Origin of the sequence: Streptomyces sp. NPDC085946, from assembly GCF_044540485.1 — a bacterium.
Lineage (GTDB): Bacteria > Actinomycetota > Actinomycetes > Streptomycetales > Streptomycetaceae > Streptomyces.
This window is the reverse complement of record NZ_JBITSF010000001.1, coordinates 459997-516178: the sequence shown is the minus strand read 5'-3', so window position 1 is coordinate 516178 and position 56182 is coordinate 459997. Positions and strand designations below refer to the sequence as shown.

Annotated in this window: 51 protein-coding genes (2 of these 51 running past the window's edge); 28 read left to right on the top strand and 23 right to left on the bottom strand. The window is 73.9% G+C overall.

Annotated features, from left to right (window positions below; genetic code table 11):
• From ACIF8T_RS02220 to ACIF8T_RS02195, 6 genes are all read left to right on the top strand, one after another.
• On the top strand, window positions 1–1127 hold the 3' portion of the coding sequence (locus ACIF8T_RS02220; protein ID WP_400030216.1) for an NAD(P)/FAD-dependent oxidoreductase. The gene continues 97 nt to the left of window position 1, outside the view; only the last 1127 of its 1224 coding nucleotides appear in the window; the start codon falls outside the window, past its left edge; its stop codon occupies window positions 1125–1127.
• Entirely contained in the window at window positions 1127–3742 is a 2616-nt protein-coding gene (gene nirB, locus ACIF8T_RS02215; protein WP_400030214.1) for a nitrite reductase large subunit NirB, read from the top strand. The genes ACIF8T_RS02220 and nirB overlap by 1 nt, the downstream gene beginning before the upstream one ends.
• On the top strand, window positions 3739–4089 hold the full coding sequence (gene nirD / locus ACIF8T_RS02210; protein ID WP_400030212.1) for a nitrite reductase small subunit NirD: 351 nt from the start codon (window positions 3739–3741) through the stop codon (window positions 4087–4089). The genes nirB and nirD overlap by 4 nt, the downstream gene beginning before the upstream one ends.
• A 185-nt stretch (window positions 4090–4274) precedes the next feature.
• Window positions 4275–5222: an SMP-30/gluconolactonase/LRE family protein gene (locus ACIF8T_RS02205; protein WP_400030210.1), complete on the top strand. Its 948-nt coding sequence runs from the start codon at window positions 4275–4277 to the stop codon at window positions 5220–5222.
• Between the two features lie 204 nt (window positions 5223–5426).
• A complete protein-coding gene (locus ACIF8T_RS02200) occupies window positions 5427–6584 on the top strand; it encodes an alkaline phosphatase PhoX (protein WP_400030209.1) in 1158 nt (385 codons plus the stop codon).
• A 73-nt stretch (window positions 6585–6657) separates the two neighbouring features.
• A complete protein-coding gene (locus ACIF8T_RS02195) occupies window positions 6658–7167 on the top strand; it encodes an NUDIX hydrolase (RefSeq protein WP_400030208.1) in 510 nt (169 codons plus the stop codon).
• A 236-nt stretch (window positions 7168–7403) separates the two neighbouring features.
• Here the strand turns inward: ACIF8T_RS02195 and ppdK are convergent, their stop codons facing one another.
• Window positions 7404–10151, bottom strand: coding sequence for a pyruvate, phosphate dikinase (ppdK, locus tag ACIF8T_RS02190; RefSeq protein WP_400030206.1), 2748 nt, complete (start codon window positions 10149–10151; stop codon window positions 7404–7406).
• Window positions 10152–10611: 460 nt separating this feature from the next.
• On the bottom strand, window positions 10612–11847 hold the full coding sequence (locus tag ACIF8T_RS02185; RefSeq protein WP_400030204.1) for an ROK family protein: 1236 nt from the start codon (window positions 11845–11847) through the stop codon (window positions 10612–10614).
• Between the two features lie 120 nt (window positions 11848–11967).
• Here ACIF8T_RS02185 and ACIF8T_RS02180 point away from each other — a divergent pair, with 120 nt between their 5' ends.
• From ACIF8T_RS02180 to ACIF8T_RS02170, 3 genes are all read left to right on the top strand, one after another.
• Window positions 11968–13383, top strand: coding sequence for an MGH1-like glycoside hydrolase domain-containing protein (locus tag ACIF8T_RS02180; protein ID WP_400030202.1), 1416 nt, complete (start codon window positions 11968–11970; stop codon window positions 13381–13383).
• A 14-nt stretch (window positions 13384–13397) separates the two neighbouring features.
• The gene (locus tag ACIF8T_RS02175) at window positions 13398–15335 is read left to right on the top strand and encodes a glycogen debranching N-terminal domain-containing protein (RefSeq protein ID WP_400030200.1); all 1938 of its coding nucleotides are present in this window, start codon (window positions 13398–13400) and stop codon (window positions 15333–15335) included.
• Window positions 15336–15859: 524 nt separating this feature from the next.
• On the top strand, window positions 15860–17635 hold the full coding sequence (locus ACIF8T_RS02170) for a CDP-alcohol phosphatidyltransferase (RefSeq protein ID WP_400030198.1): 1776 nt from the start codon (window positions 15860–15862) through the stop codon (window positions 17633–17635).
• Here the strand turns inward: ACIF8T_RS02170 and dusB are convergent, their stop codons facing one another.
• Entirely contained in the window at window positions 17636–18790 is a 1155-nt protein-coding gene (gene dusB / locus ACIF8T_RS02165) for a tRNA dihydrouridine synthase DusB (protein ID WP_400030196.1), read from the bottom strand.
• Between the two features lie 96 nt (window positions 18791–18886).
• Between dusB and ACIF8T_RS02160 the strand changes: the two genes are divergently transcribed.
• On the top strand, window positions 18887–20332 hold the full coding sequence (locus tag ACIF8T_RS02160) for an MFS transporter (RefSeq protein ID WP_400030194.1): 1446 nt from the start codon (window positions 18887–18889) through the stop codon (window positions 20330–20332).
• Between the two features lie 219 nt (window positions 20333–20551).
• On the opposite strand, the gene ACIF8T_RS02155 is transcribed toward ACIF8T_RS02160, so the two are convergent.
• From ACIF8T_RS02155 to ACIF8T_RS02145, 3 genes are all read right to left on the bottom strand, one after another.
• Entirely contained in the window at window positions 20552–20776 is a 225-nt protein-coding gene (locus tag ACIF8T_RS02155) for a helix-turn-helix domain-containing protein (protein ID WP_400030192.1), read from the bottom strand.
• Window positions 20776–21273, bottom strand: coding sequence for a DUF2975 domain-containing protein (locus ACIF8T_RS02150; RefSeq protein WP_400030190.1), 498 nt, complete (start codon window positions 21271–21273; stop codon window positions 20776–20778). The genes ACIF8T_RS02155 and ACIF8T_RS02150 overlap by 1 nt, the downstream gene beginning before the upstream one ends.
• 202 nt (window positions 21274–21475) lie before the next feature.
• On the bottom strand, window positions 21476–22858 hold the full coding sequence (locus ACIF8T_RS02145; RefSeq protein ID WP_400030188.1) for a glycine--tRNA ligase: 1383 nt from the start codon (window positions 22856–22858) through the stop codon (window positions 21476–21478).
• A gap of 215 nt (window positions 22859–23073) precedes the next feature.
• Between ACIF8T_RS02145 and ACIF8T_RS02140 the strand changes: the two genes are divergently transcribed.
• The 4 genes from ACIF8T_RS02140 to ACIF8T_RS02125 are packed head-to-tail and all read left to right on the top strand — an operon-like array spanning window position 23074 to window position 26193.
• Complete coding sequence (locus tag ACIF8T_RS02140) at window positions 23074–24027, top strand: metal ABC transporter substrate-binding protein (protein ID WP_400030186.1); 954 nt, start codon at window positions 23074–23076, stop codon at window positions 24025–24027.
• 20 nt (window positions 24028–24047) lie between these two features.
• Window positions 24048–24815 carry a metal ABC transporter ATP-binding protein gene (locus ACIF8T_RS02135; RefSeq protein WP_400030184.1) on the top strand — a complete coding sequence of 256 codons (768 nt, stop codon included), beginning with the start codon at window positions 24048–24050 and terminating at the stop codon, window positions 24813–24815.
• Complete coding sequence (locus ACIF8T_RS02130; RefSeq protein ID WP_400030182.1) at window positions 24815–25717, top strand: metal ABC transporter permease; 903 nt, start codon at window positions 24815–24817, stop codon at window positions 25715–25717. Before ACIF8T_RS02135 ends, ACIF8T_RS02130 begins: the two co-directional genes overlap by 1 nt.
• A gap of 59 nt (window positions 25718–25776) precedes the next feature.
• Complete coding sequence (locus tag ACIF8T_RS02125) at window positions 25777–26193, top strand: Fur family transcriptional regulator (RefSeq protein WP_400030179.1); 417 nt, start codon at window positions 25777–25779, stop codon at window positions 26191–26193.
• Window positions 26194–26311: 118 nt separating this feature from the next.
• On the opposite strand, the gene ACIF8T_RS02120 is transcribed toward ACIF8T_RS02125, so the two are convergent.
• The 3 genes from ACIF8T_RS02120 to ACIF8T_RS02110 are packed head-to-tail and all read right to left on the bottom strand — an operon-like array spanning window position 26312 to window position 28193.
• Window positions 26312–27151 (bottom strand): isoprenyl transferase, encoded by an 840-nt coding sequence (locus tag ACIF8T_RS02120; protein WP_400030177.1) that lies wholly within the window; start codon window positions 27149–27151, stop codon window positions 26312–26314.
• A gap of 25 nt (window positions 27152–27176) precedes the next feature.
• Window positions 27177–27923, bottom strand: a complete 747-nt coding sequence (gene recO / locus ACIF8T_RS02115) for a DNA repair protein RecO (protein WP_400030175.1) — start codon at window positions 27921–27923, stop codon at window positions 27177–27179.
• A 54-nt stretch (window positions 27924–27977) separates the two neighbouring features.
• A complete protein-coding gene (locus ACIF8T_RS02110; protein ID WP_400030173.1) occupies window positions 27978–28193 on the bottom strand; it encodes a hypothetical protein in 216 nt (71 codons plus the stop codon).
• Window positions 28194–28434: 241 nt separating this feature from the next.
• Between ACIF8T_RS02110 and ACIF8T_RS02105 the strand changes: the two genes are divergently transcribed.
• The 5 genes from ACIF8T_RS02105 (at window position 28435) to bla (ending at window position 33544) form a co-directional block, all read left to right on the top strand.
• Entirely contained in the window at window positions 28435–29268 is an 834-nt protein-coding gene (locus tag ACIF8T_RS02105) for a helix-turn-helix domain-containing protein (RefSeq protein WP_400031461.1), read from the top strand.
• Window positions 29250–29480, top strand: coding sequence for a DUF397 domain-containing protein (locus ACIF8T_RS02100; RefSeq protein ID WP_400030171.1), 231 nt, complete (start codon window positions 29250–29252; stop codon window positions 29478–29480). Before ACIF8T_RS02105 ends, ACIF8T_RS02100 begins: the two co-directional genes overlap by 19 nt.
• 125 nt (window positions 29481–29605) lie before the next feature.
• Window positions 29606–30625, top strand: a complete 1020-nt coding sequence (locus ACIF8T_RS02095; protein WP_400030169.1) for a hypothetical protein — start codon at window positions 29606–29608, stop codon at window positions 30623–30625.
• A gap of 361 nt (window positions 30626–30986) precedes the next feature.
• Window positions 30987–32240: an alpha/beta hydrolase gene (locus tag ACIF8T_RS02090; protein ID WP_400030167.1), complete on the top strand. Its 1254-nt coding sequence runs from the start codon at window positions 30987–30989 to the stop codon at window positions 32238–32240.
• 434 nt (window positions 32241–32674) lie between these two features.
• The gene (gene bla, locus ACIF8T_RS02085) at window positions 32675–33544 is read left to right on the top strand and encodes a class A beta-lactamase (RefSeq protein WP_400030165.1); all 870 of its coding nucleotides are present in this window, start codon (window positions 32675–32677) and stop codon (window positions 33542–33544) included.
• Here bla and ACIF8T_RS02080 read toward each other — a convergent pair.
• A complete protein-coding gene (locus tag ACIF8T_RS02080; protein WP_400030163.1) occupies window positions 33537–33974 on the bottom strand; it encodes a protein phosphatase in 438 nt (145 codons plus the stop codon). The two genes, bla and ACIF8T_RS02080, sit on opposite strands and share 8 nt — an antisense overlap.
• 107 nt (window positions 33975–34081) lie before the next feature.
• Between ACIF8T_RS02080 and ACIF8T_RS02075 the strand changes: the two genes are divergently transcribed.
• From ACIF8T_RS02075 to ACIF8T_RS02065, 3 genes are all read left to right on the top strand, one after another.
• Window positions 34082–34633, top strand: coding sequence for a SigE family RNA polymerase sigma factor (locus ACIF8T_RS02075; RefSeq protein ID WP_400030161.1), 552 nt, complete (start codon window positions 34082–34084; stop codon window positions 34631–34633).
• Entirely contained in the window at window positions 34630–35592 is a 963-nt protein-coding gene (locus tag ACIF8T_RS02070; protein WP_400030159.1) for a hypothetical protein, read from the top strand. The genes ACIF8T_RS02075 and ACIF8T_RS02070 overlap by 4 nt, the downstream gene beginning before the upstream one ends.
• Before the next feature lie 193 nt (window positions 35593–35785).
• Complete coding sequence (locus ACIF8T_RS02065) at window positions 35786–36721, top strand: dihydrodipicolinate synthase family protein (protein WP_400030157.1); 936 nt, start codon at window positions 35786–35788, stop codon at window positions 36719–36721.
• A 48-nt stretch (window positions 36722–36769) separates the two neighbouring features.
• On the opposite strand, the gene ACIF8T_RS02060 is transcribed toward ACIF8T_RS02065, so the two are convergent.
• Both ACIF8T_RS02060 and leuA read right to left on the bottom strand, forming a co-directional pair.
• Window positions 36770–37465, bottom strand: a complete 696-nt coding sequence (locus tag ACIF8T_RS02060) for a TerB family tellurite resistance protein (RefSeq protein WP_400030155.1) — start codon at window positions 37463–37465, stop codon at window positions 36770–36772.
• 184 nt (window positions 37466–37649) lie between these two features.
• The gene (gene leuA, locus ACIF8T_RS02055; protein WP_400030153.1) at window positions 37650–39371 is read right to left on the bottom strand and encodes a 2-isopropylmalate synthase; all 1722 of its coding nucleotides are present in this window, start codon (window positions 39369–39371) and stop codon (window positions 37650–37652) included.
• A gap of 369 nt (window positions 39372–39740) precedes the next feature.
• On the opposite strand from leuA, the gene ACIF8T_RS02050 reads away from it, so the two are divergent.
• The gene (locus ACIF8T_RS02050) at window positions 39741–40007 is read left to right on the top strand and encodes a protealysin inhibitor emfourin (protein WP_400030151.1); all 267 of its coding nucleotides are present in this window, start codon (window positions 39741–39743) and stop codon (window positions 40005–40007) included.
• A 74-nt stretch (window positions 40008–40081) separates the two neighbouring features.
• Window positions 40082–41392 (top strand): GH1 family beta-glucosidase, encoded by a 1311-nt coding sequence (locus ACIF8T_RS02045; RefSeq protein WP_400030149.1) that lies wholly within the window; start codon window positions 40082–40084, stop codon window positions 41390–41392.
• A 3-nt stretch (window positions 41393–41395) separates the two neighbouring features.
• Here the strand turns inward: ACIF8T_RS02045 and era are convergent, their stop codons facing one another.
• Window positions 41396–42349, bottom strand: coding sequence for a GTPase Era (gene era, locus ACIF8T_RS02040; RefSeq protein ID WP_400030147.1), 954 nt, complete (start codon window positions 42347–42349; stop codon window positions 41396–41398).
• Window positions 42350–42521: 172 nt separating this feature from the next.
• On the opposite strand from era, the gene ACIF8T_RS02035 reads away from it, so the two are divergent.
• Both ACIF8T_RS02035 and ACIF8T_RS02030 read left to right on the top strand, forming a co-directional pair.
• Window positions 42522–43832: an ammonium transporter gene (locus ACIF8T_RS02035; RefSeq protein ID WP_400030145.1), complete on the top strand. Its 1311-nt coding sequence runs from the start codon at window positions 42522–42524 to the stop codon at window positions 43830–43832.
• Window positions 43829–44167: a P-II family nitrogen regulator gene (locus ACIF8T_RS02030; protein WP_400030143.1), complete on the top strand. Its 339-nt coding sequence runs from the start codon at window positions 43829–43831 to the stop codon at window positions 44165–44167. The genes ACIF8T_RS02035 and ACIF8T_RS02030 overlap by 4 nt, the downstream gene beginning before the upstream one ends.
• A gap of 486 nt (window positions 44168–44653) precedes the next feature.
• Here the strand turns inward: ACIF8T_RS02030 and ACIF8T_RS02025 are convergent, their stop codons facing one another.
• From ACIF8T_RS02025 to ACIF8T_RS01990, 8 genes are all read right to left on the bottom strand, one after another.
• Entirely contained in the window at window positions 44654–45007 is a 354-nt protein-coding gene (locus tag ACIF8T_RS02025) for a cytidine deaminase (protein ID WP_400030141.1), read from the bottom strand.
• 54 nt (window positions 45008–45061) lie between these two features.
• Window positions 45062–45421 carry an MmcQ/YjbR family DNA-binding protein gene (locus ACIF8T_RS02020; protein ID WP_400030139.1) on the bottom strand — a complete coding sequence of 120 codons (360 nt, stop codon included), beginning with the start codon at window positions 45419–45421 and terminating at the stop codon, window positions 45062–45064.
• Window positions 45418–46722 (bottom strand): hemolysin family protein, encoded by a 1305-nt coding sequence (locus tag ACIF8T_RS02015; protein WP_400030137.1) that lies wholly within the window; start codon window positions 46720–46722, stop codon window positions 45418–45420. Before ACIF8T_RS02015 ends, ACIF8T_RS02020 begins: the two co-directional genes overlap by 4 nt.
• Before the next feature lie 8 nt (window positions 46723–46730).
• Complete coding sequence (gene ybeY / locus ACIF8T_RS02010; protein ID WP_400030135.1) at window positions 46731–47228, bottom strand: rRNA maturation RNase YbeY; 498 nt, start codon at window positions 47226–47228, stop codon at window positions 46731–46733.
• A gap of 13 nt (window positions 47229–47241) precedes the next feature.
• Entirely contained in the window at window positions 47242–48312 is a 1071-nt protein-coding gene (locus ACIF8T_RS02005; RefSeq protein ID WP_400030133.1) for a PhoH family protein, read from the bottom strand.
• 213 nt (window positions 48313–48525) lie between these two features.
• Window positions 48526–49650, bottom strand: coding sequence for a carbohydrate kinase family protein (locus tag ACIF8T_RS02000; RefSeq protein WP_400030131.1), 1125 nt, complete (start codon window positions 49648–49650; stop codon window positions 48526–48528).
• A 127-nt stretch (window positions 49651–49777) separates the two neighbouring features.
• Window positions 49778–51073: a glucarate dehydratase family protein gene (locus ACIF8T_RS01995; protein WP_400030129.1), complete on the bottom strand. Its 1296-nt coding sequence runs from the start codon at window positions 51071–51073 to the stop codon at window positions 49778–49780.
• Complete coding sequence (locus tag ACIF8T_RS01990) at window positions 51070–52023, bottom strand: 5-dehydro-4-deoxyglucarate dehydratase (RefSeq protein ID WP_400030127.1); 954 nt, start codon at window positions 52021–52023, stop codon at window positions 51070–51072. Before ACIF8T_RS01990 ends, ACIF8T_RS01995 begins: the two co-directional genes overlap by 4 nt.
• A gap of 100 nt (window positions 52024–52123) precedes the next feature.
• Here ACIF8T_RS01990 and ACIF8T_RS01985 point away from each other — a divergent pair, with 100 nt between their 5' ends.
• Window positions 52124–52906: an IclR family transcriptional regulator gene (locus ACIF8T_RS01985; protein ID WP_400030125.1), complete on the top strand. Its 783-nt coding sequence runs from the start codon at window positions 52124–52126 to the stop codon at window positions 52904–52906.
• A gap of 177 nt (window positions 52907–53083) precedes the next feature.
• On the top strand, window positions 53084–54412 hold the full coding sequence (locus tag ACIF8T_RS01980; protein WP_400030123.1) for an MFS transporter: 1329 nt from the start codon (window positions 53084–53086) through the stop codon (window positions 54410–54412).
• Between the two features lie 84 nt (window positions 54413–54496).
• Here ACIF8T_RS01980 and ACIF8T_RS01975 read toward each other — a convergent pair whose 3' ends face one another.
• Complete coding sequence (locus ACIF8T_RS01975; protein WP_400030121.1) at window positions 54497–55489, bottom strand: adenosine deaminase; 993 nt, start codon at window positions 55487–55489, stop codon at window positions 54497–54499.
• Between the two features lie 20 nt (window positions 55490–55509).
• A protein-coding gene (locus ACIF8T_RS01970; protein ID WP_400030119.1) for a ribonuclease Z crosses the window boundary here: on the bottom strand, window positions 55510–56182 show its 3' portion. It continues 233 nt past the right edge of the window; the window shows 673 of its 906 coding nt (coding positions 234–906); the start codon falls outside the window, past its right edge — the gene reads right to left on this strand; it ends in the stop codon at window positions 55510–55512.

Genomic DNA, 56182 nt, shown 5'->3' with positions numbered 1-56182 from the left:
TCGGCGAGGAGGAGCACCGCCCGTACAACCGGGTGCTGCTCGCCGAGGTGCTGGCCGGGCGGTACAGCCCCGAGCTGATCGCCCTGCCGGCACCCGCCGACCTGGTCCGGGCCCGCGTCACCGGCATCGACCGCGCGCGGCGGACGGTGCGGTGCGCCGACGGCTCGGTGATCGCCTACGGCACCCTGGTCCTGGCCACCGGCTCCAACCCGGTCCTGCCGCCGCTGCGCGGCCTGTTCACGCCCGACCACGTGCTGCCCGAGGGCGTGCACGCCTTCCGCACCATGGACGACTGCCTGGGCCTGTCCAAGGCGGTCCGGCCGGGTGCGAAGGCCGTCGTCGTGGGCGGCGGGCTCCTCGGGGTCTCGGCGGCCCGGGCGCTGGCGGTGCGCGGCGCGCAGGTCGTCCTCGCCCAGCAGGCCGAGCGGCTGATGGAACGCCAGCTCGACCCGGCGGCCTCGCGGCTGGTCCGGCACCACCTGGCCGGCCTCGGCGTCGAGGTGCACACCGAGTGCCGGGTGCGCGACGTGCGCTGCGTCGGCGGCGCGGTCCGCTCGGTGGAGATGGCCGACGGGTACGCCCTCGACGCCGACCTCGTCGTCCTGGCCTGCGGCGTCCGCCCCCGGGTGGGCCTGGCCAGGGACGCGGGACTCGCCGTCCGCGAGGGCGTCCTCGTCGACGACGCGCTGCGCACCTCCGACCCGCACGTGCACGCCGTCGGCGACTGCGCCCAGCACCGGGGGACGGTGTACGGGCTCGCCGCCCCGGCGCTCGAACAGGCCGACGCGCTCGCCACGTTGCTCGCCGGTGACGCCGCGAGCCCGGCGGCCCGCTACACCGGCACCCGTTCCCTGACCCGGCTGACCCTCACGGGGGACGACAGCCCGTTCGACCTCGCCGCGTTCGGCGAGACCGAGGCGCGCCCGGGCGACGACGTCGTCCAGCTCGCCGACGCCACCCGCGGCACCTACCGCAAGGTCGTCGTCCGCGACGACCGCCTGGTCGGCGGGGTCCTCGTCGGCGAACTCGGCACCGTCGGCGCGCTGGCGCGCGCCTGGGAGGGAGCAGAGCCGCTCCCCGACGACGGCCCCCTGCTCCACCTGCTCACCAATGATGGAGGCTCCTGATGACGGCCACCCCGGGGACGAACCCCACGATCGTGCTCGTCGGCCACGGCATGGTCGGCCAGCGCTTCCTCGAAGCGCTCGCCGAGCGCGGCCTGACCGCCACGCACCGCGTGGTCGTGCTGTGCGAGGAGCCGCGTCCGGCGTACGACCGCGTCCAGCTCACCTCGTACTTCTCGGGGAAGACGCCCGAGGACCTCTCCGTGACCGACATGGGGTTCATCGCGGAGCACGGCATCGAGCTGCACGTCGGCGACCCGGCCGAGCACATCGACCGCGCGGCGAGGAGGGTGACGGCCCGTTCGGGTCTCGTCGTCGACTACGACGTCCTGGTGCTGGCCACCGGCTCCTACCCGTTCGTGCCGCCGGTGCCGAACAAGGACGCCGCCGGCTGCTTCGTCTACCGCACGATCGAGGACCTGCTCGCGATCGAGGAGTACGCGAAGACGGCCCGGGTCGGCGCGGTGGTCGGCGGCGGCCTGCTCGGCCTGGAGGCCGCGGGCGCGCTCCAGGGCCTGGGGGTCGAGACGCACATCGTGGAGTTCGCGCCGCGGCTGATGCCGGTGCAGGTCGACGAGGGCGGCGGCGCCGCGCTGCTGCGCACGATCACGGACATGGGCCTGACGGTCCACTGCGGCACGGGCACGCAGGAGATCGTGACCGGCGAGGACGGCGCGGTCACCGGCATGCGGCTGTCCGACGGGTCCGAGATCGGCACCGACATGGTGATCTTCTCCGCCGGTGTCCGCCCCCGCGACCAGCTGGCCCGCGACTGCGGCCTGACGGTCGGCGAGCGCGGCGGCATCGCGGTCGACGAGCAGTGCCGCACGGTCGCCGACCCGCACGTGTTCGCGATCGGCGAGTGCGCGCTGGCGGCGGACGGCCGGGTGTACGGCCTGGTGGCGCCGGGCTACGAGCAGGCCGAGACGGCCGCCGCCACGATCGCCGCGGACGAGGCCGCGTTCACCGGGGCCGACCTGTCCACCAAGCTGAAGCTGCTCGGCGTGGACGTGGCGTCCTTCGGCGACGCGCACGGCACCACCGCGGACTGCCTGGAGGTGGTCTACTCCGACTCCCGCGCGGGCCTGTACAAGAAGCTGGTCATCGGCCGCGACGGCACGCTGCTCGGCGGCATCCTGGTCGGCGACGCGGAGGCGTACGGCACGCTGAAGGCCTTCACCGGCTCGGTCCCGCCGGTCTCCCCCGAGTCGCTGGTGCTGCCCGCCGGCGCCGGCGAGTCCGTCCAGCTCGGCCCATCCGCGCTGCCGGACGAGGCGATCGTCTGCTCCTGCCACAACGTCTCCAAGGGCACGATCCGCGGCGCGGTCACCGACCACCAGTGCACGACCGTGCCCGAGGTGAAGAAGTGCACCAAGGCCGGCACCGGCTGCGGCTCCTGCGTCAAGGTGCTCGGCCAGCTCGTCAACGCCGAGCTGGAGGCGAACGGCGTCGTCGTCGACAAGGGCCTGTGCGGCTGCTTCGGGCAGACCCGCGAGGAGCTGTACGAGATCGTCCTGGCGCTGCGCATCTCCTCCTACCAGGACCTGCTGGACCGCTACGGCCGCGAGGAGGCCCGCGGCGGCGACGGCTGCGAGGTCTGCAAGCCGACCGTCGCCTCGATCATCGCCTCCCTCGCCCCGGCGATCGGCGCGAGCGGCTACGTCCTGGACGGCGAGCAGGCCGCGCTCCAGGAGACCAACGACCACTTCCTGGCCAACCTGCAGAAGAACGGCTCGTACTCGGTCGTGCCCCGCATCCCCGGCGGCGAGATCGCCCCGGAGAAGCTGATCGTGATCGGCGAGATCGCCCGCGACTTCGGCCTCTACACGAAGATCACCGGCGGCCAGCGGATCGACATGTTCGGCGCCCGCGTCGAGCAGCTGCCGCTGATCTGGGCCCGCCTGGTGGACGCCGGCTTCGAGTCCGGCCACGCCTACGGCAAGTCGCTGCGCACGGTGAAGTCCTGCGTCGGGCAGACCTGGTGCCGTTACGGCGTCCAGGACTCGGTGCGCATGGCGATCGACCTGGAGCTGCGCTACCGGGGCCTGCGCTCCCCGCACAAGCTGAAGTCGGGCGTCTCCGGCTGCCAGCGCGAGTGCGCCGAGGCCCAGGCGAAGGACTTCGGCGTGATCGCCACCGCCAACGGCTGGAACCTGTACGTCGGCGGCAACGGCGGCGCGACCCCGCGCCACGCGGACCTGCTCGCGCAGGACCTCTCGGACGGCGAGCTGATCCGCCTGATCGACCGGTTCCTGATGTTCTACATCCGCACCGCCGACCGGCTGGAGCGCACCTCCACCTGGCTGGAGCGGATCCCGGGCGGCCTGGAGCACGTGCGGGACGTCGTGGTGAACGACTCGCTCGGCATCGGCGAGGAGCTGGAGGCGCTGATGGCCGCCCACGTCGCGCACTACCGCGACGAGTGGGCCGAGACCGTCAACGACCCCGAGAAGCTCGCCCGGTTCGTGTCCTTCGTGAACGCCCCCGACACCCCGGACCCGGTCGTCGCCTTCGTCCCCGAGCGGGACCAGATGAAGCCCGACCTGCCGCTGCTGTCCATCGGCATGCGGCCGACCGGATCCAAGGAAGCCGCCCTGGAAGGAAGCGCCCAGCGATGACCCTGGCTCTCGAGACCACCGATCTGAAGGTCGAACTCCGCCTGGAGGACGACTGGTTCCCGGTCTGCGACCTCAGCGCGCTGCTCCCCGGCCGCGGGGTGGCCGCCCTGCTTCCGGACGGCCGCCAGGTGGCCCTCTTCCGCGACCGCAACGGCACGCTGTACGCCATCGACAACCGCGACCCGTTCACCGGCGCGGCCGTCCTCTCCCGCGGCCTGACCGGCTCCCGCCAGGGCCGCCCGTTCGTGGCCTCGCCGCTGCTGAAGCAGCGCTTCGACCTGGCCACCGGGCAGTGCCTGGACGACGAGGCGGTGCGGGTGACGACGTACGAGGTGCGCGCCTCGTAACGGGCCGTACCACCGAGCACGCGAAGGCGCCCCCCGGAGGGGGCGCCTTCGCGCGTCGGGGGCGCCCCGCCGGCTGTCGGATCGCTGTCGGTCCGGCGGATCCCGCGCGCCGCACCGGGCGGTCCGCGTTTGAATGAGGCGTACGCCGTCCCGTGAGTCCCCCATCCGTCACGGAGGTCCGCACCATGACTCGGAACCACCCGCAGCCGTCCCGGCGCACCGTCCTCGGCTCGGCCGCCGCGGCCGCGTTCACCCTGGTGACCGGCACCGGCACGGCCCGGGCCACCGGCCCGCGGGCCGGCTGGCCGGAGGACTTCCCGCTGCCGGACGGCTGGCTCCCCGAGGGCATCACCATCGGCGCCCGGCCGTACGCCTACTTCGGCTCGCGCGCGAACGGCGGCGTCTACCGCGCCGACCTGCGCACCGGCGAGGGCCGCGTGCTGTACGAGGGCGCGGCCGGCCTGGCGTCCATCGGCCTGAAGCTGGACCGCGACGGCCTGCTGTACGTCGCCGGGGGCGGCGGGGGCACCGCGCGGGTCGTCGACGCCCGCACCGGCGGGCTGGTCGCCACCCACCGGCTGACCGCCGCCACCGGCCACTTCGTCAACGACGTCGTCCTGCTCGGCGACCGCGCGTGGTTCACCGACTCGCGCGAGGCCGTGCTGTACGGCGTCCCGCGCGGCCGGCGCGGCACGGTGCGGGCCCTGCCGCTCACCGGCGACTGGGAGCAGCTGCCGGACGTCAACAACGCCAACGGCGTCGTCGGCACGCCCGACGGCCGCGGCCTGATCGTCGTCAAGAGCACCCCGGGCGAGCTGTACCGGGTGGACCTGCGCACCGGGCGCGCCACGCGGATCGCCCTGTCCGGCGCGGAGGACGTCGTCAACGGCGACGGCCTGCTGCGCCTCGGGCGCACGCTGTACGTCGTCCAGAACCGGCTGAACAAGGTGACCGTGTTCGAGCTGGACCCCGGGGTCACGAAGGCCACCCTGCGGCGCACGATCACCGACCCGCGCTTCGACGTGCCGACCACCGCGGCCCGCTTCGGCGACCGCCTCTACCTGGTCAACGCCCGCTTCACCAGCCCGCAGACCCCCGAGACCACGTTCAGCGCGGTGGCGGTGCCGCTCTAGCGCCCGGTCCCGCAGGGGGCGTGCGCCCGGCGCACGCCCGGCGCCGGCCGCCCCCGCACTCCCCCTGCCGGACGCTGGACACTCACCCGTACGCTGCCGTCATGGCGTGTCCACGGCACGTCCATCTGGTGCCCCTAGTTTCCTCGATCGCACGACCTCGCCGCCGGCCGGCGGCGGGGCGGTCACGGCACCTCTGGAGCGAGAGTGGAACGTCGTACCTTCCTGCGTGCTGCCGCCGTCGGCGGCTCCTCCGCCGCGTTCGGCGGCACCCTGTGGCGCGGCGCCGCGTACGCCGCGCCCGCCCAGCCCGGCACGGGCCCCTACGGCGCGCCGGGCGCGCCCGACGCCAACGGCATCAGACTCCCGGCCGGCTTCACCAGCCGGGTGATCGCCCGCTCCGGGCAGCGGGTCGGGACCACGTCCTACCTCTGGCACAGCGCCCCGGACGGCGGCGCCTGCTACGCCGACGGCACCGGCTGGATCTACGTCTCGAACTCGGAGATCAGCCCGGGCGGCGGCGCGAGCGCGGTGAGGTTCTCCGCCACGGGCGCGATCACGGGCGCGTACCGCATCCTCTCCGACACGCGGACGAACTGCGCGGGCGGCAGCACGCCGTGGAACACCTGGCTGTCCTGCGAGGAGGTCGACCGGGGGTACGTCTACGAGACCGACCCGTGGGGCGTGAAGGCGGCCGTCCGCCGCGACGCCATGGGCCGCTTCAAGCACGAGGCGGCGGCCGCCGACCCGGTCCGCCGGGTCGTCTACATGACCGAGGACGTCACCGACGGCTGCTTCTACCGCTTCAGGCCCACCACCTGGGGCGACCTCTCCGCCGGCACCCTGGAGGTCCTGGTGGCCGGCACCGGCACCTCCGGCCCGGTCACCTGGGCCCGCGTCCCCGACCCGACCGGCGCCACCGCCACCCGCAACCAGGTCTCCGGCGCCAAGCGCTTCAACGGCGGCGAAGGCTGCTACTACGCGAACGACACCTGCTGGTTCACCACCAAGGGCGACAACCGCGTCTGGCAGTACAACGCGGCCGCCCAGACCATCGAACTCGCCTACGACGACTCCCTCGTCCCCTCCGGCACGGCCCCGCTGACCGGCGTCGACAACGTCACCGGCGCGGCCTCCGGCGACCTGTTCGTCGCCGAGGACGGCGGGAACATGGAGATCTGCGTGATCACGCCGGACGACGTGGTGGCCCCCTTCCTGCGCATCGACGGCCAGTCCGCCTCGGAGATCACCGGCCCGGCCTTCTCCCCCGACGGCACCCGCCTGTACTTCTCCAGCCAGCGCGGCACGACCGGCAGCTCCTCGGGCGGCATCACGTACGAGGTACGGGGCCCGTTCCGCGGGTGACCATCCGCGCTCCGGTCCGTTCCACCGGTGGGGCGGCCGTTCCGGGCCGCCCGGCCGACGGAAGGACGACAGCGTGGCCACCACCGCCCCCCGACTCCCCCTGCTGCCCCACGAGCAGTGGGTCAAGACGCTCCCGCAGACCGTCGTCGCGTCCTGCGTCCTGCTGCTGGACCGCGAGGACCGCATCCTGCTGCTGCGCTACGCCGGGGGCCGGCCCGGCGCCGGCACCTGGGGCCTGCCGGGCGGCATGCTCGACCACGGCGAGGACCCGCTCGGCGCGGCACGCCGCGAGCTGCACGAGGAGACCGGCATCGCCCTCGACCACGACCCGGCGTTCCTCGGCTACGACCACCGGACCGACGCCAGGGGCACCGGCCCGGTGATCGACTTCTACTTCTACGGCGGCACCCTGGAGCCGGGCCGGACCGTCCGGCGGAGCCCGGAGCACGACCGGCACGCCTGGCTGCCCCTGTCCGGCCTGGCGCGCACCCCCCTCACGGGCCGCTTCTGCACCCTCGCCGCCCTGCACGCCGCGGCCCGCGGCGGAACCGTGGCGTGCCTGCGGGAGGGCCGGCCCGTGTGACGGCGGGGTCCGGCATCCCCGGCTCCGGCACCCCGGCCGCCGTCCGCCGTCCGCGGACGGCACCGCCGGGCCGGGGGTGCCGGGGGGACGGCCCCACGGGCACGGCACGCACAAGAGGGCGGCACCCCCGCACGGGTGCCGCCCTCCTCGGTGCTCCGGAGCCGCCGCGATCGGTGAGGGTCGGGGACCGACGACGGCTCCGGGTTCCGGCGGCCCGGTGCGGGCCGTGGTCTGGTCTACCGGTGGTCGCTGCCCGTCGCCTGGACCGCCGCCCGGCCCGCCTCCAGGCGCGCCACCGGGATGCGGAACGGGGAGCAGGAGACGTAGTCGAGGCCGACCTCGTGGAAGAAGTGCACCGACTCCGGGTCGCCGCCGTGCTCGCCGCACACGCCGAGCTTGAGGTCGGGACGGGTCGCGCGGCCGGCCTTGGCCGCCGACTTCACCAGGGAGCCGACGCCGTCCTTGTCGATGGTCTCGAACGGGCTGACGCCGAAGATGCCCTTCTCCAGGTACGCCGTGAAGAAGCTCGCCTCCACATCGTCGCGGCTGAAGCCCCAGACCGTCTGGGTCAGGTCGTTGGTGCCGAAGGAGAAGAACTCCGCCGCCTCGGCGATCTGGCCCGCGGTCAGCGCGGCCCGGGGCAGCTCGATCATCGTGCCGATCGCCAGCTTCAGCTCGCAGCCGGTGGCCTCCTGGACCTCCGCGATGACCTTGTCGGCCTCCTCGCGGACGATCTCCAGCTCCTGGACCGTGCCGACCAGCGGGATCATGATCTCGGCGCGCGGGTCGCCCTTGGCGCCCTTGCGCTCGGCCGCCGCCTCGGCGATCGCCCGGACCTGCATCGTGAACAGACCGGGGATGACCAGGCCCAGGCGCACCCCGCGCAGGCCCAGCATCGGGTTCTGCTCGTGCAGGCGGTGCACCGCCTGGAGCAGCCGCAGCTCGTTCTCGTGCGGCTCCTGGCGGGACTCGGCCAGGGCCACGCGCACCGACAGCTCGGTGATGTCGGGCAGGAACTCGTGCAGCGGCGGGTCGAGCAGGCGGATGGTGACGGGCAGGCCGTCCATCGACTCGAAGAGCTGCACGAAGTCCTGCTTCTGGAGCGGCAGCAGCTCCTTCAGCGACTCTTCGCGCTCGGCCTCCGTGTCGGCCAGGATCAGCCGCTCCACCAGCTCGCGCCGGTCGCCGAGGAACATGTGCTCGGTGCGGCACAGGCCGATGCCCTGGGCGCCGAAGCGGCGGGCGCGCAGCGCGTCCTCGGCGTTGTCCGCGTTGGCGCGGACCCGCAGGCGGCGCTTGCGGTCGGCGAAGGCCATCATCCGGTGCACGGCCTCGACGAGCTCGTCGGCGTCGTCGGCGCCCGGGTGCATCCGGCCCTCGAAGTACTCCACGACCGGGGACGGCACGACCGGGACCTCGCCCAGGTAGACCTTGCCGGTGGAGCCGTCGATGGAGATGACGTCGCCCTCCTCGACGACGTGCCCGCCGGGCACGGTCATCCGGCGGCGCTTGGTGTCGACCTCCAGCTCCTCCGCGCCGCAGACACAGGTCTTGCCCATGCCGCGCGCGACCACGGCCGCGTGGGAGGTCTTGCCGCCGCGCGAGGTCAGGATGCCCTCGGCGGCGATCATGCCGTCCAGGTCGTCGGGGTTGGTCTCGCGGCGGATCAGGATGACCTTCTCGCCGGAGCGCGACCACTTCACGGCGGTGTAGGAGTCGAAGACCGCCTTGCCGACCGCCGCGCCCGGCGAGGCCGCGATGCCCCGGCCGACCTGCTCGACCTTCGCGCCCTCGTCGAAGCGCGGGAACATCAGCTGGGCGAGCTGCGCGCCGGTGACGCGCTGGAGCGCCTCGGCCTCGTCGATCAGGCCCTGGTCCACCAGCTGGGTGGCGATGCGGAAGGCCGCCCCGGCGGTGCGCTTGCCGACCCGGGTCTGGAGCATCCACAGCTGGCCGCGCTCGATGGTGAACTCGATGTCGCAGAGGTCCTTGTAGTGGTTCTCCAGCGTCTCCATGATCTGCATGAGCTGGTCGTACGACTTCTTGTCGATGCGCTCCAGCTCCGCGAGCGGGACGGTGTTGCGGATGCCCGCGACGACGTCCTCGCCCTGCGCGTTCTGCAGGTAGTCGCCGTAGACGCCCTGGTGGCCGGAGGCGGGGTCGCGGGTGAAGGCGACGCCGGTGCCGGAGTCCGGGCCGAGGTTGCCGAAGACCATGGAGCAGACGTTGACGGCCGTGCCCAGGTCGTGCGGGATGCGCTCCTGGCGGCGGTACAGCTTGGCGCGGTCGCCGTTCCAGGAGTCGAAGACCGCGCGGATGGCGAGGTCCATCTGCTCGCGCGGGTCCTGTGGGAAGTCCCGGCCGGTCTCCTTCTTGACGATCTTCTTGAAGGCGGTGACCAGCTTCTTGAGGTCGGCGGCCTCCAGGTCGGTGTCGACCTGGACCTTCTTGGCCTCCTTGGCCTTGTCCAGCGCGTCCTCGAAGAGCTCGCCGTCGACGCCGAGGACGGTCTTGCCGAACATCTGGATGAGGCGGCGGTAGGAGTCCCACGCGAAGCGCTCGTCACCGGCCTGCCCGGCCAGGCCCTGCACCGACTTGTCGGAGAGGCCGATGTTGAGGACCGTGTCCATCATGCCCGGCATGGAGAACTTGGCGCCGGAGCGGACCGAGACCAGCAGCGGGTCGTCGGCCTGGCCCAGCTTCTTGCCCATCTTCTGTTCGAGGGCCGCGAGGTGCGCACTCACCTCGTCACGCAGTGCCGCCGGCTCCGCACCGCTGTCCAGGTAGACCTTGCAGGCCTCGGTGGTGATGGTGAAGCCGGGCGGGACCGGAAGGCCGAGGTTGGTCATCTCGGCGAGGTTGGCGCCCTTGCCGCCGAGGAGGTCCTTGAGGTCCTTGTTGCCCTCGGTGAAGTCGTAGACGAACTTCACGCCCTCAACACTCTGACCGTGCTCAGCTACCTGGGGATCTTTGTTTTCCGACACGGGTCTCGACTCCTCGAGGACGCGGTGGCTGCCCTGACGGCGAGGAACATACCCAGATCGAAGGCACCTGGGGAGGTCCACTTGCGCGTCATACGCCTGTAACCACCCGTCCGCCAGCGGATCGAAAGTCAAGGCTTGGCAAGCGGTCGACGGCGCATGTTTTCATCTCTTGAACGCATCAACTCCTGTAGACCGCGAGAATCGCTCATATGAGCACCTTGCGGCACGTGTGATTTCGCTCGATGAACGATCAAAGGGTGGCACTGAGTGCCACCCTTTGGAGAAGTGCAGTCGCCCATGATCCGCTCATGTGAGCGCGGCCCTTATCAAGGGTGGCGAGAATCACGCTGTCACAGCCGACGGGATTTCACCATGCGGACGGCGCTCCGGACGGAAACACGCCTGTCACACGGCCGTACGGAGGCAAACCCCCGGCCGGCCCGCCCCGCGCCGCGCACCCCTACACCCCGAGCGCCCGCAGCCGCTCCTCCACCCGTTCGGGCGCGTACAGGTGCTCCACGACCAGCGCCCCCGCGCCGACCAGCCCGGCCCGCTCCCCGAGGCGCGAGGTGACGACCTCCAGGCGGGCGGTGGAGCGCGGCAGCGCCCGCTGGTACAGCAGCTCCCGCACGCCCGTGACGAAGGGCGTGCCCGCCAGGTCCCCCGCGATCATCAGCACGCCCGGGTTCAGCAGCGTCACGACCGTCGCGAGCACCTCCCCCACCCGGCGCCCCGCCTCCCGCGCGAGTCCGACGGCCTGCGGGTGCCCGGCGGCCAGCAGGTCGCGCACGTCGGAGCCGGAGGACGCCGGCAGCCCGGCCTCCGCCAGCCGCCGCGCCACCGCACCGCCGCTCGCGACGGCGGCCAGGCACCCGTACGAACCGCACCGGCACAGCGCCCGGGCGCCCTCCGGCACCCGGATGTGCCCGATGTCCCCGGCGCCCCCGTCGACGCCCCGGTAGACCGAGCCGCCCACGACGACCCCCGCGCCGATGCCGGTGGAGACCTTGACCAGCACGAACGCCGAGCAGTCCGGGTGGCCGGTGCGCTGCTCGCCGTACGCCATCAGGTTGGCGTCGTTGTCCACGAGCACCGGGACCGCGGCGGCGCCCGTGTGCTCGGTGAAGGCCCGGGCCAGCCGGCCCCGTATGTCGTAGCCGTCCCAGCCGGGCATCATCGGCGGCTGGACGACCCGGCCGGTCTCGCTGTCGACGGGCCCGGGGACGGCGAGGCCGATGCCGCAGACCTCCTGCGCCCGGTGCCCGGTCTTGAGCAGCAGCTCCCCGAACCAGCGGCCCAGTTCGCCGAGGACGGCGTCGGGGCCGTCCTCGACGACGAGCGTGCCGGAGTGCTCGGCGAGCAGCTCGCCGCTCAGCGACTGCACGGCGGCGCGGGCGTGCCGGGTGTCGAGGTCGGCGGCGAGGACGACGGCGTGCCCGTCGTCGAACTCCAGGGTGATGGAGGGGCGTCCGCCCAGCGGCGAACCCACCGGCCCCCCGGCGCCCTCGCGCAGCCAGCCCGCGCGGAACAGCCGGTCCAGGCGCTGGCCGACGGTGGCGCGGGACAGTCCGGTCGCCTGCTGGAGTGCGCCCCGGGTGGTGGCGCGGCCACTGCGCACCAGTTCGAGCAGATCACCGGCGCTCGCCTGACTGCCTCCCCTGGTGGAGGTTCCGGTCCTTCCCGGCCGTCCGGTCATGCGCACCCCCTTGTGTTTCTCCACCTTGCATTACATAGTGAGTTTTGCGTGTTAAATAGACGTAACCCTACGGTAGCCACGACCGAACCGGTCGGGCCGGACGTCTTCGGGGAGCCCCGAGTGGATCGCACCGCCCACCTCACCGCCCGCCGCGCGGAGCCCTCCGTCGCATACGATCCGGCCGGTGCGACCCCCGCCGCCTCCCCGTCGGCGTCCTCGCTGCACGTCAGGGCCGCCCGGGTGCTGGAGGAGAACTGGACGGGCACGTCCACCGTCCCCTCGCGCGGGCTGTACCCCCACCAGTGGTCGTGGGACTCGGCGTTCATCGCGATCGGCCTGCGGCACCTGTCGCCGCTGCGGGCGCAGACGGAGCTGGAGACGCTGCTGGACGCCCAGTGGGGTGACGGGCGGATCCCGCACATCGTCTTCAACCCTTCCGTTCCGCTCGGGGCGTACTTCCCGAGCCCCGACTTCTGGCGCTCGTCGAGCGCGGGGAGCGCGGCGGGCGCCCCGCGCACCGTACAGACCTCCGGGATCGTGCAGCCACCGGTGCACGCGCTGGCCGCGTGGCTCGTGCACCGTGCCGACCCGGGGCTGTCCCGGGCGCGCGGCTTCCTCGCCCGGGTGTACCCGCGGCTCGCGGCCTGGCACCGGTACCTGCTGCACCGGCGGGACCTGGGCGGCGGCGGGCTGGTGTCCGTCGTGCACCCCTGGGAACAGGGTATGGACAACAGCCCCTGCTGGGACCGGCCGCTGTCCCGCGTCACGCCCGCCCCGGCCCGTTCCTTCCGCCGCGCCGACCTCGCCCACGGCTCGCCCGGGGACCGGCCCACGGACCTGGACTACGGGCGGTACGTGCGGCTGGCGGCGGAGTACCGGGACGGGGGGTACGGGGACGGGGACGGCGCGTTCGCCGTGGAGGACCCGGCGTTCAACGCCCTGCTCATCGCCTCCGAGCACGCCCTGGCGGAGATCGCCCGGGAGCTGGGCGCGGCCGGTTCGGCGCGCCACGCCCGCGCGGAGCGCCTGACGGCGGTGCTGGTGGACCGGCTGTGGGACCCGGCGGCGCGGATGTTCCTGTGCCGGGACGTGCGCGGCGGGGAGCTGGTCCCCGAGCGGAGCGTCTCGGGGCTGATCCCCCTGCTGCTGCCCGCGCTGCCGCGCGACCTCGCCGCCGCCCTGGTCCGCACGGCGTGCGGACCGCACTTCGGGCTGGGCGGCACCACCCGCCTCGTCCCGAGCTACGACCTGCTCGGCGAGGCCTTCGACCCGCACCGCTACTGGCGGGGGCCGGCCTGGTTCAACACCGCCTGGCTGCTGGAACGGGGCCTGAGGCGGCACGGCGAGGACGGCCGGGCCGCCGCGCTGCGCAAGGCGTTCCTGCGGACCGCGGACACGTCCGGCTTCGCGGAGTACGTCGACCCGTACACCGGCGAGGCGTGCGGCGCGACCGGCTTCGGCTGGACCGCCGCGCTCACGCTCGACCTGCTGCACGACCGGCCCGGATGGGACAGGCACGCCGTCAAGGCACTCTAGGGAGGGGACCGGGGATGACGGACCGGCATCACCTGCTCGTGCACGGTGGGACGTTCGCCGCCGTGGGCGACCGCGGGGACATCATCGGCGTACGGGGGAACAGCTCCCCGGACGGCTTGTTCGTACGCGACGCGCGGCACCTGAGCCGGTGGCAGCTCACCGTCGACGGCGCCGTGCCCGAGACGCTGACACCGGTGGCCGACGGGGACGGCGCGCGCTGCGTGCTCGTGCCGCGCGGCGGCCGGCAGGAGCCGCCCGCCTGCACGCTCTTCCGCGAACAGGCGGTGGGCGACGCCTCGTTCGTGGAGTCGCTGCGGGTGACCAGCAACCGCCCGGTGCCGACCACGGTCCGCCTGGCGATCACGGCCGACGCCGACTTCACCGACCAGTTCGAGCTGCGCTCCGACCACCGCACCTACACCAAGGCCGGCGCGGTCCGCTCCCGCCAGGTCCTCGACCACGGCGTGGAGTTCACCTACCGGCGCGGCGAGTGGCGGTCGTGCACGACGGTGACCGCCGAGCCCGCCCCGGACGCCGTCGAGGAGACCGGTACCGGCGCCCGCCGCCTGGTGTGGACGCTGGAGCTGGAACCGCACGGCACGGCGGAGCTGATCCTGCGGGTCATCGCCCGGCCGCACGGCGAGAAGCGGGCCCTGCGGGTGCCGCGCGACCCGGCCGCCGTGAACGAGCAACTGCTCGCCCGGGAGGGCGAGTTCGTCGAGGGCGTGGCCTTCCCGACCGGCTGGCCGGAGCTGGCGGCGGCCTGCGCGCGCGGCCTGGCCGACCTGGCCGCGCTCCAGGTGCAGGCCACCGGCCCGGACGGCGAGGAGCTGCGCGTCCCGGCCGCCGGGGCCCCCTGGTTCCTCACCCTGCTGGGCCGCGACGCCCTGCTGACCTCGCTGTTCACGCTGCCCCACCACCCGCGGCTGGCCGCCGCCACGCTCCCCGCGCTCGCCGCCACGCAGGCCACCGAGACCGGCGTCGACGCGGTCGCCCAGCCCGGCAAGATCGTGCACGAGGTGCGCCACGGCGAGCTGGCGCACTTCGGGCAGGTGCCGTACGGCCGCTACTACGGTTCGGTCGACGCCACGCCGCTGTTCCTCGTCCTGCTCGGCGCGTACGTCGAGCAGACCGGGGACGCCGCCCTCGCCCGCCGCCTGGAGCGGCACGCGCGGGCCGCGATCGGCTGGATGCTGGACCACGGCGGGCTGACCTCGCGCGGCTACCTCGTCTACCGCGCCGACCACGGCGGCCTGGCCAACCAGAACTGGAAGGACTCCCCCGGCGCCATCTGCTCGGCCGACGGCACCCGCCCCAACGGGCCGGTGACGGCGGCGGGGGCCCAGGGCTACGCGTACGACGCGCTGCGCCGCACGGCCTGGGTGGCGCGCACGGTCTGGGAGGACACGACCTACGCGGACCTGCTCGAACAGGCCGCCGGTGATCTGCGGGACCGCTTCCAGCGGGACTTCTGGATGCCGGAGCACTCCTTCCCCGCCCTCGCCCTGGACGGCAACGGCAAGCAGGTCGACGCCCTGGCCTCCGACGCCGGGCACCTGCTGTGGTCGGGGCTGCTGGACAAGGAGTACGGCGAGCTGGTCGGCCGCCGCCTGCTGGAGCCGGACTTCTTCTCCGGCTGGGGCGTGCGCACCCTCGCCGCCGGGCAGCCCGCCTACCACCCGCTGTCCTACCACCGCGGCTCGGTCTGGCCGCACGACAACGCCCTGATCGCCCTGGGGCTGGCCCGGTACGGCCTGCACGACGAGGCCCGCACGGTCGCGCACGGCCTGGTCGACGCGGCGACCGCGACCGGCCACCGCCTCCCGGAGGTCCTCGCGGGCTACGGCCGCGACACCCACCCCGAGCCGGTGCCCTACCCGCACGCCTGCGTCCGCGAGTCCCGCTCGGCGGCGGCCCCCCTGGCCCTGCTGACGGCGGTCGGGGGCGCGTAGCCCGGCGCCCGCACCCGCCCCTCCCGGGCCCACGCGGCTCGCACGGCCCGGCCCGCCCGCGGTGCCCGCCTCCGGGGCGGCACCGGCCGCGGGATCCGCTCCGAGAGCACCGGTCACCGGATCCGCTCCGGGAGGGGCCCTTCGGGGCACCCGCACGACGCCCCCCTTCGGCCCGGGCCGGCCGTCGGCCGGCCGGTTCCGGGACCTGCCCGCGCGGACCCGCCCGGGCCCGCGCGGACGCCCGGTGCCCGCCGGCCCCGGCAGGACGCCGCTCGGCGAGTGCCGCGTGCGGTGGACCGGCGTGTGCGCCGCCCCGGGCACCGACGACGGGCCGGCCCGCCCGGCACGGGCGGGCCGGGCGGCCGGCGGCGGAAGGGGCGGCCCGGTGTTCACCCGATGTTCGCCGGGCTCCGGCCCGGCGGGCTGAACGCACCCCGCGCACCGGCCGTACGGACCTGTGGCGGATCCGGCTCCCCCTCGCCGGGTCCGCCGTCCCCACGGGTTTCGTACGGAAGGACCTCCGGGTGCCGGTCTTCACGCGCTTTCGTCAGCCCCCCGGCACGGCCGGGGACACCGCGGCGGCGGGCGGCGGCCCGGCGCCCGGGCCCGCGCGTCCCTCGCCGCGGACCCGGCTCGCCCGGCTGCGCACCTGGCGCACCCGGTACCCCGCCGCCGCCCGCGCCCTGTCCCGGACCGTCACGGCCCTGGCCGCCGTCCTGGTCCTCGGGGCCCTGCTGCTGCCCGACACCCTGCCGGCCCTGCGGCCCGGCCGGTTCGGGCGCGTCCCGGCGGAGGCGATCGTCGGGGCGGCCGTGGTGCTCGCCCTGCCGCGCGTGCCGCGCCGGGTGGCGGCGGTGCTGTACGGGACCGGCCTCGGACTGCTGACCGTGGTCAACCTGCTCGGCATGGGTTTCGACGAGTACCTCGGCCGGGGCTTCAACCTCGTCCTGGACTGGAGCCTGCTGGACGACGCCCGGGCGTACGTCGAGGACGCGATGGGCGGGGCGGCCGCGGCCGCCGCCACAGCCGGGGCCGTCGCCGTCCTCGTGGGCCTGCCGGCCGTCATGGCGCTGGCGGCGGTCCGGCTCGCCGAGCTGCTGGCCCGGCACCGGGCCCGGGCCACCCGGGGCACGCTGCTCGCCGGCACCGTCTGGATCACCTGCTCGGCGCTCGGCCTCCAGCTCGCTGGTACGCCGATCGCCTCGGACGGGGGCGCCCGGGCCCTGGAGACGCACGCGCGGCGGGTCGTGGACACCCTGCGCGACGAGGCGGCGTTCGCCGAGGAGGCCCGGGCCGACTCCTTCGGCGCCACCCCGGCCGACCGGCTCGTGCCCGCCCTGCGCGGCAAGGACGTGATCTTCACGTTCATCGAGAGCTACGGCCGCACCGCCCTGGAGGACCCGGTGGCCTCACCCGGCGTGCACCGTGCGCTGGACACCGGCGGCACGGCCCTGGCCGCGGCCGGTTTCCGGGCCCGGAGCGGCTGGCTGACCTCGGCGACGTTCGGCGGCAGCAGCTGGCTCGGCCACTCCACGGCGATGTCGGGGCTGTGGATCGACACCCAGCAGCGCTACCGCACCGTGACCGCGGGCGACCGCCTCACCCTCACCGCGGCCTTCCGGAAGACCGGCGCCTGGGACACGGCCGGTGTCATGCCCGGCGTGCAGAAGGGCTGGCCGGAGGCCCGGTGGTACGGCCTGGACCGGGTCTACGACGCCTTCGACCTGGGCTACCGGGGGCCGAAGTTCGGCTGGTCGACCATGCCGGACCAGTACGCGCTGGAGGCCTTCCAGCGGCGCGTGCACGGCAAGAAGCGCGACAGGCCGCTGATGTCCCTGGTCATCCTGACCTCCAGCCACCAGCCCTGGGCGCCCGTCCCGACGACGGTCGGCTGGGACGAGCTGGGTGACGGCTCGGTCTTCGACGCCGTCCACCGCGCCGGCGAGCGGCCCGCGGACGTCGTCCCGGACACCACCCGGTCCCGGCGGGCCTACGGCCGGTCCGTCGCGTACTCGGTCACCAGCCTCACCCAGTGGCTGGAGCGCTACGGCACCGACGACACCGTGCTGGTCTTCCTCGGCGACCACCAGCCGATCGCCCGGGTCAGCGGCACCGGCGCCTCCCGTGACGTGCCGGTGTCGATCGTCGCCAAGGACCCGGAGGTCCTCGACGCGATCGACGGCTGGCGGTGGACGGAGGGGCTGGAGCCCGCCGCCGACGCGCCGGTGTGGCGGATGAGCGCCTTCCGCGACCGCTTCCTGACCGCGTTCGGCTCCGTCCCGCACCCTTCCGGGGGCTGATCAGCCGCCGGAGGTGTCCAGCTCGGCGTCCTCGCCGACGCCCGCGCAGTCGTAGGGGTCCTTCAGCCAGCCGTCGGGCAGCACCACCCGGTTGTTGCCGGAGGTACGGCCGCGCGGCCCGTCGGCGCCGGCCGGCCACGGCTGGTCGAGGTCCAGCTCGTCCAGCCCGGCCCGCAGTTCCTCCAGCGACGAGGTGACCGCGAGCCTCTTGCGCATCTCGGAGCCGACCGCGAAGCCCTTGAGGTACCAGGCGACGTGCTTGCGGAAGTCGACGACGCCCTTCGACTCGTCGCCGAGCCACTCGCCGAGCAGGCCGGCGTGGCGGACCATGACGTCGGCGACCTCGCGCAGCGAGGGCCGCGCGATGTCCTCGGTGCGCCCCTCGAAGGCGGCGACGAGGTCGGAGAACAGCCAGGGCCGTCCCAGGCAGCCCCGGCCCACGACCACCCCGTCGCAGCCGGTCTCGCGCACCATCCGCAGCGCGTCCCCGGCCGACCAGATGTCGCCGTTGCCGAGCACCGGGATCTCGGGCACGTGCTCCTTCAGCCGGGCGATGGCGTCCCAGTCGGCGGTGCCGCCGTAGTGCTGGGCGGCCGTGCGGCCGTGCAGGGCGATGGCGGTGACGCCCTCCTCGACGGCGATGCGCCCGGCGTCGAGGTAGGTGATGTGGTCGTCGTCGATGCCCTTGCGCATCTTCATGGTGACCGGCAGGTCCCCGGCCCCGCTCACGGCCTCCCGCAGGATGGCCCGCAGCAGGTTCCGCTTGTACGGCAGGGCGGACCCGCCGCCCTTGCGCGTCACCTTCGGCACCGGGCAGCCGAAGTTGAGGTCGATGTGGTCGGCGAGGTCCTCCTCCGCGATCATGCGGACGGCCTTGCCGACGGTGACCGGGTCGACGCCGTACAGCTGGATCGAACGCGGCCGCTCGCTGGCGTCGAAGCGGATGAGCTGCATGGTCTTCTCGTTGCGCTCGACCAGCGCCCGGGTGGTGATCATCTCGCTGACGAACAGCCCTTTGCCGCCGCTGAACTCCCGGCACAGGGTGCGGAAGGGCGCGTTGGTGATCCCGGCCATGGGCGCGAGCACGACGGGCGGCCGCACGGGGTGGGGGCCGATGCGCAGTGTCGGGTTCGTGGTGGGCGTGGGCACGGACATTCCCCCATTGTCCCGCACGCCGGAGGGTCCTCGGCACCCTTCGCGTGTACCGGTCATTAGTTAACCGCACTATCGAGTCGGGCGTACGATACGAGCATGCCCGAGCTCAGCCCCCGCCGCCGTCTCCTGGTCCTCGCGATCTGCTGCATGAGCCTGCTGATCGTGAGCCTGGACAACACGGCCCTGAACGTGGCCCTGCCGTCCCTGCAGCGGGACCTGCGCGCGAGCACGTCCGGCCTGCAGTGGGCGATCGACGCCTACACGCTGGTGCTGGCCGCGCTGCTGATGCTGGCGGGCTCCACCGCCGACCGGATCGGCCGCAAGCGGGTGTTCATGGCCGGCCTGGTGGTCTTCACCCTCGGCTCGCTGCTGTGCTCCCTGGCGCCCGACCTGAACTCGCTCGTCGCCTTCCGCACGGTCCAGGCGGTGGGCGGCTCGATGCTCAACCCGGTCGCCATGTCGATCATCACCAACACCTTCACCGACCCGCGGGAGCGCGCCCGCGCGATCGGCGTGTGGGGCGCGGTGGTGGGCATCTCCATGGCCGCCGGTCCCCTGGTCGGCGGCCTGCTGGTGGAGTCGGTCGGCTGGCGCGCGATCTTCTGGGTCAACCTGCCGGTGGGCCTGGCCGCCCTGCTGCTCACCCTGCGCTTCGTCCCCGAGTCCCGCGCGGAGAAGGCCCGCCGCGCCGACCCGGTCGGCCAGCTCCTGGTGATCGCCCTGTTCGGCTCCCTGACGTACGCGATCATCGAGGCGCCGCACGCCGCGCCCGCCGGGGTGGTCCCCTTCGCCGTGCTCGCGCTCGCCGCGCTGCTCGGCCTGCTGTGGTACGAGCCCCGCCGCGCCGAACCCCTCATCGACCTGCGCTTCTTCCGTTCGGTGCCGTTCAGCGGGGCCACGGTGATCGCGATCGGCGCGTTCGCGTCCCTGGGCGGCTCCCTGTTCCTGTCGACCCTCTACCTGCAGAACGTGCGCGGTCTGGACGCCCTGCACGCGGGCCTGTGGATGCTGCCCATGGCGGTCCCGACCTTCCTGTGCGCGCCGCTCTCGGGCCGCCTGGTCGCCGCCCGCGGCCCGCGCCTGCCGCTGCTGGTCGCGGGCTGCGCGATGACGGCGAGCGGGCTGCTCTTCGCCGTCTTCGAGGCGGAGACGTCCGACAGCACCCTGCTCCTCGGGTACGTGCTGTTCGGCGTCGGCTTCGGCTTCGTCAACGCCCCCATCACCAACACGGCCGTCTCCGGGATGCCCCGCGCCCAGGCCGGGGTGGCCGCCGCCGTCGCCTCCACCAGCCGCCAGTTGGGCCAGACCCTGGGCGTCGCGGTGGTCGGAGCGGTCCTGGCGGCGGGCGTGGGCGCGTCCTCGTACCGGGACGCGTTCGTGCCGGCCGCCCTGCCCGGCTGGTGGATCCTCGCCGGCTGCGGCCTCGCCGTCCTGGTGCTCGGCGCCGTGACCACCGGCCGCTGGGCCCGCCGCACCGCCGAGCGGGCCGCGGAGCGGCTGGCGGCGGCGGAGGCGCGGGAGACGGCCGCGGCCGGCGCCTGAGCGGACTCCGCGCCGGCGGCGGTCCGGGGGTGCCGCTCCCGGCCGGGTCCTGGGACGGGCGTCGTCCAGGCGCGCGGGCCGCGGCCGCTCCGCCCGCACGGCGGGGGACGCGGGCCCGTGTCCCGCCGCCGGCTCCGGCCGGTGCCGTCCGGCGGCCCAGGACGCGCGCGTCGCCGCCGATCCCGGTCTCCGGAGACGCACGGCCCGGGCGGCCGCGGGCTACCCGTCCGCGGCGCTCTCGCCGGCCTCCCAGCGCAGCAGGTCGCCGGGCTGGCATTCGAGGACCTCGCAGAGCGCGGCGAGGGTCGTGAAGCGCACCGCCTTGGCGCGGCCGTTCTTCAGGACCGCCAGGTTGGCGGGGGTGATCCCGACACGGTCCGCGAGCTCGCCCACGGACATCTTCCGCCTGGCCAGCATCACGTCGATGTCGACGACGATCGGCATCAGATCACCTCGGACAGCTCGGCCTGGAGCTGGGCCGCCTCGACGTCCCGCGCGACGGCCTGGGCGAGCAGCATCCGCAGCACGAGCACGATGAGCGCGACCCCCAGGGTGGCGAGGCTGACGCCGCAGACGAGCAGGACGACGCCGGGGGCGACGGCCTCGCCGGGCGCCAGGACCACCGCGAGCGCGAAGACCAGCACGGCGGCCGCCACGAAGGCGCCGATCACGATGTTCACGTAGCGGAAGGCGCCGTGGGAGAAGACCGTGCCGCGGCGCACCATGGTCACCAACCGCCACACGCAGACCACGACGACCTGGCCCGCCACCACGCCCAGGAAGAAGATCGCGAGGAGGGGGACGCGCAGGTAGGCGTACTCGGGGCGCAGCCCCTCCAGGTCGGCGGCCAGCAGCGGCACCATGACCGCCTGCACGAACACCGAACCGGCGAGCAGCACTACGAGCACGGCGCGCAGCGCGAGGACCGTCAGCTTTCCCATCGCTCTTCCTTCCATCGAAGCACGATGAAAATCTATCGAAAAACGATAGGGGGCGGCAAGCGGCAGGACAGGGCGGCCCCGTCCGGGCGGCGGGACCCGGCCCGCGCGGCGGCTCCGGGGGAGCCCGGGCACGCGAAGGCCCCCGGCACGGGTCCTCAGCGGGACCCGTGGCGGGGGCCGGTGCGCGCGGGGCGGCGCGGTCCTAGCAGCCGATCAGGCGGGCGGCCAGGTAGCCCTCGATCTGGTCGAGGGAGACGCGCTCCTGCTTCATGGAGTCGCGCTCGCGCACGGTGACGGCGTTGTCCTCCAGGGTGTCGAAGTCGACGGTGACGCAGTACGGCGTGCCGATCTCGTCCTGGCGGCGGTAGCGGCGGCCGATCGCGCCGGCGTCGTCGAACTCGATGTTCCAGTGCTGGCGCAGCGCCTGGGCGAGGCCCTTGGCCTTCGGCGACAGCTCCGGGTTGCGGGACAGCGGGAGCACCGCGACCTTCACCGGGGCGAGGCGGTGGTCCAGGCGCAGCACGGTGCGCTTCTCCATCTTGCCCTTGGCGTTGGGCGCCTCGTCCTCGACGTAGGCGTCGAGCAGGAACGCCAGCATCGCGCGGCCGACACCGGCCGCGGGCTCGATGACGTACGGCGTCCAGCGCTCGCCGGCCTCCTGGTCGAAGTAGGAGAGGTCCTGGCCGGAGGCCTTGGAGTGGGCGCCGAGGTCGTAGTCGGTGCGGTTGGCGACACCCTCCAGCTCGCCCCACTCGCTGCCGCCGAACTGGAAGCGGTACTCGATGTCGGCGGTGCGCTTGGAGTAGTGGGAGAGCTTCTCCTTGGGGTGCTCGTACCAGCGCATGTTCTCCTCACGGAGACCCAGGCCGGTGTACCAGTTCCAGCGCTGCTCCATCCAGTACTCCTGCCACTTCTCGTCCTCGCCCGGCTTGACGAAGAACTCCATCTCCATCTGCTCGAACTCGCGGGTGCGGAAGATGAAGTTGCCCGGCGTGATCTCGTTGCGGAACGACTTGCCCATCTGGGCGATGCCGAACGGCGGCTTGCGGCGCGAAGTGGTCTGCACCTGGGCGAAGTTGGTGAAGATGCCCTGGGCGGTCTCGGGGCGCAGGTAGGCGATGGAGCCGGAGTCCTGGGTGGGGCCGAGGTGGGTCGACAGCAGGCCCGAGAACTGCTTGGGCTCGGTGAACTGGCCCTTGGTGCCGCAGTTGGGGCAGTTGATGTCGGCCATGCCGTTCTCGGGGGCGCGGCCCTTCTTCTCCTCGTACGCCTCCTCCAGGTGGTCCGCGCGGAACCGCTTGTGGCAGGAGGTGCACTCGGTGAGCGGGTCGGTGAAGGTGGCGACGTGGCCGGAGGCGACCCAGACCTCGGGGGCCAGGATCACGGACGAGTCGATGCCGACCACGTCCTCGCGCGACGTCACCATGTAGCGCCACCACTGGCGCTTGAGGTTCTCCTTGAGCTCGACACCCAGCGGCCCGTAGTCCCAGGCGGCACGCTGGCCGCCGTAGATCTCACTGCAGGGGAATACGAAGCCACGGCGCTTGCTCAGGCTGACGATGGTGTCGATCTTGTCGGCGGCCACGGTGCTCTCTTCATTACGACGACGGGCGACGAAGCGCGATGCTTCCAGCGAATGCTTCAGGTTACCGGCGGGGGCTGCCCCTCGACCAAATCAGGTACCCGCTCACGGCCCGCGCTGGGCCCTTCGCGGCTTTCGCCGGTTCGCTCCCTGGCCTCCGCAGGGCCTCTGACCGGCTTTGTTGACAATGGTTTCCATGTCGTCTGAAAATGACTGTCATGAACGTACGACGACAGCACATATCCGGGATCGCGGTCGCGGCGGCCACCGCCCTCGCGCTCGGGACCCTCTCCGCATGCTCCGGCGACAGCGAGGCGGCCGGCGACTCGGAGAAGTTCGACGTCGTCGCGTCGTTCTACCCGATGGCCTTCCTCGCCGAGGAGATCGGCGGGAGCCACGTGCGGGTCACCAGCCTCACCGAGCCCGGCCAGGAGCCGCACGACCTGGAGATCAGCACCCGGCAGCGGGCGCAGCTGGAGGAGTCCGACGCCGCGCTGTACCTGAAGGGCCTCCAGCCCAACGTCGACGAGGCCGTCGCCCAGTCCGGCGTCAGGACGAAGATCGACGCGGGGACGCTGACCGAGCTGGAGGAGCTCGGCACCGAGGACGGCCACGACCACGGCGCCGAGGAGGGCTCCGAGGAGGAGCACGCCCTCGACCCGCACGTCTGGCTCGACCCGGTGAAGTACGCCGAGATCGCCGAGGGCGTGGGCAAGGCCCTGGAGAAGGCCGACCCCGACCACGCGGCCGACTACAGGAAGAACACCGAGGCCCTGGTAGGGAAGCTCGGCGACCTGGACACCGCCTTCGAGGACGGCCTGAAGAACACGAAGACCAAGGTGTTCTTCACCAACCACGCCGCCTTCGGCTACCTCGCCCACCGCTACGGCCTGACCCAGGAGGCCATCTCCGGCCTGGACCCGGACAGCGAGCCGAGCGGGGCCCGCGTCAAGGAGCTCCAGCAGGAGGCGAAGGCGGACGGCGTGACCACGGTGTTCTACGAGACACTGGTTTCCGACAAGACCGCCAAGACGCTCGCCAGGGACGCGAACCTGAAGACCGACGTCCTCGACCCGGTCGAGGGCATCACCGACCGGTCCCGCGGCGACGACTACTTCCAGGTCATGGAAGCGAACCTCAAGGCCCTGCGAGCGGCTCTGGGAGCCCAGTGATCGACCCATCGGAGGACGGCATGACCGAGCCCGTCATATCCCTGCGCGGGGTGCGCGCGGAACTGGGCTCGCGCCCCGTCCTGCGCGGCATCGACCTCACCGTGCGCCGCGGTGAGGTCGTCGCGCTGCTCGGCGCGAACGGTTCCGGCAAGTCGACCGCCGTGCGCAGCGTGATCGGCCAGGTGCCGGTCAGCGCCGGCGAGATCGAACTGTTCGGCACACCCCGCGGACGGTTCCGCGCCTGGTCGCGCGTGGGCTACGTGCCGCAGCGCACCACCGCCGCGGGCGGGGTGCCCGCCACGGTGACCGAGGTGGTCTCCTCGGGCCGCCTGTCGCGCACCCGCTTCGGCGTCTTCCGCGCGCAGGACCGCGAGGCCGTCCGCCGCGCCCTGGACCTGGTCGGCATGGCGGACCGGGCGAAGGACTCGGTCGGCGCCCTGTCCGGCGGCCAGCACCAGCGCGTGCTCATCGCCCGGGCGCTCGCCCCCGAGCCCGAGCTGCTGATCATGGACGAGCCGATGGCGGGCGTCGACCTGGCCAGCCAGGAGGTCCTCGCGGACACCCTGCGCGAGCAGGTCTCCCGGGGCACGACCGTGCTGCTGGTCCTGCACGAACTGGGCCCGCTGGAGCCCCTGATCGACCGGGCGGTCGTCCTGCGCGACGGCTGCGTGGTGCACGACGGCCCGCCGCCCGAGGCGGTCGGCCAGCACGCGCTGCCCGGCCACGACCACGTACACCCGCACGCACCGGCGGGCGCCGAACCGATCCGCACGGGACTGCTGAGCTGATGGACTTCCTCGACTACGCCTTCATGCAGCGGGCGCTGATCGCCGCCGTCCTGGTCGGCATCACCGCCCCCGCCGTCGGCATCTACCTCGTCCAGCGCCGCCAGGCCCTGATGGGCGACGGCATCGGCCACGTGGCCATGACCGGCGTCGGCCTCGGCTTCCTGCTGTCCTGGTCCCCGGTGTGGATGGCGACGCTGGTCTCCGTCCTCGGCGCGGTCCTCATGGAGCTGATCCGCTGGTACGGCCGCACCCGCGGCGACATCGCCCTCGCGATGCTGTTCTACGGCGGCATGGCCGGCGGCGTGATGTTCATCAACCTGGCGCCGACGGGCTCCAACGCCAACCTGACGTCGTACCTGTTCGGCTCGCTGTCGACGGTGTCGGAGTCGGACGTGACGGCGATCTGCCTGCTGGCCGCCTTCGTGGTGCTCGTCACCCTGGGCCTGCGCCGGCAGCTGTTCGCGGTCAGCCAGGACGAGGAGTTCGCGCGGGTGACGGGCCTGCCGGTGCGCGCCCTGAACCTGCTGACGGCGGTCACGGCGGCGGTGACGGTGACGGTCGCCATGCGCGTGGTCGGCCTGCTGCTGGTGTCCGCGCTGATGGTGGTCCCGGTGGCCGCCGCGCAGCAGCTCAGCCGCAGCTTCGCGGCGACGTTCGCGATCGCCGTGGCGATCGGCGTGAGCGTGACGATCGGCGGCACCGTCACGTCGTACTACCAGGACGTGCCGCCCGGCGCGACGATCGTGCTGCTGACCATCGGGGCGTTCCTGCTGCTCACCGCGCTGGCGGCGCCGCTGGCCCGTCGCCGCGCCCGCGCGCAGGCCGCCGCGCGGCCCGAAGCGGACCCCGCGGAGTGCGCGATTCCGGCCAGCCGGGGGGCCGGGGACGGGATCGGCGTCTGACCGCGCCGGGCCCGGGCTGGCACAATGACCCGGGCATCAGGCAGACGTAGGAGGCAACGGTGACGACCGCTGGACCGCCCGTGAAGGGCCGCGCCACCCGGCAGCGTGCCGCCGTGGCGGCGGCCCTGGAAGAGGTCGAGGAGTTCCGCAGCGCGCAGGAACTCCACGACATGCTCAAGCACAAGGGCGACTCGGTCGGGCTCACCACGGTCTACCGCACCCTGCAGTCCCTCGCCGACGCCGGCGAGGTCGACGTGCTGCGCACCGCGGACGGCGAGTCCGTCTACCGCCGCTGCTCCACCGGCGATCACCACCACCACCTGGTCTGCCGCACCTGCGGCAAGGCGGTGGAGGTCGAGGGCCCGGCCGTGGAGAAGTGGGCGGAGGCCATCGCGGCCGAGCACGGCTACGTGAACGTGGCCCACACGGTGGAGATCTTCGGGACGTGCGCGGAGTGCGCGACCGCTTCCGCGTAGTGCGCGCGGGCGGCCGTCCCCGCGGCCCCGGGGACGGACCCGTGCCGGTGGACGGGGCCCGGACCCGGCGGGTGCCGGCCGAGCGGCCCGCGCGGCCGCTCCGCCCCGTCCCCGCCGCTCAGGCCTCGGGCTGCCGGCCCTCCATGGCGAGCAGCTCCTCGTTCGGGACGGCGCCGCCGAAGCGGCGGTCGCGGGAGGCGTACTCCAGGCAGGCCCGCCACAGGTCGCGGCGGTCGAAGTCCGGCCACAGCACGTCCTGGAAGACCATCTCGGCGTACGCGCTCTGCCACAGCAGGTAGTTGGAGGTGCGCTGCTCGCCGCTCGGCCGCAGGAACAGGTCCACGTCCGGCATGTCCGGGTAGTACAGGTACTTCGCGACGGTCTTCTCGGTGACCTTCGCCGGGTCGAGCCGGCCGGCCTTCACGTCCTCCGCCAGCGCCTTGGCCGCGTCCGCGATCTCCGCACGGCCGCCGTAGTTCATGCAGAAGTACAGCGTGAGCCGGTCGTTGTCCTTGGTCTGCTCCTGGGCGATCTGGAGCTCCTTGGCCACCGACCGCCACAGCTTCGGCATCCGCCCCACCCAGCGCACCCGCACCCCGAGCTCGTCGAGCTGGTCGCGGGTCTTGCGGATGAAGTCCCGGTTGAAGTTCATGAGGAAGCGCACCTCCTCGGGCGAGCGCTTCCAGTTCTCGGTGGAGAAGGCGTACAGGGAGATCGACCCGACGCCCATCTCGATCGCGCCCTGGAGCACGTCCAGCACCCGCTCGGCGCCCACCTTGTGCCCCTCGGTGCGCGGCAGCCCGCGCTCCTTGGCCCACCGCCCGTTGCCGTCCATGACGATCGCCACATGGCCAGGGACCAGCTCACCGGGGAGCTTCGGGGGCCGCGCGCCGGACGGGTGCGGCTCCGGCGTCCTGTACTCGCGGCGCTGACGCCCCAGGAACCCGCGTACGGCCATGTGCTTCTCGTCTCCTCAGACTCGCTTACTTTTCCACGTACCGAAGGGAGCGCAGCCCGCGCTCCAGGTGCCAGTGCAGGTAGGCGGACACCAGTCCGCTGCCCTCCCGGACGTACCGCGGCTCGCACGCGTCCGCGGTCTCCCAGTCTCCCGTGAGCAGCGCGCCGAGGAGCGCCAGGGCCTGCGGCGAGGGTACGACGCTGCCGGGCACCCGGCAGTCGACGCAGACCGAACCGCCCGACGCGACCGAGAAGAACCGGTTCGGACCGGGCATGCCGCACTTCGCGCAGTCGCCGAAGCTCGGCGCGTAGCCGTTGACCGCGAGCGAGCGCAGCAGGAACGCGTCGAGGACGAGGTGCGGCGCGTGCTCGCCCCGGGCGAGGGTGCGCAGCGCGCCGACCAGCAGCAGGTACTGCTGCACGGCCGGCTCGCCCTCGTGGTCGGTGAACCGCTCCGCCGTCTCCAGCATGGCCGTCCCGGCGGTGTACCGCGCGTAGTCGGTGACGATCCCGCCGCCGTACGGCGCGATGGTCTCGCTCTGCGTACACAGCGGCAGCCCGCGCCCGACCAGCTCGCTGCCCTTGGTGAAGAACTGGACGTCGACGTGGGAGAACGGTTCGAGGCGCGCACCGAACTTCGACTTCGTCCGGCGCACGCCCCTGGCCACCGCGCGTACGCGTCCGTGACCGCGCGTGAGCAGCGTGATGATCCGGTCCGCCTCACCCAGCTTCTGGGTGCGCAGCACGATGCCGTCGTCGCGGAACAGACTCATGGAGCCATTCTCGCCTACCCGCGCGGCTCCCCGGTCCGGCCCGCGTCCGGCCCGTCACGGGACCTCGCCGCGGCTGCGCGCGTTGGCGTACGCCGTCGCGGCGCGCAGTCGCTCGGCGGGCGTCGCGTGGCGGACGGCGCCCGGGTCCGCGTCCCACTCCCGGCCCCCGCCGTACGGCCGCAGCCGGACACGGGGCCCCTCATGCCCCGTGACGATGCCGACGCGTTCCGTGCGGAGGTCCACCACGTACGCCCCCAGGGGCGGCTTCACCGGAGCACCGCCGCGGGCAGGCCCTCCGGGGGCAGGGGAATTCCGGCGCCGGTGAGTTCCGTCCGCAATTCTTTCACTACTTCCTCCTCTTCTCCGGCGCCGAGCGCCGGGGGGCGTGCTGTCACCGTGCTCCCCTCCTGTTTTTGTTTTCACTCTTCGCGCCTCCATGGTGACGCTGCGCGCCTACACTCGTGAAGCGTCTGTGCCCTACAAGTGCGGGGCTGTGCAAAGGGGTTCGGCGATGGCCAATGGTTCGCGGCAGGCGGCGTGGGAGTTCTTCGGGGCGGAGCTGCGGCGACGCCGTGAGGAGGCGGGGTTCACGCAGGTGGAGCTGGGGGCGCGGGTCTTCGTGTCCGGCGCTTATATCGGGCAGTTCGAGCAGGCGATTCGAAAACCCCAACTGGATATCGCCCAGCGGATTGACGAGGTCCTGCAAACCGACGGTATTTTCGAGCGGCTGTGCAGGAAGTTGATTGATGACAAGCGGTATGCGGATTACTTCGCGGAGGTGGTGGAGCTCGAGAAGCGGGCCATGAAGATCTGCGAGTTCGCGCCGTCGTTGGTGCCGGGCCTCCTTCAGACACCCGCATACGCCCGAGCGGTGACGATTGCGGCCAACCCGTTCGTCACGGACGACTACGTCGAGGAGATGGTCACCGGCCGATTGGAGCGGGCCCAGACCCTCAAGGGCCCTACGAGGCCCGAGTACTGGGTGACACTGCACGAGTGCGTGCTCCGTGTGCCGGTGGGCGGCAGGCAGGCCATGTCCGAGCAGTTGGAGCACATCGCCGGACTCCTGCGGCAACGCTCGGTCCTGGTCACGGTGCTTCCGTACGCGGTCGGAGCCCATCCGTCCATGGGCGGGATGCTGCAACTCATGGAGTTCGGGGACGCGCCACCGGTCGCCTATACGGAGACGTCGTTCTCGGGCGTGCTGGTCGATGATCCGGCCGTGGTGAAGCGAGCGCAGCGCGCTTACGATCTGCTCAGGGTCGCCGCGCTGTCGCCGGAGGCGTCCCTGACCCTGATCGAGTCGGCGGTTGAGGACTACAGACGATGCCCGAGTTCGACCTGAGCAACGTGTCCTGGCGTAGGAGCACTTACAGCAACGGCGAAGGCGGAAGCTGCGTCGAGGTGGCCGACGGATTCCCCCGTGTCGTCCCCGTGCGGGACAGCAAGGTCGTGGGTGGGCCGGTGCTGCTCGTCGGGGCGGACGCCTGGACCGCGTTCGTGCGGGCCGCGGGCCGGCCGGCGCCGGGCGGAGCCCGTGGTGCCCGAGTTGCGTGACGGGGCGGGCGGGCGAACAGTTGTGCATGGAGCGCCTGCACCGACGGGCCGCGGATTCCCCCGCCCCTGACCGTCGTGGTCCGCGAGGGCGCATCCGCACACCGCACAGCGCACCTGGAACCAGCATGCCCGAGAACACCCGTCGGCGGTTCCCCCTCGCTGCCGGCGCGGCCTGCCTGGCCGCGGCGCTCGCGCTGCCGACCGGGGCGGCCGGTGCACTGACGGCCTCCCCGGACCTCGCGCGAGGCGCGGCGGCCCCGGCCCAGCCCACTCCGACACCGCCCGGACCGGAGACCACGGCCGGGGAGGGCACGCCCACCGAGGACCCCACCACCCGGGAGGACACCCCCACCGAGGACACGCCGACCGGCGGGACGACCACGGGGGAGGACTCCCCGTCCGGGACCGGCGAGGCGACGCCCCTGCCCACGCCCACCACGCCCGCCGAGGCGAAGGACGAGGTGGACGAGCTCTCCGGGGACCCGGGCACGCCCGACGAGGTGAAGGGCTACCTGAACGAGCTGGCCGCCCTGCTGGACGAGGCCGTGACCGGACCCGCGCCGGTGCAGAAGGCGGCCGTCGAGGTCAGTACGTCGGTCATCCTCACGGTGGAGGCGCTGAAGGCCCCGCGGACGTCCGCGGCGGACAAGGCGGTGCTGTCCGACTGCGTCGAGGAACTGACGGCCTCGGCCAAGGTGATCGTCGACGTGCGGGTGTCGGTGACGGTGCGCCAGGCCCTCGCGCGGGTCTCCGTCCACGTGCGGGTCACCGTGCAGGCGCTCCGGGCGCCGAAGGTGCCGCCGAAGACGAGGACCGCGCTGCGGGGGGCCGTGCAGGAGCAGACCGCCGTGCTGGTGGCCGTCCGGGGCTCGGGCTCGTCGCGGGTGGAGAAGAAGCAGCTCGCGAACGTCACCGCGCCGATCGAGACCGTGTCGCGCATCGTCGTCAACGGGAGGACGCCGACGGCCGTCAAGGAGCAGGCCCACCAGGTACTGACGCGGCTGACGCTGACCGTGAGGACGGTCCGGGAGACGGAGCAGGGCCCGACGGCGAAGTGGCGGGCGTGCGACCGGGCCCTCTCCGGCCTGAACGCCTCGACGGCCACCACGATCCCGCAGCAGTGCGAGGGCGGGCTGCGGGGCTGAGCGGCGGCGGGCGGACCCGGCGGGGGGTAAACCCCCGTAGCGACAGGCCCGTTCGCCGGATGGGGCCGTCCGCGGCGATCCGCGAGGCTCTTCGGCATGCAGCCGATCACACGAGCCCGGCAGACCCGTCGCAACGCCGCCTACGTCACCTTCGTCGCCGTCTCGGCGGCCCTCGCCGCCCTCACCGCCGCTGGCCTCCTCGGCGGTCACGGCCCGGCCCGCCGCCGCGCCCGCTCCCCCGCTCGACTGGAAGCCGTGCGACCGCACCGGCCCCACCGCCCCCGACCCGCGCCAGCAGTGCGCCACCCTCCGGGTCCCGCTGGACTACGCCGACCCCGGCGGCCCGCGCATCTCCCTCGCCGTGTCCCGGATCCCCGGCGAGAACCCCGAGGCCCGCCGCGGCGCGCTGTTCCTCATCCCCGGCGGGCCCGGCGGCACCAGCCTCGACGCCCCGTCCGGCAAGGGGCAGAAGCTGCCGCAGGAGGTGCGCGACGCCTACGACCTGATCGGGTTCGCCCCGCGCGGGATGGCACCCTCCACCACCGCCGGCTGCGGCCTGGAGCCCGGCGACCTCGCCGTCACCCGGCTGCGGCCCTGGCCCGCCCCCGACGGCTCGATCACGGAGAACCTCACCACCGCCCGGCGCGTGTCCGACGCCTGCGCCCGCAACGGGGGCGAGCTGATCCGGCACATCGACACCGTCACCAACGCCCGCGACCTGGACCGCATCCGGGCCGCGCTCGGCGAGCGCAGGATGTCCGCGTGGGGGGTGTCGTACGGCACGTATGTCGGCGCGGTCTACAGCCAGTTGTTCCCGCACCGCACCGACCGCGTCGTGCTCGACAGCAACGACGACCCCGACCCCGCCCGGGTGGCGCGCGGCTGGCTCGCCGCGTACGAGACCGGTGTCGAGGACGTGTTCCCGCACTTCGCCGCGTGGGCGTCCGACCCGGGCAACGACCTCCGCCTGGCCGGCACGGCGGCCGAGGTGCGGCCGGCGTTCCTGCGGCTGGCCGCCCGCCTGGACCGCGAGCCGCTCCCCTGGCCCGGCGCCACCCCGGCGGAACTGAACGGCAACGTGCTGCGCCAGACCATGCTGGACGCCTTCCAGGACCCCGGTGCCTACCCGGTGCTGGCGAGGCTGATCCTGGCCGCCCGGCAGGGTACGGACCTCCCCGCCCCGCCGGCCCTCGTCCGGCAGGACACCGTCGCGGTCGGCGCGGCCACCCTGTGCAACGACGTCGCGTGGCCCCGCACGGCCGCCGCGTACGAGAAGGACGTCGCCGAGAGCCGGGTGAAGCACCCGCTCACCGCGGGCATGCCGCGCAACGCCCTGGTGTGCGCGGCCTGGCCGTACCCGCCGCGGCAGGCGCCGGTGCGGATCACCGGCCGGGGGCCGTCGAACATCCTGCTCGTGCAGAACGCGCGGGACGTGGCCACCCCGCTCGCCGGTGCCCGCGCGCTCCGCGCGGCCCTGGGCGGACGGGCCGTCATGGTGACCGTGGACTCCACCGGCCACGGCTCCTACCTCCGCAACGGCACCCCGTGCGGCGACCGCGTCGTCTCCCGCTTCCTGGCGACCGGCGAGCGGCCGCGGCAGGACGTCGACTGCTAGGGGCTGTCGTTCGGATCAGGTCGCGGGGAATCGACTGTAGGTCGTCGGCGCCGGTGAGCGGGGCCCGGTGCGTGTAGCCGCAAGGCGGAGGAGGGCGGCGATGCGGAGCACCGGCGACCGACGACAACGCTGCGGATGCGCGTGCCGGGCCCCGCGTCCGCGGCGTGATCCGAACGACAGCCCCTGGGGGCTGCCTGACGATTCCCGTCGTCGCCCGGAGGGCGGTCTCGCGGCGTCAGGTGCGTGCTCTCGACGTGCCGGGCGTCACGGGACGGGCGGGAATGGCCAGACAGACCGTAGTGACCGGGGCCGGGCGTCGCGGCGCCGGCCGCGACGAGCAACCGGGAACGGGGGGCGCGGCGTCGGTCACGGGGAGAGATCGTTGGACGTTCCGAGCCGAGGAGAGCGACATCTCAAGCGCAGCCCCCTCCCCGATGACCCGCCGGACGCTGCTCGCGGCCGGCACCGCCACGGCGGCCGCCCTGCTGACGGCGACGCCCGCCCGCGCGCAGGACGGCGCCACCGCGCGCCTGCGGGCGCTGGAGCAGGAGCACGGCGCCCGGCTGGGCGTCTACGCCCGCAACCTCCGGACGAAGAGGACCGTGCGGCACCGCGCCGACGAACTCTTCCCGATCTGCTCGCTGTTCAAGCCCCTGGCGGCCGCCGCCGTCCTGCGCGACCTGGACCGCGACGGCGAGGTGCTGTCCCGCCGGATCCACTACACGGAGGCCGACCTGCCGAAGGAGGGCTCCGACAAGACCCGCGAGCACCTCGCCGACGGCATGACGGTCGCCGAACTGTGCGACGTGGCCATCCGGTTCAGCGACAACGGCGCGGGCAACCTGCTGCTGCGCGAGCTGGGCGGCCCCACCGCCGTCACCCGCTTCGCCCGCTCGCTCGGCGACCCGGTGACCCGGCTGGACCGCTGGGAGACCGAGCTCAACTCGGCCGAGCCGTGGCGGACCACGGACACCACGAGCCCCCGCGCGATCGGCCGCACGTACGCCCGTCTCGTCCTCGGCGACGCGCTGGGCCGCCGGGACCGCGCCCTCCTCACGCACTGGCTGCTGACCAACACCACCAGCGGCAACCGGCTCCGGGCGGGCCTGCCGCCGGACTGGACGGTCGCCGACAAGACCGGCGCCGGCTCCTACGGCACCAACAACGACGTGGGTGTCGCCTGGACGCCGGACGGCACCCCGCTCGTCCTGGCGATCCAGTCGACGAAGCCGGACCCCGGGGCGCCGTGGGACCACCCGCTCGTCGCCGAGGCGGCGGCCGTGCTGGCGGACGCCCTCACGTGACGCCGAACCCGCGCACGTAGCGCCGCTGCCACGGCGTCTCCACGGCGTGCCGGTCGTAGGCGGCGCGGACGTACGCCACCGCCTCCCCGGCCGGCACGCCGTCCAGGACGGCCAGGCAGGCCAGGGCCGTCCCGGTGCGGCCGCGTCCGCCGCCGCAGGCGATCTCGACGCGCTCGACGGCGGCCCGCCGCCACGCCCGGGCCAGTTCCGCCCGCGCCGCCTCCCGGTCCGCCGGGAGGCGGAAGTCGGGCCAGCGGATCCAGCGGGCCTCCCAGGGCACCGGCGGCGGCCGGCGGCCCAGCAGGTAGACGCCGTACGCCGGGGCGGGCGCGGCCGGGTCGAGGGGGCGGCGCAGGGCCCGGCCGCGCACCAGCCGCCCGGACGGCAGCCGCAGCACCCCCGGGTCCCGTTCGTCCCACAGCGCGTCCATGCCCCGCCCCTCTCCGGTCACCGCCGTCCCTCCCATTCACTCCCGTCCGCGCGGACCGGGCAACCGGATCGGCCGAAGCGGTGGTCTGTGGGGCGAGGGGGTGACCGATGCAAGCCGAAGAAGAGGCCCGTTTCCAGGAGTTCGTCCGCGCGCGCTGGAACCATCTGGTGCGCACCGCGTACCTGCTGACGGGCGATGTGCACCACGCCGAGGACCTGACGCAGACGGCGCTGGCGAAGGCGTACCGCTCGTGGCGGCGGGTGTCGCGCAGCGACAACCCGGAGGCGTACGTCCGCCGGATGCTGGTCAGCTGCAACAGCGACCGGTTCCGCAAGCGCCGGGTCGCGGAGGCGCTGACGGCGGCCCCGCCGGAGCGGGCGGGGCCCGACGACGCGGTGTCGCGGGCGGACGAGCGCGGCGCGCTGCTGACGGCGCTGGCCGGACTGCCGCCGCGGCAGCGCGCGGTGGTGGTGATGCGGTACTGGGAGGACCTGTCCGAGGCCGAGGTCGCCGAGGTGCTCGGCTGCTCGACGGGCACGGTCAAGAGCCAGGCGTCCAAGGGACTGGCGAAGTTGCGTACGTTTCCGGGGCTCGCCCGGGTGGCGGCCGGGTCCGCCCCCGGCCGGGCCGCGGCGGGCGGGCAGGGAGGCAGCAGGTGAGCGGGGACCAGCGGCGGGACGACGAGCTGCGGCGGAGCGGGGAGCGGGCGCGGGAGGAGACCGCCGGGACGGAGTTCGAGGAGCGTCTGCGGGAGCTGCTCGCCGAGGACGCGTACACCGTCCGGCCGTCCCCGGCGCCCTATCCGGCGGTGCGGCGCCGGGGCGTGGTGGAGCGGCGGCGGCGCGCGGCGGCGACCGGGGCGGTGCTGGCGGCCCTGGCGACGGTGCCCGTGGGGGCGTACGCGCTGACCGGCACCGGCGGTCCAGGCACGGACACGGCGGCCCCCGGTCCGTCGGTGAGCTCGGCGGCGCCGAGCCCGTCCACGGCGCCGTCCGGCCCGGCCCGCCCCGCGACCGGCGGCCAGTTGCTGGACGGCATCACGTACGAGCGGGCCGCGTCCGGCCTGGAGGCGTGCCTCGCCTACGACCGGGCCCACACGCCCGGGGACCGGGCCGGCACGGACCTGGGCGACAGCGCCGGCTACCGCGTGCTGCTCGCGATGAGGAGCACCGGGGACAGCAACGCGCCGGGGGACGGCCACTTCGTCGTCGCCGTGAAGGAGCGGCCGGTGCCCGTCCGGATCATCTGCACCGTGAAGGACGGCGAGGTCGCGGGCATCAACGTGACCCGCGGCGAATCCGGGGTACCGGACGCCGGCCCGGTCCGGCCGGACGACAACGGGCAGAAGCTGTACATGCAGTCGGTCCTCGACAAGGGTCGCTGGAAGCTGCCCTTCCGCTGGGGCAGCGTCGGCCGGGTCGACCCGTCGGTGGCCCGGGTCACCGTGGACTACGGCGGCCGGACCAGCGAGGCGGTCCTGGACCGCGGCTGGTTCGCGGCCGTCGGCGTCCTCACCGAGCAGGTGACGCTCGCCCCGCACATCAAGGGCTACGACGCCGGGGGCAAGCTGGTCTACGACTCCGACGACGACCGGGCCTACTCGCGCACCCTGCCGTGACACCCGTCCGGGCGGGGTGCCGCGCCGGGGACGGCGCCCCGCCCGGATCCTCCCGGCCCGGTGCGGGCGGGCGGCCGGTTCCGGACGTCCCGGCCGCGTCGGCCCCGGTGCTCCGCCGCCGCTGCCACCATCCTGTCCAGGAGGACGAGGCGATCCGCGACCTCGTGCGCCGGAGCAACCCGTTGGAGGCCTCATGCCGCTGCCCGCCCCGCTGACCGGTGTCGTCCCGCCCGTCTGCACGCCCCTGACACCGGACGGCGAGGTGGACGTGGCCTCCCTGCTCCGGCTGGTCGACCATCTGGTGGCGGCCGGGGTGCACGGCCTGTTCGTGCTCGGGTCGACGTCGGAGGCGGCGTACCTGACGGACCGGCAGCGCGCTCTGGTGGTGGAGTCGGTGACCGCCCACGTGGGCGGGGAGCTGCCGGTGCTGGCAGGTGCCATCGACATGTCGACGCCCCGGGTGGCGGAGCACGTGGCGTCGGCCGCGGCGGCGGGCGCGGACGCCGTCGTCGTCACGGCGCCGTTCTACGCCCGCACCCACCCCGCGGAGATCGCCCGCCACTACCGCCGGGTCGCCGCCGCCTCCCCGGTCCCGGTCCTCGCCTACGACATCCCGTCCGCCGTGCACACCGAGCTGCCCGCCCGCCTGGTGCTGGAGCTGGCCGCCGACGGCGTCCTCGCCGGGCTGAAGGACTCCAGCGGGGACCTGGCCGGGTTCCGCGCGGTCGTGACCGGCGCCCGCGAGCACCCGGACCTCGCCAGCTTCAGCGTCCTGACCGGTTCCGAGCTGCTCGTCGACGCGGCCCTCGCGCTCGGCGCCGACGGGGCGGTGCCCGGCCTGGCCAACGTCGACCCGCACGGCTACGTCCGCCTCGACCGGCTGCACCGCGCGGGCGACGCGGAGGGGGCCCGCGCCGAACAGGAGCGGCTGTGCGCCCTGTTCGGCCTGGTCTCGGCCGGCGACCCGGCCCGCATGGGCGCCGGTTCCTCGGCCATCGGCGCCTTCAAGGCGGCCCTGCACCTGCGCGGCGTCATCGACTGCCCGGTGACGGCCGCACCGCAGGTGCCGCTGTCGGCGGACGAGGTGGGACGGGTGCGCGAGTACCTCGCGGCGGCGGGGCTGCTGTAGGGGGCGGGGACGCGGGCCGCCCCGGTCCCGGCATCCCCTGCCGGTTCCCTACGACGGCGTCCGCGCCGCCGCCAGCAGCCGCGTCACCTCGTCCGCGCAGATGGTCAGCGCGGCCCCGACCGTGGCCAGCGCGTCCCGCTCGGCGGGGGTGTAGGGGCCGTCGGCCAGGGCGATGCGGGCGCCCTGGAGCAGGATCGACTCGCGGCCGGTGGGGGCGAGGTACGGGGCCAGCGGGTCCAGCGCCTCGTGCAGCTCTATGGCCAGGCTCGCGCCGCAGGGCTCCCCGGTGATCCGGCCGGTGTCCGCCGCCAGCGCCTCGACGAGGGCGGCGAGCTGCTCCTCGGTGCAGTCGGTGAAGCCGGCCGCGCGCACCCCGCCGACGGCCGTCTCCAGGGCCGTACGGGAGCCGACGCCGCCCGCGGCGAGCACCGCGAGGGCGACCGTGTGGACGGCGTCGCGGAGCATCGCGGAGAAACGGGTGGTGGTCGGGTGGTCCAGGACGTCGGTGCCGAAGTGGCGGCGGCAGGCCGCGCACTCGACGACCGGGCCGGTCTCGCCGCGCGGCACCACGGGCACGCCGAGCAGGGTGAAGCGGCGCTGTCCGGTCAGCCGCTGGTAGTTGCGGTCGCCGCCGCAGCCGGGGCAGAAGAACTCCCCGTCGCCGACGGCGGTCCACGCGGTACGGGTGCCCAGGAGGCGCGCAAGCCTGGCGGCACGGCCGTTTCGTCCCCGTCCTGGCAGCACGTCGCACCTCCGTAACCCCACGGCAACATCGCCGCGCTGGCGTGATGTTAGCCACATCAGCGAGCCGGAGTCAGTACCCCGGAGGAGACCTTTCCGTGACCTCCACAGCAATTGGCCGGTATACGACGGGGCTCCGTCCACCGGACAACGGTGGACGGAGCCCGCAAATCGCCGATCCGGCTGGTCAGCGGGACGCGCGGTTGACGGCGGAGACGACCGCCTTCAGGGAGGCGCGCGTGGTGTTCGCGTCGATTCCGATGCCCCACAGGACCTTGCCGTCGATGGCGCACTCGATGTAGGAGGCGGCCTGCGCGGAGGCGCCCTCGCTCATCGTGTGCTCCTGGTAGTCCAGCAGGCGTACGTCGACGCCGACGGACTGCAGCGCGTCGAAGAAGGCCGAGATCGGACCGTTGCCGGTGCCGGTCAGGACGGTGTCGGCGCCGTCGACGGTGGCCTCGACGGTGAGGGTGTCCACGCCGTCCCGGTCGGTCGTCGACTGGCCGTTCTTGACCTGGATGCGGCCCCAGGGGTTCTCCGGGTTGGGCAGGTACTCGTCCTGGAAGACCGCCCAGATGTCCTTCGGCGTGACCTCGCCGCCCTCGGCGTCCGTCTTCGCCTGGATGATCTTCGAGAACTCGATCTGCATCCGGCGCGGCAGGTCCAGCTTGTGGTCGTTCTTCAGGACGTAGGCGATACCGCCCTTGCCGGACTGCGAGTTGACCCGGATGACCGCCTCGTAGGAGCGGCCGACGTCCTTCGGGTCGATCGGCAGGTAGGGGACCGCCCACTCGATGTCGTCGACGGTGACGCCCCGGGCCCTGGCGTCGGCCTCCATGGCGTCGAAGCCCTTCTTGATGGCGTCCTGGTGGGAGCCGGAGAAGGACGTGTAGACCAGGTCGCCCACGTACGGGTGGCGCGGGTGGACCTCCATCTGGTTGCAGTACTCCCACGTACGGCGGATCTCGTCGATGTCGGAGAAGTCGATCTGCGGGTCGACGCCCTGGGAGAACAGGTTCATGCCCAGGGTGACCAGGTCGACGTTGCCGGTGCGCTCGCCCTGGCCGAACAGGCAGCCCTCGACGCGGTCGGCGCCGGCCATCAGCGCCAGCTCGGCGGCGGCGACGGCGGTGCCGCGGTCGTTGTGCGGGTGCACCGACAGGCAGACGTACTCGCGGCGGGAGAGGTTGCGACCCATCCACTCGAAGCGGTCGGCGTGCGTGGACGGCGTCGAACGCTCCACCGTGGCGGGCAGGTTGAGGATGATCTCGCGGTCCGGGCCGGGCTGCCACACGTCCATCACCGACTCGCAGACCTCCAGCGCGAAGTCCAGCTCGGTGTCGGTGAAGATCTCGGGGCTGTACTGGTAGCCGAAGTGCGTCTCGGGACCCAGCAGCTTCTCCGCGTACTCCATGACCAGCCGCGTGCCGTCGACGGCGATCTGCCTGATGTCGTCCCTGGAGCCGCGGAAGACGACCCGGCGGAAGACCGGGGCGGTGGCGTTGTACAGGTGCACGGTGGCGCGGTGGGCGCCGCGCAGGGACTCCACGGTCCGCTCGATCAGGTCCTCGCGGGCCTGGGTGAGGACGGAGATCGTGACGTCCTCGGGGATCGCGCCCTCCTCCTCGATGATCGAGCGCACGAAGTCGAAGTCGGTCTGGCCGGAGGCCGGGAAGCCGACCTCGATCTCCTTGTAGCCCATCTTGACCAGCAGGTCGAACATCGCGCGCTTGCGGGCGGGCGACATCGGGTCGATCAGGGACTGGTTGCCGTCGCGCAGGTCGGTGGAAAGCCAGCGGGGGGCGGCGGTGATCCGCTTGTCGGGCCAGGTGCGGTCGGGGATGTCGACCTGCTCGTAGCGGCCGTACTTGTGGATCGGCATGGAACTGGGCTGCTGGCGGTTGGCCATGATGCGTGGGCTCCTCGTGAGGTCCGCGTGTCCGGAAGGGACGGCCGACGGCGCAGCGCCAGACTCCGCGGGGAGGGGGTCGGCCTCGACTACAGGCCCTCGCCGCGGCAGCTAAGGAGAAGCAGCCCGAAACGCATGATGCGCAGCATGCTAGCCGAGCTCCTCCCGGGTGCGGGGATCCGTTCCAGTATGCGGGACCGCGCGCACAAAAGGGGCGAAACGTGCTCCATGCCACTTCGGCGGCTCCGCGCGCCGGCCGGCACCGGCGTCCTCCCTGCTCACGGCCGCCGCGAGCGGCCGTGCCCCCGCCCGGCGCGGCACGGGTGAGGCGGGGTGGGCGGGCCGCCGGTTCCGTACTAGACAGGGGGCATGCGGATACAGGTGAGGCGCACGGGCGGGTTCGCGGGCGGCGAGCGCCGCGCCGAGGTGGACACCGCGGGGCGCGCCGACGCGCCCGAGTGGCACGCCCTGGCCGAGCGGGCGGTCGCCGCGGGCCGGGCCGCCCCGCCGGCCGGGGTCCCGGACGGCTTCGGCTACCGGATCACCGTGGACGGGCGGACCGTGTACTGCGCGGACCCCCGCCTGACGAAGGAGCAGCGCGAGCTGGTCTCGCGCGTCCTGGGGGAGGGGGCCTGAACCGGCCCCCGCGCAACCGCCGCTTCCCGTCGGGGCGTTGACTTCGCGGGCCGCCGCTGCGGATGATCCGGCGCATGGCGACCGACGCGCACCCCCCGCTCCCCCGCTTCCCGGCCGGCTTCCTGTGGGGCGTGTCGACCTCGGCGCACCAGATCGAGGGGGCGGCCGACGAGCGCGGGCCCTCGGTCTGGGACGCCTTCGCGGCCGAGCCGGGGCGGATCAAGGACGGCTCGACGGCGGCCGTGGCCTGCGACCACTGCCACCGTCACCGCGAGGACGTGGCCCTGCTGGCGGACCTCGGCGTGAGCGCGTACCGCTTCTCGGTCTCCTGGCCCCGGGTGCTCTCGGGCGGCATCGGCTTCTACGACCGGCTGGTGGACGACCTGTGCGCGGCGGGCGTCCGCCCGGTGCCGACGCTGTTCCACTGGGACCTGCCGCTGGGACTCGACTGGCTGGAGCGGGACACGGCGGAGCGGTTCGCCGCGTACGCCGCCACGGTCGCCGGCCGCCTCGGCGACCGCGTCCAGAAGTGGATCACCCTCAACGAACCCGCCGAGCACACCCTGCTCGGCCACGCGCTCGGCGTGCACGCCCCCGGCCGGCGGCTGCTCTTCGACGCGCTGCCCGCCGCCCACCACCAACTGCTCGCCCACGGCCTGGCCGTGCGGGCGCTGCGCGCGTCCGGCGCCACGGACATCGGCATCGCCAACTCGCACGGTCCGACCTGGCCCGCGTCCGGCGAGAAGGAGGACGTCGAGGCGGCGGAGTTCTACGACGTCCTGCTGAACCGCCTGTTCGCCGACCCGCTGCTGCTGGGCCGCTACCCGGACGGCGTCGGCGAGCTGATGCCCGGCGACGTCGCGGCCGACCTGGAGGTCATCGCCGAGCCGCTGGACTGGTACGGGGTCAACTACTACGCGCCCGCGCGGGTCGGCGCCCCGCAGGCCGGGCCGGCGGAGTCCGGCGGAGTGCCGCTGCCAGCCGGACTCCCCTTCTCCCTGCGGGAGATCGAGGGCCGCCCGGTGACCGACTTCGGCTGGCCGGTCGTCCCGGAGGGACTGACGGAACTGCTCACCGGCTTCCGCGACCGCTACGGCGACCGCCTGCCGCCGGTCGTCGTCACCGAGAACGGATGCAGCTACCCGGGCGTCGACGACCAGGAGCGCATCGCCTACCTCGACGGCCACCTCCGCGCCCTGCACCGGGCGCTGGAGGCGGGCGTCGACGTCCGCGGGTACTTCGTGTGGTCGCTGCTGGACAACTTCGAGTGGGCGGAGGGCTACGCCCGGCGCTTCGGGCTGGTCCACGTGGACTTCGCGACGCTGGAACGGACCCCGAAGGCGTCCTACGGCTGGTTCCGCGAGGTGCTGCGGGCCCAGCGCTGAGCCTCAGAAGCCCAGGCGGCGCAGCTGCTTGGGGTCCCGCTGCCAGTCCTTGGCGACCTTCACGTGCAGGTCGAGGAAGACGGGGGTGCCCAGCAGCGCCTCGATCTGCTTGCGCGACTTGATGCCGACCTCCTTCAGGCGCTTGCCCTTGGGGCCGATGATGATGCCCTTCTGGCTGGGGCGCTCGATGAAGAGGTTGGCGTGGATGTCCAGCAGCGGCTTGTCCGCCGGGCGGTCCGGGCGCGGGAGCATCTCCTCCACCACCACGGCGATGGAGTGCGGCAGCTCGTCGCGGACGCCCTCCAGCGCGGCCTCCCGGATCAGCTCCGCGATCATGACCTGCTCGGGCTCGTCGGTCAGGTCGCCCTCGGGGTAGAGGGCCGGGCCCTCCGGGAGCAGCGGCACGAGCAGGTCGGCCAGCAGGTCGACCTGCCGGCCGCCGACCGCGGACACCGGGACGATCTCGGCCCACTCGAAGCCGAGCTCCTTGCCGAGCTGGTCGATGGCGATGAGCTGTTCGGCGAGCGTCTTGCTGTCGACCAGGTCGGTCTTGGTGACGATCGCGATCTTCGGCGTCTTCCTGATCGACGCCAGCTCCTTGGCGATGAACCGGTCGCCGGGGCCGATCTTCTCGTTGGCGGGCAGGCAGAAGCCGATCACGTCGACCTCGGCCCAGGTGGTGCGCACGACGTCGTTGAGCCGCTCGCCCAGCAGCGTGCGCGGCTTGTGCAGTCCCGGGGTGTCCACCAGGATCAGCTGGGCGTCGGGCCGGTGCACGATGCCGCGGACCGTGTGCCGCGTGGTCTGCGGCTGGTTGGCGGTGATCGCCACCTTCTGGCCGACCAGCGCGTTCGTGAGGGTGGACTTGCCCGCGTTGGGGCGGCCCACGAAGCAGGCGAAGCCGGCCCGGTGAACGGTGTCGCCGGGCTGCTCGGATGACGGGGTACGAACGCTCATGGCGCCCATTCTCCCTGATCGCCGGAGCCCCGCCGCACCGCCGTCCGTCCGCGCCGCGCACGGTGAGGTTCCGGAAACCCGTCCGCAACGAAACGTCACGGAAACACACCCGTACGCGAGCGGAAACCCGCGCCCGTGACCCTCTGACGGACCCCTCCCCGTTGGAGACACCGTGAACCTGGCCGCGTCCCCCCTCGACACCGGCGACACCGCCTGGCTGCTCGCCGCCACCGCCCTCGTGCTGCTGATGACCCCGGGCCTGGCCCTGTTCTACGGCGGCATGGTCCGCACGAAGAGCGTCCTCAACATGCTGATGATGAGCTTCGTGTCGATCGCCCTGGTCACCGTCGTGTGGCTGGCCGCCGGCTACTCCCTCGCCTTCGGCGAGGACGCCTTCGCCGGGCTCATCGGCGGCCTCGACCACGCGGGCCTGTCCGGGATCGGCCCGGACAGCGTGCACGGCACCGTCCCGACCCTGCTCTTCGCCACCTTCCAGCTCACCTTCGCGGTCGTCACGGCCGCCCTGATCAGCGGCGCGATCGCCGACCGTGCCAAGTTCGGCGCCTGGCTGGTGTTCGTGCCCGTGTGGACGCTGGTCGTGTACGTTCCCGTGGCGCACTGGACCTGGGGGCCGGGCGGCTGGATCCTCGAACGGCTCGGCGCCCTGGACTTCGCCGGCGGTCTGCCCGTCGAGATCACCTCCGGCGCCTCCGGTCTCGCCCTGTGCCTGGTGCTCGGCCCCCGCCTCGGCTTCAAGAAGGAGGCGATGCGCCCGCACAACCTGCCCATGGTGGTGCTGGGCGCCGGTCTGCTCTGGTTCGGCTGGTTCGGCTTCAACGCCGGCTCGGCGCTGAGGGCCGACGGCCTGGCCGCCGCGGTCTTCCTCAACACCCTCGCGGCCGGCTGCACCGGCCTGCTCGGCTGGCTCTTCGTCGAGCAGCGGCGCGACGGTCACCCCACCACCCTCGGCGCCGCCTCCGGCGCGGTCGCGGGCCTGGTCGCCATCACCCCGTCCTGCGGTTCGGTCTCCCTGCTCGGCGCCCTGGCCGTCGGTCTCGCCGCCGGCGTGGTCTGCTCCTACGCCGTGGGCTGGAAGTTCAGGCTGAACTACGACGACTCCCTCGACGTCGTCGGCGTCCACCTGGTCGGCGGGGTGATCGGCACCGTCCTCATCGGCGTCTTCGCGGCCGGTTCCATGACCGGCGGCGCGGAAGGGCTGCTGTACGGCGGCGGCCTCGCCCAGCTCGGCCGGCAGGTGGTGGCCGTGGCCGTGGTCGCGGCGTACGCCTTCGCCGTGACGTACGGCCTCGGCAGGCTGATCGACGCCACGCTGGGCTTCCGCGCCGACGAGGAGCAGGAGCACACCGGCCTCGACCTTACGGTGCACGCCGAGACCGCCTACGATCACGGGGTCCTGGGCCACGGCGCCCCGGTCGGTTCCTCCCCCGTCACCACCGCGCAGAAGGTCAAGAGCCAGGCATGAAGCTCATCACCGCGATCGTCAAGCCGTACCGACTCGACGAGGTCAAGACCGCCCTGCAGGAACTCGGCGTGCAGGGCCTGACCGTCACCGAGGCCAGCGGCTACGGCCGGCAGCGCGGCCACACCGAGGTGTACCGCGGCGCCGAGTACCAGGTCGACCTGGTGCCCAAGGTCCGCATCGAGGTCGTCGTCGGGGACGCGGAGGCCGACGCCGTCATCGACGCGGTCGTCAAGGCCGCGCACACCGGCAAGATCGGCGACGGCAAGGTCTGGGCGGTGCCCGTCGACACGGTCGTCCGGGTCCGCACGGGCGAGCGCGGCCCGGACGCGCTGTAGGCGACCGGCCGGCCCGGCCGCCCGGCGCGTGACCGCGTGACGGTGACGCCGAAGAGGGCCGTCCGCAGGGCGCCGCCGCGGCCCTCCGGCGGTCACCGGCGGTCACCGTGCCGTCGAGCGGCCGATCGTGACCGGGTCACCGGCGGCCGTCGCCGGGTTCCCGCGTCCGGCGGACCCGACGGTGCCGCCGCCCGCCTTCACCGGGGTGAGGGCGGCGGCGACCGGGTCCGGGCGGCCTTCACCGGGGCGGTGAGCGCGGAGGACGTCAGCGTCAGGGGCGCGGCCGTGCCGCGTCGCGGTGAGCGTGCCCGCGCCGCAGGCGCCGCGGCCGGCGGTGACCGTCACCGTCGCGGGGGTGACCGCGACGGCGCCCGGGGCCGCCGCGCAGGCCGCGGGGGAGCCGGCCGTCAGGGCCGCGCCCGCCGCGAGGGGCCCGCCCCTCGCGCGGCCTCCGGCTCCGTCCCGTGGAGTGGGACCGGCCGTACGTCAGCCGGCGGTCACCGTCGTCCGGACCGATCCGTCCGGGGCGGCGAGCAGCACCGGCGTCTTCGGGCCGCCCAGGTCCCGGACGGCCGCCAGGTCCTCCTCCGCCACGGCCCCGGCCTCGGTCACCACCGCCGCCGCCTCCAGGGACGTGGCACCCGAGGCCACCGCCATCGCCACCGCCGTGCGCAGGGCGCTGAGCCGCAGCGAGTCCAGGGCGACGGTCCCCGCCACGTACGTCCGCCCGGTGTCGTCGCGCACGGCGGCGCCCTCCGGGACGCCGTTGCGGGCCCGCGCGGAACGGGCCAGGGTGACGATCTTGCGGTCCTCGGGGTCGAGCGTGCTGCTGTCGGTCATGAGCCGAGCATACGGAACGGCCGGGGCCGTCCCCGGGCCGGTCCGGGGCCGGTCTCAGGGCCGGTCGAGGCGGAGGCGGTCGGCGCGCGGGAGGCGCGCGACGACCAGGTCGTAGGAGTCCTCGACGAGTTCGCGGACCAGCCGGTCGGGGAGCGCGCCGTCGGCCGTGACGGTGTTCCAGTGGCGCTTGTTCATGTGCCAGCCGGGGACGATCAGGCCCGGATGCGCGGCGCGCAGCCGCAGCGCGTCCTCCGGGTCGCACTTGAGGTTGACCGTCAGGGGGCGCGCGTCCAGGTCCGTCAGGGCGAACATCCTGCCCAGCACCTTGAAGACCGAGGTCCGCGGGTTGAACGGGAAGTCCTCCACGGCCGCGCCGAAGGACAGGCAGAACGCGCGCAGCTCCCCCGGGGTCACTCGGGTTTCTCCTCCGGCGCGCCGTCCGGCGGGTCCACGGGTTCCACCAGCACGGTGACGATCTTGTTGCGGCGGCCCGCGGCGGCCTCGGCGGTCAGCCGCAGCGCACGGCCGTCGGGCAGGTCCACCGCCGCGGAGGCGCCGGCGATGGGGACCCGGCCGAGCGCCTTGGCCAGCAGTCCGCCGACGGTCTCGACGTCCTCGTCGTCGTAGGACTCCAGGCCGTACAGCTCGCCCAGGTCGCCGATGTCGAGGCGGGCGGTGACCCGGTGGCGGCCCTCGCCGAGGTCCTCCACGGGCGGCAGTTCGCGGTCGTACTCGTCGGTGATCTCGCCGACGATCTCCTCCAGGATGTCCTCGATGGTGACGATGCCGGCGGTGCCGCCGTACTCGTCGATGACGACGGCGACGTGGTTGCGCTCCTTCTGCATCTCGCGCAGCAGGTCGCCGGCGTTCTTGGTGTCGGGCACGAAGAAGGCCGGGCGCATCGCCGTGGACACCAGCTCGCTCTCCGCGTCCCGGCTGATGTGCGTCTTGCGGACCAGGTCCTTCAGGTACACGATCCCGACGATGTCGTCCTCGCTCTCGCCGGTCACCGGGATGCGGGAGAAGCCGGAGCGCAGGGCGAGGGTGAGGGCCTGGCGGATGGTCTTGTACCGCTCGATGACCACCAGGTCGGTGCGCGGCACCATGACCTCGCGCACGAGGGTGTCGCCGAGCTCGAAGACGGAGTGCACCATGCGGCGCTCCTCGTCCTCGATCAGCGACTCGGCCTCGGCGAGGTCGACCAGCGCGCGCAGCTCCGCCTCGGAGGCGAACGGGCCGCGCGGGAAGCCCTTGCCGGGGGTGAGCGCGTTGCCGATGAGGATCAGCAGGGACGGCACCGGGCCCATGATCCTGGCCAGCGGCACCAGGACGTACGCCGCCACCGTCGCCGTGGTCAGCGGGTGGAGGCGGCCGATGGTGCGCGGGGAGACCCCGACGGCGACGTACGACACGAGGACCATGACCGCGATGGCGATCAGCAGGGCCTCGGCGGTGCCGTCGAACTCCTGGAGGCAGGCGTGCGTGACCAGCGCGGCGGCGGCCATCTCGAAGCCGACCCGGACCAGCAGCGCCACGTTGAGGTAGCGGGTGGGGTCCGCGGCGACCTGGGCGAGCTTGGCGCTGCCGCGGCGGCCGGAGCGCACGGCTTCCTCGGCGCGGAAGCTGGAGACGCGCGCCAGGCCCGCCTCCGCGCAGGCGGCGAGCCAGGCGACGACGACCAGGGCGATCGCGCCGAGGACGAGCTGTGGACTCATGCCCGGCCTCAGGAGACCGTCGGCGCGGGGGACGGGCCGGTCAGGCCCCGCTCCGCGCGCCAGCCGTCCACGATGGCCGCCTGGAGGCCGAACATCTCGGCCTTCTCGTCCGGCTCCTCGTGGTCGTAGCCCAGCAGGTGCAGCACACCGTGGACGGTGAGCAGCTGGAGCTCCTCGTCCATGGTGTGCTGCGTCGGCGCCTCGGCGCCCTGCCTGGCGGCGACCTCGGGGCAGAGCACGATGTCGCCGAGGAGGCCCTGCGGGGGCTCGTCGTCGTCCTTCGACGGCGGACGCAGTTCGTCCATCGGGAAGGACATGACGTCCGTGGGCCCCGGCAGGTCCATCCACTGGATGTGGAGCTGCTCCATGGCGTCGGCGTCCACGACGATCACCGAGAGTTCGGAGAGCGGGTGGATGCGCATCCGCGCGAGCGCGTAGCGGGCGATGTCGAGGATCGCCTGCTCGTCGACCTCGGTGCCGGACTCGTTGTTGACGTCGATCGACATGCTGGTGCTCGGTCTACTTCCCCTTGTGCCCGGACTTGCCGCGGCCGCCCTTGTGGCCGCCGTTCTGGGTGCCGTGCTGGCTGTCGTACTGCTCGTACGCGTCGACGATACGGCCCACCAGCTTGTGCCGTACGACGTCGTGGGACGACAGCCGGGAGAAGTGCACGTCCTCCACGCCCTCCAGGATGTCCTGCACCTGCCGCAGGCCGGACTTCTGGCCGTCGGGGAGGTCGACCTGCGTCACGTCACCCGTGATCACGATCTTCGAGTCGAAGCCGAGGCGGGTGAGGAACATCTTCATCTGCTCGGGGCTGGTGTTCTGGGCCTCGTCCAGGATGATGAAGGCGTCGTTGAGCGTGCGGCCGCGCATGTACGCCAGCGGCGCGACCTCGATCGTGCCCGCGGCCATCAGGCGCGGGATCGAGTCGGGGTCGAGCATGTCGTGCAGCGCGTCGTACAGCGGGCGCAGGTACGGGTCGATCTTCTCGTAGAGCGTGCCGGGCAGGAAGCCGAGGCGCTCGCCGGCCTCGACCGCCGGACGGGTCAGGATGATGCGGTTGACCTGCTTGGACTGCAGGGCCTGCACCGCCTTGGCCATCGCCAGGTAGGTCTTGCCGGTGCCGGCCGGGCCGATGCCGAAGACGATCGTGTGCTTGTCGATCGCGTCCACGTAGCGCTTCTGGTTGAGCGTCTTGGGGCGGATCGTGCGGCCGCGCGAGGAGAGGATGTTCTGGGTGAGCACCTGGGCCGGGGTCTCCCGGCCGTCGCTCTCCCCGCTCTCGCTCGCCTTGAGCATCGCGATCGAGCGTTCCACGGCGTCCTCCGTCATCGGCTGCCCGGTGCGGAGCACGAGCATCATCTCGTCGAACACGCGCGAGACGAGGGCGACCTCCGCAGGATCGCCGACCGCGCTGATCTCATTGCCCCGGACGTGGATGTCGGCCCCCGGGAAGGCCTTCTCGATCACGCGCAGGAGGGCGTCGCCGGAACCCAGCACGGTCACCATGGGGTGCTGGGCGGGGACGGTGAACTGCACTCTCGCCTGCCCCTGCGCGGGCGTGTGAGCTGTGGGTGTCTGAGTCATGGGCCGGCGCTGAAGGCCTGCGGTTCCTCCTCTTCACGGCCGCTCGGCTGAGGGCGGCCTCGCGATTCCCAGGGTACGACGCGCCGCCGACAACGCCGTAGGGCTTTTCCCCGGCGGATTGCGCATGCCCCCGCCGCCCCGTGTCTCACACCTCACGCCCCACATCGCACGCTTCACGTCCCACGCCCCGCGCCGCACGTCCCGCACCGCGCCTCACGCCGACCGGCGGAACCCGATCGTCGGCACCGCCCGCCGCAGCGGCCAGGGCCGCACCAGCTCCTCGGGGACCAGGCCGGCCAGGAACGCGTACCGCCGCAGGGCCGCCGGGTCCTGGCCCTCCACCGACTGCACCCGGCGCCACCAGGCGGCGATCTCCGACCAGCCGGGCGCGGACAGGGAGCCGCCGAACTCCTGCACCGAGAGCGCGGCGGTCAGGCCGGCGAAGGCGAGCCGGTCGGCCAGCGGCCAGCCGGCCAGGGTGCCGGTGACGAACCCGGCGACGAAGACGTCCCCGGCGCCGGTCGGGTCGAGGGCCTCCACGGCGATGGCGGGCACCGACGCCGTCTCCCCGGTGCGGCGGTCCACGGCGTACGCCCCCTCCGCGCCCAGCGTGACCACCGCGACGGGCACGTGCTCGGTGAGGGCGTGCGCGGCGGCGCGCGGGCAGGCCGTGCGCGTGTAGCGCATGGCCTCCTCCGCGTTCGGCAGGAAGGCCTCGCAGTGCTTCAGGTCGGGCAGCGCGGCCAGGTCCCACTCGCCCGTGTCGTCCCAGCCGACGTCGCCGAAGACCCGGGTGCCCGTGCGCGCGGCCTGGGCGATCCAGGGGGCGGCGCGGCCGGGGGTGAGCGAGGCGACGGCGGCGCGGGCGCGCGGCGGGCAGTCGGGGGCGGGCTCCTCCGGCGGCGGCTCGTGGCCGTGCGAGACCATCGTGCGCTCCCCCTCGTACGCCATCGAGACGGTGACCGGGGAGTGCCAGCCGGGCACGGTGCGGGACGGGGAGAGGTCGATGCCCTCGCCCTGTTCGAGGGCGTCCCAGCAGTACTCGCCGTAGTGGTCGTCGCCGAAGGCGGCCGCGAGGGACGTCCGCAGGCCGAGGCGGGCCAGCGCGGTGGCCATGTTGGCGACGCCGCCGGGACTCGACCCCATCCCCCGCGCCCAGGACTCCGTGCCGCGCACCGGGGCGGAGTCGAGCCCGGTGAAGACGATGTCGAGGAAGACGGTGCCGGTGAGGTAGACGTCCCAGGGCGGGTCGCCCGGCGCGCGCAGCGCGGCGAGGGGGTCGACCTGGGTCTGACGGCCCTGTCCGGACGAGCCGAGGGACGCGGTGGACGCGATCACGGTGCGCTCCCTGACGTGGTGCTGGTCCGGCCAGTGTGCACCACGCCGCCGCCAGCGGGACGGGCGTCACGCCGGAGTCACCCCCGCGGGCGGCGGGGCGCCGCGGGGTGACCCGCCGCGGGCGGCGCTACCAGCGGGGCAGCGCGGGCGCGTCCCAGCCGGGGTCGGCGACGCGCATGGCGGCCGCGTCGTCGCGGTCCCGCAGGGCGCCGTCGTCCTCCCGCCACCGCCGGTGCAGCGCGGCCAGCCGGTCGCGGTCCAGTTCGACGCCGAGGCCGGGGGCGTCGGGGACGGCGACCCGGCCGCCCTCGAAGGCGAGGCGCTCGGTGAGGACGTCCTCGGACTGCCAGGGGTAGTGGGAGTCGCAGGCGTGGTGGAGGTCCGGCACGGTCGACGCCACGTGGGTCATCGCGGCGAGGCTGATGCCGAGGTGGGTGTTGGAGTGCATCGACACCCCGACGCCGAAGGCCCGGCAGATCGCGGCGAGCCGCTGGGTGTTGCGCAGGCCGCCCCAGTAGTGGTGGTCGGAGAGGACGACCTGGACGGCGTCGCGGGTGAAGGCCTCCCTGATCTCGGCGAAGGTCGTCACGCACATGTTGGTGGCCAGCGGCACCCCGGTCCGCGCGGCGACCTCGGCCATGGCGGGGGTGCCGAGCGCCGGGTCCTCCAGGTACTCCAGGACGCCGCCGAGCTCCCCGGCGACCCGCACCGACGTCTCCACCGACCAGGCGCCGTTGGGGTCGAGCCGCAGCGGGTGCCCGGGGAACGCCTCGGCGAGGGCCCGTACGGCGGCGATCTCCTCGTCGGGCGGGAAGACCCCGCCCTTGAGCTTGAACGAGGTGAAGCCGTACCGCTCGGTGAACCGGCGGGCCTGCGCCACCACGCCCGCCGGGTCGAGGGCGGCCCCCCAGTCGTCCCGCTCGGCCCGGACGCCCTCCGGGTGGGCGGCCCACTTGTAGAACAGGTACGCGCTGTACTCGACGGCGTCGCGGACCTTGCCGCCGAGCAGCGCGTGCACCGGCAGGTCCAGCGCCTTGCCGAGGGCGTCGAGGCAGGCGACCTCGAAGGCGGAGACGACGGACAGCCGCAGCTTGTCCGCGGTCTGCACGCCGCGCAGCCCGCCGACGTCGACGGCGTCCCGGACGCGGGAGGCGTCCACCGCCACCTCGTCGGCGAGCGCGAACAGGCCGTTGAGGTCGCTGACCCGGTGTCCGGCCAGCCGCTCGGCGAACGGGCTGGCCAGTTCCAGGTACTGGGTGTCGCCGTAGGTCTCGCCGACCCCGGTGACGCCGTCGGCGGTGACCAGCTCGACGATCAGCCGGGGCGTGTACGGCTGGTGCACGCCCTGCGTGTTCAGCAGCGGCGGGTCGGCGACGAGGACCGGGGTCAGCCGGACGTCCGTGATGGTCAGGTCGCGGGTCACCGGGCGGCTCCCACGAGGCCGAGGCCGGTGGCGAGGAGGCCGGAGAGCTCGGCGAGGTCGGCGGGCGACGGGTCGGTGAGGGGGGCGCGGACGGGCCCGACCGGGCGGCCGCGCAGCCGGGCCGCGGCCTTCACCAGCGACACCGCATACCCGGGGACGCGGTCGCGCAGTTCGACGAACGGGACGTAGAAGTCGCGCAGCAGTGTGCCGGCCGTGCCGGAGTCGCCGTCGCGCAGGGCCGCGAAGAAGGCGTCCGCGATCTCCGGGGCGAAGGCGTGCACGGCGGAGGAGTAGGCGGGGACGCCGACGGCGGCGTAGGCGCGGGCCTGGATCTCGGCGGTGGCGGCGCCGTTGAAGAACAGGAAGTCCTCCGGGGCGGCGAGGGTGAGGCGTTGCAGCCGGTCCAGGTCGCTGTGGCCGTCCTTGAGGCCGATGACGGTCGGGAGGGCGGCGAGGCGCCGGAGCGAGGCGGTGGTGTAGGCGACCTGGCCGCGCTGGTAGACGACGAGCGGCAGCGGGGTGCGGGCGGCGAGCTGTTCGACCTGGGCGACCAGGCCGTCCTGCGGGGCGGCGACCAGGTAGTGCGGCAGGACGAGCAGCGCGTCGGCGCCGGCCTCCCGGGCGATGCGCGCGAACCGCGCGGCCTGCGCCCAGCCGTAGCCGACCCCCGCGACGACCGGGACGCGGCCCGCCGTCTCCTCGACGGCGGCCGTGACGACCTGCCGGTACTCGTCCTCGTCCAGCGAGAAGAACTCGCCGGTGCCGCAGGCGGGGAAGACGGCGCCGGGCCCGGCGTCCAGCTGGGCGGCGAGGTACGCCCGGTAGCCGTCCGGGTCGAGGGAGCCGTCCGCGTGGAAGCTGGTCAGCGGGAACGACAGGACGCCCCTGGCCATGCCGTCCCGCAGCCACCGCGCCACGGCCGCCGCTCCGGTGTCCCGCTCGGTGTCCATCCGCCGCCATCTCCCCATGTAGATCTCATCCACGTATGAGAATGCAGGTTAGAGAGGCGGACCCGGGCCGTCAACGGCGCGTGCCGATTACGATCGGCGCATGTCTGAGGCAGGCGGCGTCCGCGAGGTCAAGTCGGCGGCGCGCACGGTGGAACTGCTGGAGCTGCTCGCCGCGCGCGGCGACCGCCCGGCACGGCTGCAGGAACTGGCGGACGCGCTGGACGTGCCGCGCAGTTCGATGTACGCGCTGCTGCAGACCCTCGTCTCGCGCGGCTGGGTCCGCACCGACGTCACCGGCTCGCTGTACGGCATCGGCCTCCACGCCCTGCTCACCGGCACCAGCTACCTCGACTCCGACCCGCGCGTGCGTGCCGTGCGGCCCTATCTCGACGAGGCGTCCGAGGCGCTGGGCGAGACCGTCCACATGGGCCGGCTGGACGGCCGGAACGTGGCGTACCTGGCGACGCGGGAGTCCCACGAGTACCTGCGGACCATCAGCCGGGTGGGGCGGCGGCTGCCGGCGCACGCGGGGGCGCTCGGCAAGGCCCTGCTCGCCGAACGCCCGGACCGCGACCTGCCCGAGGGGCCGTACGAGGCGCTGACGCCGAACTCGCACACCAGCCGGGAGTCCCTGACGGCCGACCTCGCCCGGGTGCGGGCGCGGGGCTACTCGGTGGACCGCGAGGAGGGCGTCCCCGGCATCGTCGGCTTCGGCTTCGCCCTGCGCTACGACCGTCCCGCCCAGGACGCGATCAGCTGCTCGGTGCCGGTGGCCCGGCTCACGCCCGGGCACGAGGAGCGGATCGTCGCGGTCATGCGCGAGATCCGGGCGAAGGCGGAGGCGGCGGTCCCGTCCGGCGGCGGGTCGGTGCACTGGCGGTAGCGGCGGCTTTTACCCGAGTCTCCGGGCGTCCAAACCCGGAGTGCCCCGGATCACATCCCCTGCCCTCCCCCGCCCCTCCCCGCGCTTGATACAAAGAGCCCGCGCGTTCCTGTCCGTCGACGGTCGTCGCCCATCTCCCCCGCCGAACCGTCTCTTTCGCATGCCCTGGGAACGCCCGTGTCCGCCCCCCGCACCACCCCCTGGCCCCTCGTCGCCCTGTTCACGGCCGGGTACCTCGCCCCGTACCTGCTGCCGACCACCGTCGGGCGGCTCGACGCCGGGCTGCCGCTCTCCCCGACCCAGGCCGGAGCCGTGGGCAGCGCGCTGCTGCTGAGCTCGGCCGCGGCGGGCTTCCTGCTGGCCTCCCGCGTCGAACGGCTCGGGGCCCGGACCGTCGCGCGCGCCGGTCTCGCGCTGGCCCTGCTCGGCTACGGCGGGGCCGCGCTGACCACCGCCGTCCCGGCGGTCGTCCTCGGCACGGTCGCCGGCGGTTTCGGCTCGGGCACCGCCACCACGGTCGCCGCGACCCGGATCGCGGCCGAGAAGGACCCGCACCGGGCCTCCACGCTCGGGCTGCTCGGCGTCTCCGCCCTCGCGGGCATCGTGTACCTGACGGTTCCGCGGCTCGGCCCGGGCCACGGCCTGCCCCTGGCCGCCCTCGCGCTGACCGCGCTCGCCGTGTGGCCGCTGACCGCCCGGCTCCCCGCGGGCACGGCCTCCGCCCGCGCCTCCCGGCAGGCCGGGCGCCCGCTGCCGCACCGGCGTTCGGGGCTGGTCCTCGCCGCCGCCATGGTGGTCTGGTCGCTCGCCCAGAACGCGCTGTGGGGGGTCAGCGGCCGGATCGGGCTGACGCAGGCCCACCTCGACGAGGCCACCGTCGGGATCGTCTTCGCCGCGGCGCTGGGCGCCGGGCTCCTGGGCGTCCTCGGGGCGGGCGCGCTCGGCGCGCGGCTGGGGCGGGCGGTGCCCGTCGGGGCCGGGACGGTGCTCATCGCCGGCTGCATCGCGGCCAGCGCCGCCGCGACCGACCTGGTGGGCTTCGCGACCGGCGAGATCGCCTGGAACGCGCTCTACCCGGTGGTGCTGTCCTACCTCATCGGCCTCGCCGCCTCGCTCGACCCGCGCGGCCGCTGGGCGGTGCTCGTCGGTTCGGCGTCCTCGCTCGGCACCGCCGCCGGGCCGCTGACCGGCAGCGTGCTGTCGGCACAGGCCGGTTTCCCGGCCATGGGCCTGGTGCTGGGTGCCGGACTGCTCGCGGTCGCCCTGCCGATGACCGCCGTGGCCCTGCACACCGGCGGCCGTCCGCTGCTCGCCGGCACGGTCCGCCGCCGCGGCGGCACCCCGGCGGCCGTGGTCGCCGCGACCACCGGGGCCCCCACCGGCACGGTCCCGGAGATCGGCGCTCCGGAGCAGCCGGTGGTGGAGATCCCGGTGGAGACACCGGCCGTCCCCGCGCAGCGCGCCTACGGCACGGCGGCGGCCGGCCGCGGACCCGGCGCGGGCTGACGACCCGGCGGCTCCGCGGGGCACGGAGCCCGGCCGCCCCCGGCCGGCGCGCCGACGGCACGGTCCGGGCCCGGGGCCCGGCGGTCAGCCGAAGTCGTACGCCTCGACCTCGGCGAGGTAGCGCGCCCGCCGCTCCTCGTCGTCGTCCAGGAACGCGGCGAGGAAGGAGTTGCGGGCCAGTTCGCGCAGGCGGTCGGGGCCGAGGCCCAGGGTGCGGTGGACGGCGTCGAGGTTGTCGCCGGCGTAGCCGCCGAAGTAGGCCGGGTCGTCGGAGTTGACCGTGCACAGCAGGCCCGCGTCGAGCATCGCGGGCAGGGGGTGGTCGGCGAGGGTGTCGACCGTGCGCAGCCGGACGTTGGACAGCGGGCACAGGGTCAGCGGCACCCGCTCGCGCACCAGCCGCTCCACCAGCGCCGGGTCCTCCATGCAGCGCAGGCCGTGGTCGATCCGCTCGACCCCGAGGACGTCCAGGGCCTCGGTGATGTACTCCGGCGGTCCCTCCTCGCCCGCGTGCGCCACCCGGCGCAGGCCCCGTGCGGCGGCCGCCTCGTACACCTCGCGGAACTTCGCCGGCGGGTGCCCCACCTCCGCCGAGTCGAGGCCGACGCCGGTGATCCGGTCCAGGTACGGCGCGGCGGCGTCCAGCGTGGCCATCGCCGACTCGGCGGACTCGTCGCGCAGGAAGCACAGGATCAGCCGGGTGGAGACGCCGTGACGGGCCTCGCCGGTGCCCAGCGCCCGCCACAGCCCCTCGACCACCGTGCCCATGTCCACGCCCCGGGCGAGGTGCGCCTGCGGGTCGAAGAAGATCTCCGCGTGCCGCACGCCCTGCGCGGCGGCCCGCGCGAGGTAGGCGTCGGCGAGGTCCTCGAAGTCCCGCTCGGTGCGCAGGACGGTCATGAGCTCGTAGTACAGGTTCAGGAAGGACTGCAGGTCCTCGAACCGGTACGCCTCGCGGAGCGCGTCCGTGTCGGCGTACGGCAGGGTGACACCGTTGCGCGCGGCGAGCTCGAAGGCCAGCTCGGGTTCCAGGGTGCCTTCGATATGAAGGTGCAGTTCGGCTACGGGGAGGGGCATCGGGATATCGTACGGCCGTTTCACCGACGTTTCGGAACCGGCACCCTCAGCAGGTCGTGCGCCACGGTCAGCTCCCCCTCGAAGCCGGCGGCCCGCGCCTGCCGCTCGAACTCGTCCGGTTCGGTGTAGCGCTGGCTGAAGTGGGTGAGGACGAGGTGGCGCACGCCGGCCTCGCGGGCGGCCCGGGCGGCCTGGCCGGCCGTCAGGTGGCCGTGTTCGGCGGCCAGCGCCTCGTCCTCGTCGAGGAAGGTCGACTCGATGACGAGCAGGTCGCAGCCCTCGGCGAGCGCGTGCACGCCCTCGCACAGCCGGGTGTCCATGACGAACGCGAACCGCTGGCCCCGGCGCACCTCGCTGACCGCTTCGAGGGGGACCCCGTCGAGGACGCCGTCGCGCTGGATGCGGCCGACGTCCGGGCCCTTGATGCCGTGCGCCGCGAGCCGGTCGGGCAGCATGCGGCGGCCGTCGGGCTCGACCAGCCGGTAGCCGTACGACTCCACCGGGTGGGACAGCTTCCGCGCCTCCAGCGTGTACGCGGGCGTCCGTGCGAGGACGCCGTCCCGCGCGACCGGGGCCTCGGTGACGCCGACGGTCTCCCGGTAGGCGGTGGCGTAGCGGAGGCGGTCGAAGAAGCGCTGCCCGGAGCGCGGGTAGTGGGCGGTGACCGGATGCGGCACCTGGTCGAGGTTGATC

Excerpts from the sequence above, each read along its gene's own strand:
- nirB (WP_400030214.1), top strand. The coding sequence starts at position 1,127 with ATGACGGCCACCCCGGGGACGAACCCCACGATCGTGCTCGTCGGCCAC.
- nirD (WP_400030212.1), top strand. The coding sequence starts at position 3,739 with ATGACCCTGGCTCTCGAGACCACCGATCTGAAGGTCGAACTCCGCCTG.
- ACIF8T_RS02205 (WP_400030210.1), top strand. The coding sequence starts at position 4,275 with ATGACTCGGAACCACCCGCAGCCGTCCCGGCGCACCGTCCTCGGCTCG.
- ACIF8T_RS02185 (WP_400030204.1), bottom strand. The coding sequence starts at position 11,847 with ATGACCGGACGGCCGGGAAGGACCGGAACCTCCACCAGGGGAGGCAGT.
- ACIF8T_RS02175 (WP_400030200.1), top strand. The coding sequence starts at position 13,398 with ATGACGGACCGGCATCACCTGCTCGTGCACGGTGGGACGTTCGCCGCC.
- dusB (WP_400030196.1), bottom strand. The coding sequence starts at position 18,790 with ATGTCCGTGCCCACGCCCACCACGAACCCGACACTGCGCATCGGCCCC.
- ACIF8T_RS02160 (WP_400030194.1), top strand. The coding sequence starts at position 18,887 with ATGCCCGAGCTCAGCCCCCGCCGCCGTCTCCTGGTCCTCGCGATCTGC.
- ACIF8T_RS02155 (WP_400030192.1), bottom strand. The coding sequence starts at position 20,776 with ATGCCGATCGTCGTCGACATCGACGTGATGCTGGCCAGGCGGAAGATG.
- ACIF8T_RS02150 (WP_400030190.1), bottom strand. The coding sequence starts at position 21,273 with ATGGGAAAGCTGACGGTCCTCGCGCTGCGCGCCGTGCTCGTAGTGCTG.
- ACIF8T_RS02140 (WP_400030186.1), top strand. The coding sequence starts at position 23,074 with ATGAACGTACGACGACAGCACATATCCGGGATCGCGGTCGCGGCGGCC.
- ACIF8T_RS02135 (WP_400030184.1), top strand. The coding sequence starts at position 24,048 with ATGACCGAGCCCGTCATATCCCTGCGCGGGGTGCGCGCGGAACTGGGC.
- ACIF8T_RS02130 (WP_400030182.1), top strand. The coding sequence starts at position 24,815 with ATGGACTTCCTCGACTACGCCTTCATGCAGCGGGCGCTGATCGCCGCC.
- ACIF8T_RS02120 (WP_400030177.1), bottom strand. The coding sequence starts at position 27,151 with ATGGCCGTACGCGGGTTCCTGGGGCGTCAGCGCCGCGAGTACAGGACG.
- recO (WP_400030175.1), bottom strand. The coding sequence starts at position 27,923 with ATGAGTCTGTTCCGCGACGACGGCATCGTGCTGCGCACCCAGAAGCTG.
- ACIF8T_RS02105 (WP_400031461.1), top strand. The coding sequence starts at position 28,435 with ATGGCCAATGGTTCGCGGCAGGCGGCGTGGGAGTTCTTCGGGGCGGAG.
- ACIF8T_RS02100 (WP_400030171.1), top strand. The coding sequence starts at position 29,250 with ATGCCCGAGTTCGACCTGAGCAACGTGTCCTGGCGTAGGAGCACTTAC.
- ACIF8T_RS02095 (WP_400030169.1), top strand. The coding sequence starts at position 29,606 with ATGCCCGAGAACACCCGTCGGCGGTTCCCCCTCGCTGCCGGCGCGGCC.
- bla (WP_400030165.1), top strand. The coding sequence starts at position 32,675 with ATGACCCGCCGGACGCTGCTCGCGGCCGGCACCGCCACGGCGGCCGCC.
- ACIF8T_RS02080 (WP_400030163.1), bottom strand. The coding sequence starts at position 33,974 with ATGGACGCGCTGTGGGACGAACGGGACCCGGGGGTGCTGCGGCTGCCG.
- ACIF8T_RS02075 (WP_400030161.1), top strand. The coding sequence starts at position 34,082 with ATGCAAGCCGAAGAAGAGGCCCGTTTCCAGGAGTTCGTCCGCGCGCGC.
- ACIF8T_RS02065 (WP_400030157.1), top strand. The coding sequence starts at position 35,786 with ATGCCGCTGCCCGCCCCGCTGACCGGTGTCGTCCCGCCCGTCTGCACG.
- leuA (WP_400030153.1), bottom strand. The coding sequence starts at position 39,371 with ATGGCCAACCGCCAGCAGCCCAGTTCCATGCCGATCCACAAGTACGGC.
- ACIF8T_RS02050 (WP_400030151.1), top strand. The coding sequence starts at position 39,741 with ATGCGGATACAGGTGAGGCGCACGGGCGGGTTCGCGGGCGGCGAGCGC.
- ACIF8T_RS02045 (WP_400030149.1), top strand. The coding sequence starts at position 40,082 with ATGGCGACCGACGCGCACCCCCCGCTCCCCCGCTTCCCGGCCGGCTTC.
- era (WP_400030147.1), bottom strand. The coding sequence starts at position 42,349 with ATGAGCGTTCGTACCCCGTCATCCGAGCAGCCCGGCGACACCGTTCAC.
- ACIF8T_RS02030 (WP_400030143.1), top strand. The coding sequence starts at position 43,829 with ATGAAGCTCATCACCGCGATCGTCAAGCCGTACCGACTCGACGAGGTC.
- ACIF8T_RS02025 (WP_400030141.1), bottom strand. The coding sequence starts at position 45,007 with ATGACCGACAGCAGCACGCTCGACCCCGAGGACCGCAAGATCGTCACC.
- ACIF8T_RS02015 (WP_400030137.1), bottom strand. The coding sequence starts at position 46,722 with ATGAGTCCACAGCTCGTCCTCGGCGCGATCGCCCTGGTCGTCGTCGCC.
- ybeY (WP_400030135.1), bottom strand. The coding sequence starts at position 47,228 with ATGTCGATCGACGTCAACAACGAGTCCGGCACCGAGGTCGACGAGCAG.
- ACIF8T_RS02005 (WP_400030133.1), bottom strand. The coding sequence starts at position 48,312 with ATGACTCAGACACCCACAGCTCACACGCCCGCGCAGGGGCAGGCGAGA.
- ACIF8T_RS01990 (WP_400030127.1), bottom strand. The coding sequence starts at position 52,023 with ATGGACACCGAGCGGGACACCGGAGCGGCGGCCGTGGCGCGGTGGCTG.
- ACIF8T_RS01985 (WP_400030125.1), top strand. The coding sequence starts at position 52,124 with ATGTCTGAGGCAGGCGGCGTCCGCGAGGTCAAGTCGGCGGCGCGCACG.
- ACIF8T_RS01975 (WP_400030121.1), bottom strand. The coding sequence starts at position 55,489 with ATGCCCCTCCCCGTAGCCGAACTGCACCTTCATATCGAAGGCACCCTG.